This is a genomic window from Ruegeria arenilitoris (assembly GCF_013035425.1).
Classification (GTDB): Bacteria; Pseudomonadota; Alphaproteobacteria; order Rhodobacterales; family Rhodobacteraceae; genus Ruegeria; species Ruegeria arenilitoris_A.
The window spans coordinates 1-49026 of sequence record NZ_WQHX01000013.1 but is presented as its reverse complement, the minus strand read 5'-3'; the positions used below and the strand labels follow the sequence as shown (position 1 = coordinate 49026).

Genomic DNA, 49026 nt, shown 5'->3' with positions numbered 1-49026 from the left:
TCTTCTCCTTGTGGCGGATCCGGCCGAGGTAGACCGGGTTCGTGAGGATCTTGTGAATCTGGCCAGTGGACAGAGGACCACCGCCCTGTTCCCGACCCGAACGGAACTGATGACGCTTGGAGCGCAACCCCATACGAGCGGCCACGCGTTCGACATCCGTGATCTTGCCGTGGTGGTCGTAGAGTTCGAACAGTGCTCGGATCGTCTTGGCCTCCATAGCATTGACGACAAGCGCCCGGACCTGTTTGTCGGGATGCGGATCATAGCCCAGCGGCGGCACACCTCCCATCCACATACCCAGCTTCTTCGACGCTGCGATCTTGTCCCGGATTCGCTCAGCGGTGACCTCGCGCTCGAACTGGGCAAAGGACAGCAGCACGTTGAGCGTGAGCCGTCCCATGGAAGATGCGGTGTTGAAGGCCTGGGTCACGGAAACAAACGAACAGCCTGAGGCCTCAAACCGCTCGACCAGACGGGCGAAGTCGGCCAGTGACCGCGTCAGGCGGTCGATCTTGTAGACCACCACCATGCCGATGCGGCCCGCATCGATCTCAGACAGCAGTTGGGTCAGGGCAGGGCGATCGAGGGTTCCGCCCGACACACCGCCATCGTCAAAGCGGGCCCGGGCCAGCACCCAACCTTCGTGCTTCTGGCTGGCGACAAAAGCCGAACATGCTTCGTACTGCGCATCGAGCGAATTGAAGTCCTGGTCCAGGCCGTCTTCTGAAGATTTGCGGGTATAGATTGCGCAGCGGATTTTCGAAGGGGCCATCAGCGCCCGTCCTTCAAGCCGAAGAACCGGGGTCCTGACCACCGTGCCCCAGTGATAGCACGCGCCGCAGCAGAGAGGGATCGATACACCTCGCCATTCCAACGATACCCGTGATCCAGAACGTCAACAGCGTGGGTCACGCCGTTCCACTCGCGCAGCAGGCGCCCGCCGGGCTTGAGTGTCGGTGACGACGGCGTTGGAGCTGCCGCGACGCGGCGGTTGAGATCAGTGTCAAATCCCTTGGGCAAACCGCCATACCGGCGCGCCTGGACTTCGAAGGCGAGGAAGCGGCGCAGAAAGGACTGGCTGAGCCCCTTGGGGACAGGGGGTCCAAAGAGCGTGGTCCAGGCGGCGATCAGCGCCGCACGGTCCATCGCTTCGATCTCGCTGATTGTGGGATCGGTCATGTCGCGGTCGGCTCCGCAGTGATCTTGTAGGTTGCGGTTCCACCGTTGGTATCGGGCGGCAGGCGGTCGATCTTGTAACCGGCCTTGCGCAGGGTGCTGAGCGCGGCGCGCACCGAATGGGGTTGCCAGCCGGTGGCTTTCTGCAAGGCAATCAGATCGGCGCCAGCCTTGCGGGCCAGCATGCGGCGTACGAGCGCCGACTTGGTCTCAGGCTTCGATTTGGGTGTGAGATTTGGCATCCTGGTTTCCTCGGTTTTACGGGCCGGCACCCTGCCGGTCCTACCGAAGTACGCCCGGACCCCGGGCGTGAGACCAATGACGCTCTGTTCGAAACAGAAGTCCAGTCGAAAGAGCGCGCGGGCTTATTCCCCTTCTAAGCGTTTGTCAACCAACGATAATTATCCTTGACGCAGGGGGTTCTTTGGCGCAATGTGATGCCAACCCGTCGCAGAAGGATGCTTGCGACCACCGACCCGTAACCCAAGAGGTGCGCAGAGTGTCGGCTGGTGTAACAGCTCCCAGCGATGTATCCCCAGCCTATCTCTCGTGCCTCGGCCCAAGCCAAGGAGGCGCGGCTGTGAAAGATCAGGAAAACTCCAAGCCCGACGCAGCAGATGTCGGCAATCAAGCGACTGCAGGTCCGTCAGGCGACCCGCAGGTTGTGCTCCAGAACGACCCTTTTCGTGAATTCCTTTTTGTTTGGATCGCGGTCAACCTCATCGACGCGGCGCCTCGACGTGTGCGTCGCGGGCTAAAGGATCAGGAAGATGCAGTTCTGCGAGCGATCGAGAGGTTTGGGTTCAAAATCCCGATCCTGGTGCGAAGCAAACCGGGAGGTCAGCGCTACGAGGTGATTGATGGGCATGTCCGCCTTGCGGCGGCCCGCCGCCTTGAGGCAGGCAAAGTACCTTGCATCCTTGTCGACGATCTACCCGATGTCGAGATCCGTCGTCTCACCCTGTCGCTCAACAAACTGCAAGAGACCGGCGTGTGGGATGCCGAGGGTCTGCGTCTTGAGATCAATGAGATCATCGAGATAAGCGATGAGATCGAGATCCCCGGGTTTGCCATTCCGGAAATCGAAGCCATTCAGTTTGGCACGGGTGAGACCGACCAACCAGACCCCGACGATGATATCTCCGGGTTCGCGGGGGCACAGACAAAACCCGTCAGCCAACCAGGGGATCAGTGGCGCCTCGGAGATCACGTCATTTTTTGCGGATCGGCGCGGGATGGGGACAGGCTGGCGGCCGTGCTCGATGGCGCTCTGGCCGATGTTGTGTTCACAGATCCACCATACAACGTGAAGATAAACGGCCATGTGCGCGGGGCAGAGCAGGGTTTTGAAGAGTTCGCCGAAGCCTCCGGTGAGATGAGCCGAGAGGTGTTCACGGACTTTCTTTTTGAAACCGTCGGCAACGCTTCGACCATTCTGCGACCAGGCGGTGTCTTGTTCGCGTGTATCGACTGGCGCCATGTCGGTGAGATGGAGGCAGCGTTGCGCACGCTCGGTCTCGAACCGGTTAACTTCTGTGTCTGGGTCAAATCGAACCCTGGCATGGGCAGCCTCTACCGCTCCCAGCATGAGCTGGTCTTCGTGGTTAGAAAGCCGGGGCAGGGGCATCTCAACAACGTTCAACTCGGCACAAATGGGCGGAACCGCTCGAACGTCTGGCACTACGCTGGGGCGACCGGCGGTGCCAAAGATACCGATGATGACTTTGGGGTACATCCAACGGTCAAGCCAATCCGATTGGTCATGGATGCGTTGCTGGATGTGACCGCACCCGGGGATCTGGTCGTCGATCCGTTCCTTGGATCGGGCACGACGCTTCTGGCGGCTGAGCGCACGCGTCGACGTTGCATCGGTGTCGAGATCGACCCTGGATATGTCGATCTGGCCATTCGCCGATGGCAGCAGATGACCGGTGGCACTGCTGTGCACGATGGAACCGGGGTTCCGTTCGATGCCATGCAGGAACGTACCCGCAGCGATTCCGTCCTGGACTTCAGTCCAGAAGAGGAGGCGTTCTGATGTCGACTGAAAACGATCCAGACGAGCCATACGACGTTGGGTACAAGAAGCCACCCAAACACACGCAATGGTCAAAAGGGCAATCCGGGAACCCCACGGGCAAGAAAAAGAAAGAGCAATCGCTGCTTGATCAGCTCAAAGAGCTGTCGGCCAAAGAAATTGTGGTCCACCAAAACGGAGTGGCGGTTACGATGACGCAAGGGGAAGCCATGCTTGTTGCAGTGTTTAACAAGGCTATGAACGGAGACCTCGGCAGTATCAAGTTCATCTCTCAGATACTCGGCATCTCCGACGCGGACCTGTCGGTGCCAAAGGCGCCGGAGCTTTCGGAAAACCTGCTCGGTGTTCTCAAAACGCACGCAGACTGGGTCGGTGTAGTCGAGACGGCGCACTCGGAACTGGCAGAGAACAGTGACCACCCGGAAAATGAGGAGAATGACGATGCCGCCTATTGATATCGTTCGTGCCCTGTGTGCCAGCAACCTTATGGCCTTTGTTCAGGCTGCGTTTGGCGTTCTTCAGCCAGACGCCAAATTCCATGCTGCCCGGTATATCCGGGCCCTGTGTTATCAGTTGGAACGACTGGAGCGTGGTGATATCCGGCGGCTGCTGATCATTTTGCCGCCACGCCATCTGAAGTCATTTTGTGCAAGTGTTGTGTTTCCGGTCTGGGTCCAGGGCAGAAACCCTTCCACAAAAGTCATCACCGCCAGCTATGGCGCTAGTCTTGCGGAAGACTTCAGCTGGCAATCGCGCCGACTTATGGACCACGACCTGACACGTGCCATTTTCCCTGACCTGGAGATTGATAAGAAAAAGGCCACTGTCTCCGACTTGCGCACGACACTGGGTGGCCAGAGGATCGCCACCTCTGTAGGCGGACCAATGACGGGCAAGGGCGGTAAGCTCTTCATCGTCGACGACCCGAGTAAGGCTGAGGATGTATTTTCTGAAGCCCACCGGGAAAAGGTTTGGGAGTGGTTTAGTGGCAGTGCCTTGATGCGGCTGGATCAACGCAAAGATGCGCGTGTGGCCGTCGTGGCTCAGCGACTCCATCAGGATGATCTGCCTGGGCGGCTGATCCAAACCGGTTTGTGGGAAGTCTTTGAGCTTCCGGTGATCGAAGTTCGTGAGAGGGAGATCGCCATGCCGGAAGGGTTAATCTGGACGCGACGAAAAGGTGACATCCTGTTGCCCCAACACATTGATCTTGAGGAACTCGACGCGCTTCGCCTTGAGATTGGTGACGCAAAGTTCGAGGCGCAGTACCAGCAGTCACCCGTGCCGACGGGCGGGAATATCGTGAAGCCAGAATGGTTCGGAGTCATCCCAGATGACCTGCGACCGAACGACTATGAAGCAATTGTTCAGAGTTGGGACACGGCGTCGGTTCCTGGGGAATCCAATGACTACTCTGTCTGCACAACGTGGGGGCTGATTGGCAACTACATCGATTTGTTGGACGTTCATCGTCAGCAATACCTGCAACCGGACCTTTTGAGTGCAGCGACAAAGCTTCGCAAGAAATGGAGGCCAAATCTGCTCATTGTCGAAACGGTTGGTGCAGGTCGCGGTGTGTACGACCATCTGCGCCGTCAGGCCAGGGAAGGTGTAAGGTCACATAATCCAAAACTCGCTAAAGATGAGCGGATGTCCATTCAGTCTCCAAAGATCGAACGGGGGCAGGTCAGGTTGCCAGCATCTGCACCATGTAAAGAAGCCTTTCTGGCCGAAGTCGCTGCCTTCCCTAATGGCAAACACGATGATCAGGTCGATAGCATGTCGCAGGCATTGCTCTCTCTTGATTATACCTTACACGAGTTGCGTCATTGTTCCCGCTACAAAAGGAAATTGGGCAGAGTTCTGTAACACCGGCAAACCTCATTGTGTGACTTGAAAAGCGACCAAGCTATGACTGCTATCCACCCCTAAGCAGTCATCTGACAGAAAGACTCAGATGACGGCTACGAGCCCAAAACAGTCTACAAGTTTTCGGATTCTTTTGTGCAGAAATCATATAGATTTTTGAAGAATCTTCTCGAGATTCATCGCAATACGTTTTCCTGACAACTGTTTCACCGATAGATTTCCACAATTCGTTTCGTTAGCTTCAGCATCGAGTAGGAGCGGAAATGGCGCGACGACTAACAGCAATACTTATAGCAGATGTGGTCGGATATTCCCGTTTGATGAGCGTGAATGAAGCCGGTACTCTGGCAGCTTTGCAGCTTCATTGGACTGAAACTTTTGATCCAATCGTTGCTGCTCGGCGAGGACGGATCGTAAAGAAGATGGGCGACGGTGCACTCGTAGAGTTTTCCAGCGTGGTCGATGCCGTCGATGCAGCGGTTAGGATACAACAACGGAACCGAGAGACGAACGGTAAGATCAGGCTTCGGATCGGAGTCAATCTTGGTGATATAATTGTTGATGGCGATGACATTTTTGGCGACGGCGTGAACGTAGCGGCCCGGCTCGAAGCCTTGGCCGAGCCTGACGGAGTGTGTGTTTCCTCGCTAGTTCATGAAAGTGTGGGAAATAGGGTCGAAGCAAATTTCGTTGATGCCGGTGAGCACAACATCAAAGGATTAGAGCACCCGATTAGGGTGTTTCGCTGGCCCGCAAAAGGAGTGGTTGCAACAAAACAAGAAAAGCCATCCATCGCGGTTCTGCCCTTTGAAAACATGTCAAACGACCCCGAGGATGAGTATTTTTCCGAAGGTGTCGCGGACGACATCGCAACCGACTTATCCAAGATTTCAGGTCTTGTTGTTATTGCTCGCAATGCAACCCGAGAATACAAACATCGCTCACAATCCGTTGGGGAGGCAGCGCGCGAGCTAGGTGTTCGCTATGTTCTTGAGGGCACTGTACGCAGGGGAAGCGGCCGTGTACGTGTCAACGCCAGTTTGATAGACACAGTTAATTCAACCCAGCTTTGGGCTGACCGTTTTGACGGAGATTTGGCAGAAGTTTTTGACTTCCAAGACCGTATTGCCGAAAGCATTGTTGCCACACTGACGGTTACTCTTACTCGAGCGGAACAAGAGCGTGCTTTTCGAAAGGAAGTCAAAAGCTTGAAGGCTTACGACTACGTCTTACAAGGCAATGCTTTTCACGCTCGCACCACTAAGATCGACAACGTCAAGGCAATTGAACTTTATTCCCGTGCCATCGAACAGGATCCAGAATACGCGCCAGCACACGCAGGGCTCGCTTGGGCCTTAGTGCATGACGCCAATCAACGTTGGAGTTCTGATCCCAAAGCTTCACTTGATTTGGCTTTGAAGCATGCAAAGCAAGCCGTACGGTTAGATGCTGGCCTAGGCAAGGCCCATATGGTTCTTGGCGACGTGTATTGTTGGACAAAAAGGCACTCGCTCGCCGTCGCAGAAGGGCGAAAAGCGGTAGAGTTGGAACCAAGTAGCGCCGACGCGCATTTCGCATTGGGCTACTATCTCATTACGTCCGGCGCCAGCGAAGACGCGGTTAAAGAGGCGCAGCTCGCCTTGCGGTACAATCCAGTATTCGCCATGGGTTTCTACTACGAAGTGTTGGGGACGGCACTGTATCTCACTAAGAGCTACGATGCCGCTATCGCGGCACTTGAAGAAGGGCTGGGACGATATCCGGACCATGACGGTTTGCACCAGATTTTGGCGGCCGCTTATGCGAAACTGGATGATCTGGAAGCTGCTCAAATGCATTCCGGAGAGTATCTGAAACTACGACCAGAAGAGTCACTGACGAAAATCTATGAAAGGCTTCCCTATAAAAATAAGAGTGATCTGGAGCACCTTATTGACGGTTTACGTCTAGCCGGCATTCCAGAAAGAACTACTGACTCATCCAGTTAGTGTACGACTGGTTTGTCCGCATTGCAGTCGTTCAAGCTGAGTGCAGCGAATGACCGAGTTGAGCCCAAAGCAGACAGATTAGCCGCGCCGAACGGATTGACGAAAGCACTATCCCTCTCGACACTGAAAGCATTACATCTCAGACCCAGATTGGATTTCCATGCCGAGCACAGTTAAGTTTTTTCGCCTCTATGCTGATGATGACGGAGAAAGCCACTTCGAAGAACTTGAGGCCACTATGTCGTCCGTGCAGTATGCACCTCCTGCGCCTCCATTAGAAGTTTCGTTAGAGCCAATGGAAGCGCAAAGTATCCGCTGGGTGCGATTTCCGGAACATTGGAATGATGGTGCTCACCCGTCGCCACGACGACAGTTGTTCATCTTGCTCGAAGGAGAGGTCGAGGGCTGGACAAGCGGCGGCGAAACCCAGCTATTCAAAGCAGGTGATCGCGTTCTAATGGAGGATACAACCGGAAAAGGACACGGCGCCAGACCGATTAATGGCGAAGCATTAGCAGTTATGATTGCACTAGAATAAATGCTGCTTTTGGAAATCCGTCACGTCCGATAATGGCGGCGCGTCGGACATCTGACCGAAACGCTCAGGTGTCCCAGTTGAGCCCATTGTGACTTGCGCCGCAATTGCGAACTGGAGCTGAGGGTTCTCGAATACTGTAGTTCATAAGTGATTCCAACCATTAAAGTTGGTTTTCAAGACGGGTGCAATAATCTTGCCCGAAGCCCGCCCACGGAACTAAGGTCGTGGATTGGCCGCACACTGCATTTTAGTCACACAGTGCGATTGACTTCAAAGGGATAAACGCTATGAAGATGCGCTGGCTCATTTTATTTGTTTTGTTCTTTGCCCGAACAACGATGGCTTTCCAATTTCAGTCGGTCGCCGCATTATCCCCGACAATTATCGACAGCCTAGCCTTCACTCTTGTCGACATCGGATTGCTGATAGGCCTTTATCTCGGGCCGGGTGTAATCATTGCGACCCTTGGCGGTGTGGTCGCTACATGGCTTGGAGACAGACGAATTGTTTTGTTCAGCCTCGTTCTGATGGTGGCTGGCGGTTTGATTGTTGCATATTCGACTTCGTTGACCTGGGCCATGATAGGGCGTGTGATCTCTGGTGCCGGTGGAGTTGTGATCAACGTTTTGATGACCAAGATGGTTATTGATTGGTTCGCACGGCACAACATCGCCACTGCGATGGCTATTTTCATTAGTTCGTGGCCATTAGGAATTGCTTTGGCACTGTTGATATTGCCGTCACTGGCCGAGGTCGGTGGACTAAAGTTGGCATGGGCCGGTGTATCCGCTGCGACGATCACAGCACTAGTGTTGTTCAGCTTGGCCTATCGGTCACCCGCAGGCGCCAGCAGCGGCGGTAGGAAAATAAGCCTGACCAGCCTGCCTTGGGTTCCATTGTCGTATGTGGCGGCCCTTTGGGCTTTGTACAATGCTGCTTTTGGGATGATTATCGGGTTCGGTACCCTCATACTCATTGAACGCGGTTTTTCTGCAGCCGGGGCAAGTTCAGCGATAAGTTTCAATATTTTGGCTGGTACAATTGCCATTCCCCTAGGCGGATGGATGGCCGACCGAACAGGGCGGTGGGACACCGTGATTTTGGCCAGCCTGATTACTGGCGTTGTGTTGTATCCGGCGCTACTTTACGTGCCAATTTCCTACATCCCGGTCGTTCTTGTTGTCGGAGGACTGGTGGTCGGATTTGGTCCGGGACCGATTGTCTCAATGCCGAGTTTGATCCTGCCTCAGCATGCACGCGCCTTTGGGACAGGAGTATTTTATTCGATATACTATGCCATGATGATGATTGCCCCACCGATGGCCGGAGCAATTTCTGATCACTTTGGGAATGTAAATGTGGCTTTTACGATGGCCTCTGTGATGATGGCTGCCGCTATTGTTGCCTTCATAGGTTTTTGCAGAACGGCGACCCTGCCTGTCGACGAGAGATAATTTCACAGCTCTATTGTAGTAATGGCTCCGGCGCCCCCAATCCAAAACAGATGGCGGCTCAGTCCGCAAGCCGGTCGTAGCCAAGATTTGGGAGAGCGCCCGCTTTTGGTGAAAGCGGTCGTTCCTGTTCGAAACTCCGAGTTTTCGGGGGTGAACGTCCGCTCAAAGCCGCTAACCGGCCATCTGAGTAAATCCGTCAGGTGACCGCACCGAGCCCAAAGTGCTTTCCATACTTGGAATGGCCAATGTCCGCTTTACTGAGAGGGCGCTTCGCCAGATTCAGTGAGGTTGTCTTCAGGATCGGAGCGAACGCTAGCAACAAGGTTCGCGACAATCCCCTTAAGTTGTAGGAGGTCGACACCTGCTACGATCCGATACCCACGGGCGAACAGGGCGTCGACCTCTGATTTGGTTGACGCAAAGGGGCCTCCAAGCGGCATCTCGGCGCGCTGTGCAGCTTTTTCGATTGTATCAACGGCTTCTAGAACCTTAGGATGTTCAAATTGACCAGAAACCCCAAGCGTCGTGGACAAATCAAAGAGTGCAACAACTGCCATATCAACCCCATCGGTAGCGAAAATTGCGTCGATGTTTTCGACCGCCTCCGGCGTCTCTATCAACAGACAACACACAGTTTTTTCGCCACATTCCGGTAGGTACTCGGGCACTGATGTGCCCCACCTCGAATGCGCGACGAATGCACCCCAACCACGAACACCTTTGGGCGGATAACGCATTGTAGCCACGCAATGAGCAGCCTCTTCTGGCGTTCGGACCAGTGGAAACACAATACCCTCTGCTCCGAGATCAAGAGCAAGTTTTACGTTTGCTGTATTGTGATCAATGACCCGGACCAACGGTGCACAATCGGTGCCCTGAGTGGCAGCAATCATCGCATGTAACGTTTCCGGGTTTGTTGCGGCGTGCTCCTGATCAATTATCAAGCAGTCGATGCCGGTGGAGGCGAGAGCTTGCGTAACGGTGGCGGACGGGATGACACAAAGTTCCGAACATATTTTGTAAATTGGGTTTGCGAGCTTTTCCTTAAGTTTCATTTCCAGTCGCCCTTTCGTATTGACGAAACCTGTGTACGAGGATCGGATGTCTCCACCTAGCGAAAATGCATAAACACAAGTTTGCCAGGTGAGCCCTTGGGTCCAAGAAACTGTTTTGCCGGCGTGCGCGATGAACGGTGTAGCTCGAGAAGTTAGACTGCGACGCCCCGAAATCACAATACGCTCGGAAGCAGCCATTGGCGCAAGTGCAGAGAAGGTCGGCTTCGTCCGCAGAGCAGACATTGATGCACGGCGCAGCGAACGGCTGCTCCGAGCCCAAAATGAACTTGGTTAGTGGCGAAGCGTTCAGCACTTGTGATGAAAAAAGAATCCGCAAAGCTGATGAAAGCGCTCGCCTAGGTAGTGTTTGTCTGAAAGGCTGCGGAAAACGAAAGCTAGCAAAGCACGCAAAGCGAGGCTTTGTTTGCGCGCTGCAGATCATAGGGTTAGAGAATAACTCAAGACTTTATCTTCTCCATCTTTGGATCAAACAAGGGCTTCAACGAGGCCGTTGCGGGTATGCGTTCCCCCGCCACTTCGACCTCCCACGTTCCCTCACTAATGATGGCCGTTGTGAGGGGCGCGTCCAGCTCAGCGAAGCCAATACCGACAGCCCCGCCAAGCGAGTGGCCATATCCACCAATTTGCAGATGGCCGACCTCGGTTCCGTTCAGATAGAGGCACTCGTTTCCGTAAAGCAGCGGTTCGGGATCTTTCAGCAAGAATTGCAGCATCCTTACCTTTGGCACGCCTTCGGCTTTGATCGCGGCAAGAGCATCGCGACCGATGAAGCCGCCGGGTTTGTCGAGTTTCACGGCAAAGCCAAGGCCTGCGGAGATCGGGTTGTCAGTGTTGTCCACATCGAGGCCAAAATCGCGGTAAGCTTTCTCAAGACGCAGCGAGTTCAGGGTTTGCATGCCCGCATCGCGCAGGCCGAACTCTTTGCCTGCTTCCTTTAGCAGATTATAGACCTGAACGGCGGCGTATGAGGGTACTTGCAGTTCCCAGCCAAGCTCGCCCACGAACGTCACGCGGAAGGCTTTCACCACCCAATAGCCGACGTCAATGTCCTGACAGGTCATGAAGGGAAAGCAACCACTTGGGAAGGCGGCTTTCGTGTTCCTGCTTTGGTGCGGTGGCCCGGTAATTTTCCAGAAGGCAAAGTCGTAAACGGAATTGTACACCACATGGATTGGATGCCGACCCTTTTGGCAGCCGCGGGCGTTCCAGACGTTAAAGAGCAGCTTCTGGACGGCTATCAAGCTGGAGACAAAAATTTCAAAGTACATCTGGATGGTTACGACATGCTTGAGTACCTGAAATCTGGTGGCGAAGGAGCCGGTCCAAGAAACGAGATCTATTATTTTACCGATACAGGCGACATATCGGCTGTACGTGTAGGCGATCTTAAAGTCATGTTCTCTAAGCAAGAAGGTCATGGCTTTGGTGTTTGGAAGCAGCCATTGACGCCTCTGGCTTGGCCCGATGTGACCAACCTACGCGCTGATCCATTTGAGACCGCTGTGAATGTTGGCGGTATGTATACAAAATGGTCCGCCTCTCGCATGTATACAATTCAGCTTGCTCAGGCACAGATGGCCGAGCTGGTGGCGACTTTCAAAGAATTTCCGCAACGGCAGAAGCCCGGGAGTTTTTCTGTTTCGAACTTGCCGCTTGGTCCAGGCGAACAAGACTAGGCAGAGTAATCTAACGCTCAAAGAGCTTGTGACGGCTCTTTGGGCCCGATAATTCCGGTAGTGATATCAGACGTCGTGTTGAGCGCTGCCAAGTTCAGCCGCTTAAGCGGATTGCGCTTCTTCGCCGTCGTCGCTGAATGCCATCGCGAGAGAAGAGATGCCGTCGGAAATCAGTTCAACTCCCAACAAGATGCCAAGAGCGGAAACTGCGGAAACTGGCCAGTTCATAAAAATGATTACCGCCAATGCGATAGACGCGATACCGGAAATCAGAACGGCCCAGAAAAACCTCCTGTCTTCTAGTGCGAAGGATAGAACGATTTTCGCCATGCCTCCAAAAAGGAACAAAATTGCGAGCATCGTCGTCAAAGCCATCATGCCCTTCAGCGGATGTCCAAGAATTGTGACGCCGAGGAATACGGCGAGTGCTCCAAGCAGGATGGTCCAAACCTTTGCACCAGCGCTTTCCGCTCGAAATCCAGTAACGACTTGAACGACGCCCAACGCTATGAATACCCAGCCAACCAGAATAGTTGCGAAACCACTGGCCAGCACTGGGTTCGCCAACGCATAGATGCCGCCCAGAATCGATATTGCCGCCATGAGAATCCATAAGATTTTGTTTTTCATTTCTAAGCCCTCGTTCGCTACGTACCCGAAGTTGAATTCCACAATGCGGGCTGCACAAGAAAATCCCAACCAGGACCGTAGCGTTTTCCGTGTGCTGTTGACGCAATACATCACTGTTCGGGCCTCAAAGTTCTCAGAAAAGTGGTCTTTTTGGGAGCATTTGGCTTGTGGCGGGAACGGTTGGTTACGCACGCGCTCATCAAGCGGACTTATGTATTTAATATTCGGGAATGGATTGGCACGACAACAGTAAATCAGCTTACTTAACGTGCCATTACTGGTTCGAATGCACCTTACAGCAGCCACGCGCGGGTTCAGGTGTCGCGGTTCTCAAGCTCAGCGCGCAATTCCCTTACCTCTGCTTCGAATTCGGCTTGTTTTCGTTGGCGCAAGCCGCCGCCTGTCGGTGCACGTTTTGCGGAACCGGGTCCCGGCCGGACGGAGTCTTCAGTATCCAAAAGCCCGTCGGTCGACATAAGTACAGCGATCCAGCGAACCGCTGGGATTTCGGCGCAGACGACCATCGCGACGACCATCATAGGAATTGCAAGAAATGCACCGATCCCGCCCCAAACCGTTGCCCAGAAAGTGAGGGACACCATCACCACAAAAGTACTTAAGTTCAGTGAACGTCCCTGCATCGACGGCTGAATGACGTTAGCGATGAACTGGTCTGCAAAGCCGTAGCCAACGAGCACGATCAGGAAAGGGGTAAAGGTGTCGAACTGGATGAATGCCACGAGAGACGGCAAGGCAATTCCGATAAAGGCGCCGATATTCGGGATGAACCCCGCGAAAAATACAGTCAGTGCTAAGAGCGGCGCGAAGTCGAGGCCAATCCACCAGAAAATCACGAAAGCAACCGTCCCGCTCATCGCGCTGGTCACCGCATTGACCCACATGTACTGCTTCACGCCCGTCGAAATACGCGCCAGCACCTTTTCCGCTTGTTTAGTTCCTTCCTCTGACCGAGCGAGGCGCGGCAGTTTTTCAACCCAGGCAAGCCGTTCCGACAGCAGGAAGGCTAGGTACAGCGCCACAAGCGCGACTGTGGAAATCGCACCGACAAGCTGGCTTGCTGCCGCGCCAAGCCATGCGGCTGGGTCGACTTCCGCCAACGCGCCGCTGACCGCAGTAACCACCTTGGGCCCGACGAAAGCCTCGACCTGATCTGCCAACCCTTTTAAGCGCTCTTGGTAGAGAGGCAGTGCATCCTGCACTTCATCAGTTGATGAAGAGATGACAAGGCCGAACAAAAAGATTGCGCCGAATACCGTTGCGACGCTTAGCAGTTGGGCCAGCCATTGCGGCGGCGACCAGCCAAGAACCACAAGGCGCTTGAACCTGTCAACCAAGGCTGAGGACATAATGTAGAGAAGCCCCGTCACCGCAAGCGGGATCAGGAAATCTCGACCGAACCACAACAAACCGACGACGATCGGTATCGATATCGTTAGCATAAACCACATAGGCGTGGCTGTAGATGTCTCATTGGGATCGGCGGCCATGGCGTTAATCTGGCGACTTAGCTGCTATTTGCGTTGATCTCGACATCAATACCTCAACCTTCGAAGCTGCAAAAAAGCAATTACTTCCGCGAAGACTTCAAATTGGCGCACCGCACTAGGCAGATACTAGGTGGATCGCAATTCGTAAAGAGCGTAGGCAGCGAATCCAGCAAATGCTCTATCTGGGTAGGCAGTGCATCATGTGCGTCAAACCAAGACAGTTGACCGTATCGACGTCGCGCAATACGAAAGCAAGGCAAGCGGCTAACGGGCGGATGTTAGGCGCGAGTCGATTTACAGTTTCTTGACACTCCGGCGGGCATGAGCGAGATCGGAATGTTCTCAATGAGAGGCTTTCACCGATCAATTCCCTGGGACGACCTCCGGCGCCATGACTTTAGGTAAAAGGAGGTGCCTACATTGAATTACAAAAAAAACTATGCAGCGGTCCTTGTAGGCGCCTGGCGAAGCTTCAACAACGACTACGGTTGGTCGCGCGCCAGCCACGTCGCTATGTCTATGATCCTAGCTCTGTTCCCGTTCTGTATTTTCGCACTTTCGACCGCTGGTCTGCTTGGCGCCGAACTCGATCCCGAAACTCTCTCGGAGTTCGTATTCGGTTCATGGCCCAGCGAGATCGCGATCCCGATTACAAAGGAAATTGAAGCCGTCCTTGCACAAAGCAGTAGAGAAAGGCTCACGATCGGAGCGCTCATGGCGATTTTCTTCGCATCAAACGGGGTTGATGCGGCGCGTATCGCCATCACTGGGGCCTACCGCGAGCGCGATCCTCGACCCATCTGGCAGATACGACTATTATGCATCAGCTTCGTATTGTCAGGCGCCGCGATATTGAGCTTGGCCGGAGCGCTTGCCGTTGGAATACCTATCTACCTTGAGTTCATTTCGGAAACTTCACCTAAGCTTTACGCCACCTTTTTCCCGCATGATGCGGTGCGGGTTGGAATACCGTTTTGTCTCCTGGTCATTGCGCTCTGCGCGGCGCACTTGTGGCTTCCCGGGGTGCGTCGTCCGTTGTCCGGTGTTCTTCCGGGAATCGTCCTGACGCTCCTACTTTGGATCGTCGCGGGGTACCTGTTCATTTCGTATTTTCGGAACTTCGGCTCTTACAGTTTAACCTACGCCGGGCTCGCAGGCGTAATGGCAGCCTTAGTGTTTCTCTACATAATGTCGGCGATCTTTGTGCTCGGTGCCGAGTTCAACGGACAATTGGACGCCGACAAAAAGAACAACTGACTGCGGTATTTTCTAAGGGACTAACTCCGTTGCCAGGGAGTGCGTTCTGAGTAGACCGGCTTTACCTGCCCAACGTATTTAGGAATCCGATTTATATGGCAAACACTAGTGTCGGTCTTGTGTGCTTATTATAAATCCGAGCGCGTCGAAGCGAACGACAACTCTGCGGACTTAGCTACCACAAAGAAAATTTGTGTCTTTTTTGAAAGTTGGTGAGTTTGCCAGAGCAAGTCAGCTACGACCGAAGCGTGTCTACGGGTCGGCAACCGAAATGTGCGCGGTATTGTTGGCCGAAGTGGCCGAGGTGCTCAAATCCATTCTCTAGTGCAACTCTCTTGACTTGTACATCGCCGGGGCCAGCTGAGGAAAGTAGCCGATGAACGCGATTTAGCCGGATTAACCGAAGCCATTTTGCCGGCGACGTGTTCGCTATTTCCTGAAATGCATAGTGAAGCGACCTGAGGCTAACTCCGAGGGTCTCACAAATTTCCACGAGGCCGATGACTTTGTCGTGGTTTGCCGCCACTAAATCGATCGCTTTCCTTACAATCTTAGATGCGCGTTCGTTTGCTGTAACCTCTCGGCCGCCATTCACAGCTTTCAGAATTTCCCATAAACAAAGCATCACAAGTTGTTCAGACCGACGCCCAATTTCATCAAATTCGACGGACGGCGCCCTCGAAGAATAATAGAAATAAGAGAGTGCTGCGTGTTTGATCTGCAAAGCAGCATTTGGCGTTAAGCCTACCGCCTGACAAGACTGAAACGGTAGCTCGCCATTCCCAGACATAGCTGCAAAGTTAGACCTTGCTCGATCTTTTGGAAGCGCGAATACAAGCGCATCCCAATCCTCGGCTGCCATCATATCCGCCTCTTGGCTTGGGGATTGTATAACTACAGTGTTTAAACCGACTTTATTCCCGACCCAACACGAAGTTCCGGACTGATTAAATGGGATTGCGATTCCGAAAGTCTCCGCCGGCGCGGTTCCTCTGTAGTGGATTTTCGGCCCCCATTTCTCTCGGAATATTTGCGTTGACCCCACTTGTGTCATTTCGATGCTTCCAGTGAACAATCCGGACGAGATTTGACTATAGCGCTGATCCCAGCCATCTGCAGATTCTTCCAGCAGACCGAAGTCGTTTGTCTCAACTTTGAGTCTATGTACTTTTGTAGCCACAGTTCGCTCCCCCCTTATCGAATTTGACTGTCGCTGGGTCGGCGGGCATTTTTTCAACCGACTTGCAGATATGGGATAATGAAAAAGTTCGCGAAAAATCCGGATTTGCCTAATTCTGGGGTTGTTAGGCTTAGCGGCAATCTCCGCGCAAAGCTTCTCCATTTCTAAGGTATTGCAACAACATCTGACACGAAACGAGTGAAAGGAGTCAAATCTATGGAAATATTTCCCACTGCGGGTTTGGCTGTAATTTCGACCTCGATGGTCCTGGCGGTGAGCGCTTTGGCTGAGGAGATCCGTCTTACCGACATTCAGACCGAAGAAGAGTTTGCGTCGGAAATGCCTGTCACTGGAATGGTCGAAACCTTCTTCGGTGACTTCCAACTTGAACACAGTTTTCCGACAGCCCAGACGGCCGATCGTATCTATGAGTTGATCGACCATCAGCGTGCAGCGCAGCTCTATCTTTGGGCTCTGCCAATCGTCGCTCAGGAAAGGTTAGCCCAGAACTACTTCAGCAACTTTGATTTCAAATATGGAGATTTTGTTCGCATCGAGTCGTTTAATGAGAGGCGAGGGTATCTAACTGCAAATGAAACCACCAACTACGCCCTTGGCCTTTTAAATACGGACAGAGCCGCAACCGTGCTCGATGTACCACCGGGAGTGGTGATCGGCATGGTTATCGACATGTGGCAGGAATCGCCGACTGACATCGGCATCTTTGGGCCATTCGAGGGCAAGGGTGGAAGGCATGTCATCGTTGGCCCGAATACACCACAAGATATGCGACCCGATCAGCAGAAGTTGGGTGACGACTTCCAAGTTCATGAGATTGGAACAGATCGCGCTGTGGTTCTAGCACGCGTGGCCGGCGCCGATGTCGAAGTGGTTCAGAAAACTTGGGATCAGATCCAGATGTATCAATATGGCGCGGAACCCGCGACAGTGGTACACGCGGGCGGGGACAAGTTCCTTCCAACGATCCAGCCCAGGGGCATGGCCTTTTGGGAGGTTTTACACGCAGCTATCAATAACGAAGTTCTGTCAGAGCGGGACCGTTTCTTTATGTATTGGCTTCGCACGCTAGGCGTTGAGCGTGGAAAGCCATTCGAACCCAACGAACGACAGACAGCGGCATTGCTCGATGGTGCAAAGGTCGGCGAGATGATGGCCAAGTCCTTTGTTTTCAGCGAACGATTAGATGGCGTCTTACGTGAATATGATTGGCGCTACGTTCTTGGCGGGGAATGGGGCGACGGTATTAAGTACGACCAAAGCACGCAAAATTTCGACATTTTCGATCCTCGAGCGCGTTACACTTACGAAGCGCAACTGACGTCACCATCAATGACGGTGCCACGTCCAGGTAAGGCACAGGGATATGTTGCCAAGTTCGAGGACTCGGATGGCGAACGGCTTAAGGGCGAAGAACGTTATGTGATGGAGTTCCAGCGTGAACCCAAGACAGACCTGTTCTGGTCTCTGACGATCTATGACCCCGATACGCGGGTCCTGCTGGACAACCGTGGACTCGAGAGTGGTGATGACGTGACAATCGACAGTCTGGGGCACCAACCCAAGAAAAATGACGACGGCTCTTTTGTGGTGATGCTTGGACCTGACCCAGCTCCGGAAGGTTGGGAGAGCAACTATGTCCGGACACTTCCTGGGCGTGGCTGGTTCCCTTACATCCGCGCTTATGGTGCGCACGCCGAGTTCTATGACGGTACGTACCAACTGCCGAACATTCACCGCGTTGATAGCTTCGATGAATATGCGAAGTGATGCGGGGCTTTCCCGGCTAAATTCCGCGGAGCCCAGCCGTTCGAACATCAGTGGCAGGTACAAAAACAAAATGGTTGTTCGCTTTGGGAGGGTACGATGAAATTCACAACCTTTACGGCAATTTCGTTGGGAGCGCTGACCGTCAGCGTGTCAACAGCGTTTGCTCAGGATCGGGAAGAGTCCCTTGGATACGGCACTCTTGATCCCGCGGATGTCAACGTGGACACGCCTGACTACTCTCCCTTTGTTGATCAGCACATGCCGAACCGTGTTTATTGGGGCGACACCCATCTGCACACGTCCTATTCGATAGACGGTGGTTTTTTCGGAAATACGCTTGATCCCGGAGATGCGTACCGCTTTGCACGCGGTGAAGAATTGGTTTCTAGCACCGGCAGCCGGGTGAAACTGCACCGTCCACTCGACTGGCTCGTTGTTGCAGATCATGCTGAATATTTTGGACTTGCTGACATGCTGGCCAAGGGAGATCCGGTTATCATGGAAGACCCGGTAACCAAGCGTTGGTACGACATGCGCCAAAGCGGTAACCCTGAACTAGGAATGCAGGCCTTCTACGAGGTCGTAGATTCTGCCGCACGGCTAGAAAACCTAGTGGAAAACCCGTCAATACAGCACTCCGCCTGGGACAAGTCCACCGCCTATGCCGAACAGTATAACAACCCCGGCGTCTTCACTTCGATTATTGGATTTGAGTGGTCGTCGTCCTCGAACGGAAATAACCTGCACCGAGTAGTGATGTTCCGAGATGGCGCGGATCGCGCGGGCCAGATCATTCCTTTCGCCACATTCGATAGTGATGATCCCGAAGATCTTTGGGATTGGATGGCGGCCTACGAGGAAGAAACGGGTGGTCGCACCATCGCTGCTGCACACAACGGCAACTGGGGCACCGGTCTGATGTTTGCAGATGAGAGAAACAACGGAGAACCGCTTACTGAGGCCTACGCGCAGCAACGTATGCGTTTCGAACCGATCTATGAGATGACGCAGATAAAGGGCGACGGTGAAACCCATCCGGCTCTTTCACCAGATGATCGCTGGGCCGATTTCGGAACTTGGGACAAGGGTGATCTCGGTGGGCGAAACCGGATCACAGAAGAGATGCTACCGCACCAATACGCCCGGTCAGCGCTACGCCTAGGTCTCGCTCATGAAGAGAATTTAGGAACCAATCCGTTCAAGTTTGGAATGATAGGCTCTACTGATGCTCACACGTCTTTGGCGACAACCCGCGAGGACAACTTCTTCGGTAAGAACCCGCCCGCCGAGCCGGATCCGAACCGCTGGAGCCATGTCTTTATGACAGGTGAGTTGGAAGGCACCGATTACTACAACTGGGAAACACTTGCTGCCGGCTTGACCGGCGTTTGGGCGAGAGAGAACACTCGCGAGGCAATTTTCGACGCTCTAAACCGCAAGGAAGTCTACGCCACCACCGGTTCTCGCATTGTAGTACGCGTCTTCGGAGGCTGGGATTTCGCCACTGATGAGGTCGAACGGCCTGACTTTGCCGAACGTGGGTACGCAGCTGGTGTGCCGATGGGCGGCGACCTGATGAATGCACCAGAAGGCAAGTCTCCGACCTTCATGGTTCGCTCTCTGCGCGATCCTGACAATGCCAATCTCGACCGCGTACAGATGGTCAAGGGCTGGTTAAACGCGGACGGCACGACCTCAGAGAGGATCTTTGACATGGCATGCTCAGACGGGCGCGCGATTGTTGATTACACTTGTGACGGGGATGTGGGCAACACGGTGGACGTGGAAAATGCGACCTACACCAACACCATTGGCGACCCGATGCTTAACGTTGTCTGGACCGATCCTGACTTCGACCCAACGCGGCGTGCTTTCTACTATGTTCGCGTGCTAGAAATACCCAAGCCTACATGGCAAGCCTACGACGCGGCCTACTACGGCGTTGTGATGGATCCAGAGGTTCCAATGGTTCTCCAAGACCGCGCTTATACCTCACCTATCTGGTACTCGCCGTGATTTAGTAATTGCTTGAGAGGCCGATCGAATCCTGCTTGCGCGGAATAGCCCTGACCTTGATCATCATAAGTGTTACCGTAGAGGCGCATTATTTTTGCTTGAGTTGGATAGCCCATTAATAATGGAATTCGCATGCCATTAACTTTGAAACGAAGCTATTTGGTTGCAGCGTTGGGAATTCTCTGGCTGCTGTCAGACATCGGCGCTGCCTTTGCACAAAGTGATGCAGAAGCAGCCGCTCAGGCGAACAACCCCCTAGCTAACATCACGGCGTTTAATCTTCAGAACTACTACATAGACGAGTTTACAGGACCGAGCGGGAAAAGCGGAAATCAGTTCGTCTTGCGGTACGCGCAGCCAGTTTCTATAGGAGACTCGCAATGGCTAATCAGAGCCTCGCTTCCCTACAACAGCTTTCCAGTTGGCGTTAACGGATCAACCGAAAGCGGGCTGGGTGATTTTGATATATTCGCGGCGTATCAGATCAACACCGGAGATCCGGCGGTCAGTTTTGCCATAGGCCCGGAGTTGGTAGCTCCCACCGCCACAAGTGATCTACTTGGTTCGGATCAATGGCAACTGGGCCTCGCAAATGTATACTTCAACGCCAAGTCACCAAAGTTTCAATATGGATACCTGTTAACTTGGCGCGGCGGCGTTGGCGATACAGACGGAAACCCACGTGTGAGTCTCGGAGCATTTCAACCGTTTGCGTTCTATCAGCTTGGTCAAGGCTGGTATACTGGAGGAGCACCAATTTGGACTTACAACTTTCAGAATGACGCGTATTCGGTTCCTCTAGGAATTCGAATTGGCAAAGTCTTCAAGCGCAACAAAACTGTTTTCAATCTTTTTGTAGAACCACAGTGGTCTGTCGCAGATCGCGGCGCGGGACTGCCAAAAACGCAAGTGTACTTTGCTGTTAATATGCAGTTTCAACAATGAGTCGTTTCCAAACGAACAGGAAAAAGGGGAGAGCCTGATGGAAAAGTTTATTGCTGTAGTCTTTGATACTGAAGAGGCCGCATACAAAGGCGCCGATGCGATGCGTGACCTGCATCGAGATGGCGAACTTGCTGTCTATGCGGCCGGTATCATTGCTAAAGATAATGAGGGCAATGTCGAGGTCAAAAAATCAGCTGATGAAGGGCCAATTGGAACTGCTTTCGGCCTTATGCTTGGCGCAATGGTAGGTGTCTTGGCTGGGCCGGCAGCAGTGGCCTCTGGAGCCGCAGTCGCGGGTTCGGCGGCAGCTGCTCAGGCTGCGGCCGGCGGCATGGCGCTGGGCTCAATGACGGGCGGTGTTTTTGGTGCATATCGAGATCTTTGGGTTTCTGGCGTTGATGTTGCGATGCTGGACAACGTTGCCGTCGAACTCCTGCCTGGAAAATATTGCATAGTCGCGTCTGTAGACGAAGTCTGGACTGCTCCGCTCGATGTGAAAATGAAGGAAAATGGTGGAACCATATTCAGAAAGCTTCGGACCGACGCCGTGGATGAACAGATAGAAGCAGAAATGGTTGCATTGGACAAAGAGCTGACTTCTATGGAAGAAGAACTGGACGAAGCCGCTGACGAAATGGCTGCAGATATCCAGGAAGGTATCGACAAAACCAAAACAAAGGTCAAAGAAACGAACGACCGTATTAACGCTCGGCTAGACGAGATCGACGCGGAGTTCGATGCCAGATTGGATGCGATTGACCAACAAATCACCTCGGCGACAGAAAAAACACGAGATCGGTTCCAAAAAAGAAAAGCAGAGATACAAGAGGAATACTCTTACAGAAAAGCTCTTTTGAGCAAAGCAGCTAAGCTGGCAGGCGAGGCCCTCGGCTAAAGGGCCAACGAACCCGCCAAATTCTAAAGCGGGTTCGACACATCCGTTTGCTAGAGTTACAAATCGAATTTATGGAAGAAAACAGTTTTCGAGAGCCACTTTCTTCGTACGGTGATGCTCTGTCACGATGGTGGAGCTCAGTAGATCAACCCGCGGCGCTTGCAGCGATGGTGTTTTGCGCGGCGGTTTTGGTTTTTCGTCGAGCGCTAGCTAAGGGGGTAGTTTCAGCGCTTAACGCATTGCTGTCAAACTTATCTTCTGAGATTGGTGAAGCAACGAGTGAACGCCTCGTTTCGGCTACTCAGGTACTTCTTGTAACCCTATCGATTTTCCTTGTCTCTGAAGCTCTGGAACTTCCCGAATTTACAGGTGGTCTCTTTAGGAGCGTTCTAGCGACCGCCGCCATCGTTGCTGTGTTTGCAACTTGGTACGAACTAGCGGGTAACTTTGTTTCAATCTTAAAAACGGGTGAGTTTCAGGATGTAACCCTTGAAGCTGATTGGACCACTAGAGTTACTCGCTTCGCTATTTTTATCTTTGGACTTACTGCCATTTTGAAAGTCTGGAATGTCGATATCAGTGGAGCTCTTACTGGCGTCGGTGTTTTAGGCGCAGGACTTGCGATCGCTGCACAGGACTTAGTACGGAATTTGATCGCGGGAATGACCAACCAAAGCGAGGCTCGATTTGTCACCGGAGACGCCATTGAAGTTGATGGCAAGTTTCTGGGGACGGTTAAAAAGATCGATCTGCGTTCCACACTCGTGGTTGGCTTCGACCAAGTGCCCCGCCATGTTCCGAATGCTGATCTGTCAAATTCTGTTGTTAAAAATTACTCTAGAATGCAGCACAGGCGCATCATGATTTCAATTCCACTTGTTCTTTCGTCGTCCCGTGACCAAGTTGAAAAAGTTAGACGTGACTTGAGTGAGTTCTTGAAGAACAGTGGGGCCTTCTCACTCGATGATGATGCTCCCAAGTACGTTAACGTATCGGGTATCAGCAACAGTTCCATCGACATTCAGGTCTATGCCTGGACGAAGTCTGGGACTTATTTGGACTATCTGGAAACAAGTGAACGACTTTCCCTAGAAGTTTTAGAGACTGTCGCAAGTGCAGGTACCGCGTTAGCCTATCCCACCCAAACGATACATATGGCTGAGGGCGAAAAAGAAAATTGAAGCTGGGAACACTGGCCGCGAGCTAGTCTTCTTCGTCTCGCTGAACCCGTTCGTCTCTACGTTTTTTTAGTTCATCTAGTTCTTTTGCAAGCTCATCGTCCAGAACTGAACTGGTGCTAATTTCAGCCTTTTCGGCAAGATCAGAATTAGGTGTTGCCTTGACATTAGAGTTGCCGGGTTGCTCAGCCAATGTGTCCCAAAGCGTTACGAATAGCCCGGCCAGCACCGGTCCTAAGATCAGACCCGAGGCTCCGAAAAACGCAAGGCCGCCAAGAGTAGAAATCAAGATAATAATATCGTTCAGCGCAGCATCCCTACCGACAAGAATTGGCCTCAAAATGTTGTCGATTGTTCCGACTACAGCCATACCCCAAATGGCTAGGCCGATTGCCGCGGTCGTTTCGCCCTGCGCAAACAGCCATATCACTCCGCAGAAAATTATGAATAAAGGACCCAGTCCCGGGATAACCGACAGAACGGCCATAACCACTCCCCAAAACGCTGCACCCTCTATTCCTGCGACCCAGAAGCCTAGGCTACCTAGAGCGCCCTGCGCAATGCCGATGACCAGAGTTCCTTTGATCGTAGCTCGGCTGACCGAAACCATTCGGTCGCGAAGTGCAAATTGGGTTTTGTGATCCAAACCAGTGTAAGCGAGGATAAGATCGATGACCGGACGATCCATTTGTAAGAAAATGAACACAGCATAAAAGTATACAAAGAGGCTTAAGAAAAAACTTGCTGTGCCGCGCGTTATGTCGCCAAGAGCCGAAACGACAAATCCGCCTATCGCGCTGGCTACTTCGCCAAGCTTAGCCATTATTTGAGCGCTTCTTTCGCCCAAAAAGTCACGAAATGGTACCCAATCAGGCAAGGGCTCATCTGTCGACAAGTTGGTCAGCTGTGCAACCAGTTTACTAGCCTCATCTGCTATTCCCTGGGCCTGCAATACAGAGATCCAGACTATTCCCATCAATGGGGCTATGACGGCGATGGTGAGAAGAGCAAGGGTCAACCCAGACGCTAAAGCACTTCGACGACGTGTCAGGACCATCATTCTAGCAAAAATACGCGCTGACATCGCTGAAGTTATAGCTGCCAGAACAAGTGCGACCAAAAACGGTTGCACCATTCCAAAAAACAACGCTGACACTATTAGAGTGATTGAGAACAACGCAAACCATCGTAGAGCTTCAGGTGTAGGTTTTGCCATGTCCAAGCCCTCCGATGCGTACCATTTTCATTACCATATCAGGATATTTCGTTATGTTTTTCAATGAATTTGATGCATTATTCCTAATCACAGAATTACCAATGAACTTCTAGGAGGCTTTAAGATGTCTGGTGACTCAAACCTTATTGATGAGCTGAAAAAGAAAAGGGACGAACTGCGTCTGCAACTACATCTGGGTGCGCGTGAAGCAGAGGATGAGTGGGAAACTTTGATGCAAGATTGGGACAAGTTTTTGAGCCGTGCCCAGTTTGAGAAAACTGCCGATGAAGTTGGAGAAGCTGCAAAAGAACTCGGCTTGAAAATGAAGGAAGCGTACGACCGAATGAAAAAGTCATAGAACGATTTAATCTCCCAAATCACCAAAGACTGTTCTGAACCTTTGGTGCCTCATTGGATGAAGAGTTCTCGTTCACTCACGATTCAATAAGTTTAAGTGTGAGGGAAACAATGGCCACCAAAGCTGAACTTGAAGCAGAATTGGCAGACTTGCGTGAGAAACTGAACGAACGCGACGACCAAGAAGAACTATCTGTAACTTCACCCCAATCAGACAACGATGCAGAAGAGAATTCCAGTCTCTCGAAGGAACTTTCGGATTTTGGAATAAATGGAGAAAGTATAGAGGAAGTCTTTCGGCAACTTGTTCACGAACTGGACGACTTCCACAAACAGAAGCCCGTCTTGACTGTCGCTGCAGCGTTTGCCCTAGGCTTTTTGCTGGGCAGATCATCGAAGTGAGTATGACACCATGAACAGAGACATCGCAAAGGAAATCCGGAAAAGCAAAGGTCGAATCGGACGGAACTTAACCGTTGCCTTCCGTGCGGAGCGCGTGATTGCGAGACGCCGTTTGGCTGTAATAAGAGCTCAGACCGGACTAATGGCATTCGCCGGTCTAATCGCCGGGATCGGTGTCATCATGATCAGTATCGCGTTCTTCTTTTTTCTAGCCGAACGTTTTGGAAATTCAAATGCTGGGCTTCTCGTTGGCTTGATTGACTTTTTGATCGCGGGTGTCTTGGTGATGATCGCGGTACGCTTGACGGCCGAGCCCGAGCTGGAACCAGCAATTGAGGTGCGAGACCTCGCTTTGGAAGACATCGAGGCGGAAGTAGAAGGCGCTGTGGACGAAGTGAGAGATCTGGCCAAGGGCTTCAGTCAGTTTACAAAGGACCCGTGGAGTGTCGCCGGTCAGAATCTGTTGGGACCATTGTTATCAATCTTGCTGAAAACATTGAAGAAGTGAGTCGAGCTCGTTATCTGCCAGAGGCCAAATTCTTCGTTGAGTACGCTATCAAATTTAGTCGAGGTTAAAGCTAATACTTTTTTGGTCACCTAATTTGAACACGGGCCTAGTCTACAAAAGCGGTGAGAGTAGCCGCGACAGGGGGGCTCCGACGCGAATTTTCAATGGCTGTTCATTTAAAGACTTACTTAACTGAAATGATCTTGCGAAATCGGCTTCGAGCATGTCTTGAACTTCATTGGCAGCACGTCTGTCGAAGAAAACTGCCATCGCCTCGAAGTTCAACCGGAAGGAACGGTTGTCCAGGTTTGTAGTCCCCACAGCTGCCAGAGCGTCATCAACAAGAACGACTTTTTGATGCATAAAGCCTTCGTTGTAGCGCATGACCTTTACGCCAACGTCGCGGATTTCATCAAAATAGGCAAACGCGGCTAGCCAAGGGATTTTGTGATCGATCACCTCCGGCACTAAAAGGCGAACATCGACGCCCCTGAGCGCAGTCAGTTTCATTGCACTTAATACGTCTATATCCGGAACGAAGTATGGTGAAGCGATCCATATCCGTTCTCTGGCCTCGGCGAGGCAACTTATGAAAAATAGCGCGCCAGAGTCGAGCTCATCTCCCGGACCTGTTGCGACGACCAGAGCCGTCATGTCCGCTGGATCCAAGTTTGCATCCCAATTCAACTCGTCAATTAACAGCTCATCAGTGGCCCAATGCCAGTCTTCAGAGAACACAAGTTGGAGCTGAGATACCACTGGCCCAGTCAGACGAGCATGTGTATCTCGCCATTGGCCAAATCTAGGATCTAACCCTTTGTATTCGTCCCCAAAATTTAAACCTCCGGTGAAAGCTACATTTCCATCTATAACTATGGTTTTGCGGTGATTTCTAAAGTTAAGCTGAAATCGGTTTTTTGGTCCGCGCATTGATTTTGGATCGACACACTGGACGCCGGCGTTCCTCAGTTCATCAAAATATTTCTCTGGCAAATCTTTGCTTCCAATCGCGTCAACCATGAAGCGCACAATCACACCCCGTTTGGAAGCCGCAATCATTCGAGAAGCAAGCTGACGTCCGACGCCATCATTGTTTACGATGTAGGATTGCACCAAAACGTAGGTGCTGGCTTGGTCAATCGCTTCAAAAATCTGACCAAAAGCCTCATCGCCATCGATAAGAACTTTCAGCCCGTTTCCCGAAACGCCGGGAAGGTCTCCAAGTCTTTCGAAAAGAGTTGTGTCTTTTTCAGTTTTCTGGAGCGGCTTGTGCCTTTTACCATAGTCCGCGACAGCTTCGACAACACGTTCGCTATCACGGCGGCTGATTTCGTACCCACGAAATTTGTGATGCCCAAGGAAAAGGTACAACGGCACGCCGAGATATGGGGCGGTCACCAAGAATACTGCCCAACCCACAGCGCCTTGAGGTGTTCTCGCCGTCTGTATTGACCGCCAAGCAAAGTAAATCGCCACTACTTCAAGGAAAAACAGAGCAAGCCAAACCATAGTGAGAACTAGACTATCATTCGGAAGGCGCACTCTAAAAGGATATAATAGAGGTCTTGTCAGAAGAACTTTGCTTGAGCGGGGCAGGGTGTTTGCGTAGCGTTTGGGAATGAACAAACCTGCCTCTTTCAAGTATTTCAAAACCAGTCCCGAGATCATCCGCTTGGCGGTGATGCTGTACATCAGGTTTCCGCTTTCCTTGCGGAATGTCGAAGATCTGCTGCACGAGCGAGGCATCGACGTGAGCCATGAAACCGTCCGCTACTGGTGGAACAGGTTCGGCCCAATGTTTGCCTCCGAGATCAGACGAAAGCGAGTCCAGCAACTGCGCGCGTTCTCGAAAAGTAAATGGCACGTAGACGAGGTTTTTGTGAAGGTGAACGGCAAGAGACACTACCTCTGGCGGGCCGTAGATCATGAGGGCGAAGTGCTCGAAGCAGTCGTTACCAAACGCCGAAACAAAGCTGCCGCATTGAAATTCCTCAGAAAACTGATGAAGCGGCACGGTTGTGCGGAAGAGATAGTGACGGATCGCTTCGCTTCCTACAAGGCTGCACTTAGAGAAATGGGCACGCTCGAAAAACAAAGGACGGGTAGGTGGCTCAACAACCGGGTTGAGAATTCGCACCTTCCGTTCCGACGACGAGAACGCGCGATGCAGCGTTTCAGGCGGATGCGAAGTTTGCAGAAATTCGCTGCTGTTCACTCCTCCGTCTACAACCACTTCAACCAGGAAAGATCGCTCACTAGCCGAGACACCTTCAAGCTGACACGCAGCGCCGCTCTTGCCGAGTGGCGCGAACTTTGCGCGGGATAAAGGACAGCGTCACTGGCCTACCAGAGACGAGTTCGAATTCGTCTGACAGCACCCTTCAACATACAGACCACAGTACCACACAGTCAAATGTACCGCCAATTTCCGCTACTCGGCGCTTGGGTGTGCGAGTGCCGCGACTCACTTCCCGCGTGGCCAGGCGCTTGACTGGCGAACGTCAGAGATGGAACACGTCCTTATGGCAACTGCTCTAAGCTCCAAGATCAAGAGAGTTCGTTATCGGATATCCGGTATGGATTGCTCCAAAGATGCGGCTCAAATTGAGAGGGTTGTGCATTCGGCAGAGGTTGCACCGGATGCGGTGAAAGTGTCTTTGGCCACCCACATCATGACCCTGAAGGTTCCTGAAGTACTATTGCCTGACATCGAAAAGGCCGTATCTACGACAGGATACCTGTTCGAGCGTATTGAGGGAGAAGACGAAGCACAGCCTGAAGCGGCGCATCAAAACCCTGCTTATCGACGCGCCCTGTGGATCGTGGTGATCCTGAACGTCGGATATGGCTTCGTCGAGATGATCGGTGGCTTTTTCGCCGGATCGCAGGCCGTGAAGGCGGACGCTCTCGACTTCATCGGTGACGGCCTCATTACCTTTCTGGGCCTACTTGCAATCGGCTGGAGCATCGTCTGGCGCGCACGATCCGCCCTTGTTCAGGGCATTTTCCTCGGCATCCTCGGCCTTTCCGTGCTCGCGACGACAATTTGGCGAGCCGTTACACAGACCACACCTGACGCAGGTCTCATGGGGCTTTTCGGCTTTTTCGCCCTTGTGTTCAATGTGCTCGCTGTGCTGCCTCTTCTGCGGTTTCGCAAGGGCGACGCGAACATGCGCGCGGTGTGGCTGTTTTCACGGAATGATGCGATCGGCAATGCTGCGGTCATCATTGCCGCTGGTTTTGTGGCTTTGTTTGGTAGCGCATGGCCCGACCTGATCGTTGCCCTTGGCATAGCCGGATTGTTCCTGCATTCGTCCTCGTCAATCATCCGTGATGCGCAGTCCGATCTGAAGGCGGATGCATAAGCCCGGGGCCAAAGCGGCCGTTGCAAACATATTGCCGTACGACTGCTACGTCCGCAAAGTGGACATTCGTCGCGATTTAGTGAATGACCGCTCCGAGCCCGGAGCGGACCTTCGTCTCGCTGCTGGAAACGAAGGAGCAACGAAGGACCACATACCTACTTTCACAACCCGCCATCGAAGACGGCCATCATGGCGCCTCGCAGGCGATCCACGTCTTCGTCCACCGAAGCGGAATGATCGCATTTGAATGACGGCAATACCTCGACCCGGATCGTCCCGCTTTTGGGTAAATGTTTGTCGCGCGGCATAACCTTCGGGCCGTCCAGCTTCTGCTCGAACATACAAAAGTAGATAGCACGGTTAGGTATCTTGGAATCGAACTCGACGATGCATTGAGCATTGCAGAGAAGATCGATCTTTGAGGATTTGGCGGACGGCAGCAGCCGTCCGTCATCTCAACTTATACCGAGTGTTCAAACGTCTAGAAGCGTTCTGGCTCTCGCCCGAAAAAGGCAAGGTTGATCGCATGGTCGCGCAATCAGCAAAAATTGAGGGTGGGCAGGTACGTCTTCCGCGTGAAGCTAATTGGCTCGAAGGCTTCAAGTCTGAAGTGGCTGCATTCCCGAACGGCAAGTACGATGACCAGGTCGATAGCCTTTCGCAGCTGCTGCGTGCGCTCGACATGCATCATCATACAATCCGTCATTGTAGTCGCTACAAGGGGTAATGTGGAAACGCACCGTACCGTTAATTGATGCTTGTCCGCACTGTCGCCTCCTAAAAGAATAAATTATTCTATGGTAAGAGACACTTATCGAAACAAACTAGACCCCAGCCGGGTTCTCCACATCCCTTCCCAAGGCAGCGAGATCTGAGTATCGGTCACCGATCCGGTGGTGCGGGCGACCACGGGTCGATGCCCCCAGAGCCACAACAAGTTCATCCACATCCGGCGCGTCGTAGATCGAGAACTGCACTGTCAGGTAATGCGACCGCCGCCCCGTATCATGTTTGTCCATCAGCGGGATCTGAATTTGGGTGTTCGCGGGCCCCCGCGTGTTTGTGAAACCGAGGTAGCTTTTTGCACCCACTGCCTCACGATAAAAATTTCCGTATTGCAGGGTGTGAATAAGCGCGGAGGCATGCTCAATCTCACAACTTGTCCCGGCGATACAGGCTTTTCCGTAGGCTTCTATCGCATCACCTGACCCCGCCAGAGCGATCAGCCTGTTGGTGAGCATCTCTCCCAGAACTGGCGCCATGCGCTGAATCTCTGGCGAAAGATCATCAACAAAACCAAGTCCTGCCCATGGGTTTCTGACCACCGCTGCCACGCCGATCATGCGCAACACGGGTTCCGAAGGCCGGCCTCCTTCTGTGTGAATATCCTCATCAAAGGTGACGACTTTACGCAATTCGGGGATCATATTAGTTCTCCTGTCAAACGTGATAGTTATGGTGCCCGTTCGGTGTGTGTACGACGCCTTCGACTTCAGTTCCGTGGTAGAAACCAAATGTACCGTGTCTGTTTTCCTGTGCGTAACGGCGCAACATCGAATTTTCAGCCCCGTCGCGTACGCGTTCCAGCGGCAAATCGCCGAGATCAAAGTACTGCATGCCGTCAGGGGGCTGCCCGTGAACGCTTCCGTGGTAGATGATCCGCTGCGTCCCACTTTTGGATATTCGGTAAACCGCATAAGGATGCGCCAGCTCTACAATCAAATCTCGGTTTGACAGATCAGTGATCAGCCCATCTGCAGAATTGTTATTTGCAGGAGCTACCGGCACTGAAACGTGCCCGCTTTTGTCAACGGAGAGTAGGACTTGATCTTTGTTGGCCAGTACCGCTCCGACGGCCACGCCACCTGCCGTGGCGGCCTCTGTCAGGGCACTGTTGAGCCCCAAATCGAAATAGGCACCGCGAAAGTAGCCCAACGGATGCCCCTCGCGCGTTTCGAAATCCTCCACGCGGCCAATCAGGATCAGATGGTCACCTGCATCGACCAAACGGTGCTGGGCACAGCTGAACCGGGCGAGTGCGCCGTCTATCGTGGGCATGTTGCGCTCGTCAGGCTGCCAGGCTGCAATGTCGAATTTTTTGGCTGATTGAGATGCGAAAAGGCCCGAGATTTCTTTTTGGTCGTCCGCCAGGACGTTGACCGTGAAATGATCCGCCTGCTGGAAGGTTTCAAAGGACAAGGCCTGCTTACCGACACAAACCAGGAGTAGAGGTGGGTCGAGAGAAACGGAGGTAAATGAGTTCGCCGTGAACCCGCGCGGGGTCCCGTCCGGCTGCCGGGTAGTGACCACTGTCACACCGGTGGCAAAGCGCCCGAAGGCGTCGCGCAGCGCCTTCCCGACTAAGGGTTCCGTCGACTCCGGTGGGGTCAATCCTTCCAGAATGCTATTGTGCTCACCAAGCGCAGGAGGGGTCGTCAGTGCACCTTGGCGGTGCCGACCGAACCGCAATGGGTTTGCTGCCACGGTCCAAGGTTCATGTCCCGCATCCGGATGCGGGACCTTCGCCAGCATGCCGCGGCTGGCTACATGAGGGTCGGCCGTGATGTCCGAGATAGTGTTCATCGGGCCGAACGGGACCTGGCCACCCAGTGTTGCCGTCAATTGCTCCTTAGTCCGTTGTCGGGTCCAATCGCTTACGATTTTGTTGACTTCGGAAGCATGGTTGGCCCGGGCCGCCCTTGTAGAGAAGCGGTCATCTTGTCCAAGTGACGGTTGCCCCATCAGCCGTGTCAAAAGCTGCCAAAACGCATCGTCGACAATACCAAGCGCGATGTGGCCATCGGCTGCCGGGTAGAGGCCAAATGGGGAAAGGAATGGATGCCCGTTGCCTTCCGGTCCCGGCACCTTTCCGGTCACGTCGTGCAAATACACCATTCGTTCGCAAAGCGAGATCATGGCATCATACATGGCCACATCCACAAACTGCCCTTTGCCTGTCGCATCGGCCTCGCGCAGGGCAGCCATGATGCCGAAAGCCATCATCATGCCGGTGAATATGTCACCCACCCCGGGTCCGGTCTTGGTGGGTGTGTCAGCATTCGGTCCGGTGACGGACATCAGACCGCCCATGGCCTGCGCAACCACATCGTACGAAGGCCAGTTGGCATAGGGGCTTTGGCCTGAGCGCGGGTCGCCAAAGCCTCGGATCGCGGCATAGACGAGCCGGGGGTTGTCGGCAGCAAGGCTTTCATAAGACAGGCCAAGGCGATCCATCACGCCTGGGCGGAAATTCTCGACGATGACATCCGCCGTTGCCGCAAGATCTCGAAAAGCCCTACAGCCCTCGGGCGATTTCAGATCAAGCTGCACGCTTTTCTTGCCGCGGTTCAGGCTTACAAAGTAGCCGGCCCAGGCATGATCCGGATCGTCTTGACGGAACGGTCCGTTGCCGCGGCTGGTGTCGCCATGTTTGCCTTCGATCTTGATCACCTCGGCCCCGTGATCCGCCAGATGCATTGTACAATAGGGACCTGAAAGCATCCGGCTCAAATCCAACACACGCAGGCCTTTGAGGATTTGGGTGCTCATGGCTTCAGATCCAGATTGTTGAGAAAGCTGCGGAGTGGCTTGTTCACAGCGTCCGGGTCTTCGGCAAGTGCCATATGCCGCAGTCCCGGGAGGATAAGTGCACTGCCCCCCGCAATCTCGCTTGCGATGGCATAGGCCATGTCGGGCCCGTTGCCATAATCCTCATCACCGGTAATCACCAGCGCAGGGCAAGAAATCGGCGGGCTTGGCGCAACAATTTCGTCGATACCATCGGCCAGCACGCGATAGATGGTGTGGTAAATTGCTTTGTCATTGGCTATGACCCAGTCACGAACCGTCTCCATCATATGAGGGTTGGACTGGCGGAAAGCCTCGGTGAACCACCGGTCCAGCGCAGCTCCGACTGTTGCCTTTGGTCCGTCCAGCCGTGCCTGTTCCACCCGTTTCAAGATTGCCTCTTGTGCGGCGTCGGTTCGTTTGTGAGGGGAATGCAGGATCACCAGAGCTGAAACCCGTTGCTGCACATCTTGGGTAAACCGACGCGCGATCATGCCACCCAACGAGAATCCTGCGATGGTCGCGCTTTGGATGGCGCAGTCGTCCAGCAAGCTCTCTAGCTGGCGTGAAAACATTGAAAGGCTGGGGCGTTTGGGCGGCGGGGCACTTTGCCCATGACCAAATAAATCATAGGTGAGAACGCGAAAGCGATCAGACAGTGCGGGGATCGTCCATTGCCAGCAATTCTGGTTCAGGCCCAGCCCATGGATCATCACCACAACAGGCGCACTTTCTGGTCCTGTCAGTTTGAAATGGGTTCCGTCTGGGGTTACGCCCATCAGGATTGGTCCTCAAGTGGGCGATAGGCCACGACTTCGACCTCAATACGAGCATCCACCAGAAGATCGCTGACGACAGCCGACCGAGTTGGAGGCTCAACTGGAAAATAGTCGGCGTAGACGGCGTTAAATCCGGGGAAATCATCGCGCTCCCGCAGCCAGACCATGGCCTTGACGACATCGTCGCGGATGCAGCCTGCCTCGGCCAGTGTTTTGGTGATGTCGTCCAAAACTGCGCGGGTCTGCTCTTCGACGGTGCCGTCGGTCATAGGCACGCCGTCTCGCATCGGAATTTGCCCTGTCAGAAAAACGAAATCACCCGCCCGAATGGCGCGGGATAGCGACAGAACGCGTCCGCCAATTTCCAGTGGTCCTCCAATAACCTGCTTTTTGCTACCCATTTCCAAGCCTCCCTTTGGAACAGCCTGCACCCATGATCGGATGCGAGACCCGGATTTTTCGACAGGCTGCGTCGTATTTTCATAACCCTGAGACGCGAAAGCAGACATGAATAGAGAGACAGCAAACAGAGCGGAGGCACGCCATGGCTGATGTCAAAAACTACCAGATGCTGATTGATGGCGACTGGGTCGACGCTGCGGATGGCGGTACTTTTGACAGCGTCAACCCAGCCAATGGTGAGGTCTGGAGCCGTGTTCCAGAGGCGACCGAGGATGATATCAACCGCGCAGTCACCGCAGCGCACACTGCTTTTGTCGGCGGGCCGTGGGCGCGTATGACACCGACCGAGCGCGGCAAATGCCTGCGCAAGCTTGGCGATCTTCTGGCAGATCATTCCGAAGAGTTGGGGCGAACTGAATCCATCGACACCGGCAAGATGCTCAAGGAAACGCGTTGGCAAGCCAAATACATTGCCGAGTTTTTCCACTTTTTTGCTGGGTGTGCGGATAAGGTAAGCGGCGAGACACTGCCCATCGACAAACCTGACATGTTTGTCTTTACCAAGCGCGAACCTCTGGGCGTGGTTGCTGCCGTGGTGCCATGGAATTCGCAATTGTTCCTTGTAGCGGTCAAGATCGGCCCGGCATTGGCTGCCGGGAATACGGTTGTTCTGAAAGCATCCGAACATGCCAGCGCGGCCATGCTGGAGTTTGGGCGACTTGTCGAAATGGCCGGTATCCCGCCTGGTGTGGTCAACATCGTAACGGGTCATGGTGAGCCCTGTGGACGGGCTTTGACCGGGCATCCGCTGGTGGCGCGGGTCTCATTTACCGGTGGCCCAAATGCCGCGCGCCACGTGTTGGAAAACGTCAAACGCAACTTTGCCGAGGTCTCATTGGAACTGGGCGGCAAGTCGCCCTTCATTGTTTTTGATGACGCCAATATCGAAAGTGCAGTCAATGCCTCGATTGCCGGTATCTTTGGCGCGACAGGGCAAAGCTGCGTCGCCGGATCGCGGCTCTACTTGCACGAGGACATCGCGGATGAGTTTCTCGACAGGATGGTGGCGCAGGCGCAGCAGATCCTCATTGGCGATCCACTGGCCGAGGAAACTCAGATGGGGCCGCTTTGCACCGCCGGACAGTTGGACCACATCCAACGCGAGGTTGCCTTCGCTCAGGAAGAGGGCGGCACAGTTCTGGTGGGGGGCAAGCAGCCGGAAGGCAAATCAGGGCTTTATTTCGAACCAACCATCATCGACTGCCCAAGGCAGGACCTGCGGATCGTCGATACAGAGCTTTTCGGCCCTGTACTTTGCGTCCAGCGTTTTAAGACCGAATCTGAGGTGCTGGAACTGGCCAACGATACCGAACATGGGCTGGCGGCGGGCATCTTTACCACCGACGGCGCGCGATCCTTGCGCATGGCAACTGCGGTGCGTGCCGGCATCGTCTGGGTGAACACCTACCGTGTTGTGTCGCCGATAGCCGAGTTTGGTGGCGTCAAAGGATCAGGCTATGGCCGCGAAAGCGGGTTCCAGGCGATCTACGATTACACCCGGCCCAAGACGGTCTGGATGAACACATCGGATGAGCCGATGGCGAACCCGTTTGTAATGCGCTGAGGGAGGTGAGCATGAAATTCCAACTTGCCGTAAACATGGAGCGGATCGACAACAGTCTTGATATGAAAGACGTCGCGCGCCACACATTGGAGATGGTGCAAATCGCCGAAGATGGCGGTTTCGATATCGTCTGGTCTGCCGAACATCACGCGCTGGAAATGACCATTGCCCCGAACCCGTTTCAATTGTTGACTTGGTGGTCGTCCGAGACCAGCCGCATCCGGCTTGGTACGGCAGTGGCCACTGCGGCCTACTGGCATCCTATCAATCTGGCGGGCGAAGCTGCCTTCACCGACCTGATCAGTGGAGGGCGGCTGGAGTTTGGCATTGGATCGGGGGCTTATCAGCGAGAGTTTGACCGCATGAAGCCGGGCCTCAAGCAATCCGACGCCTGGCGATACATGCAAGAAATGCTACCGGCCGTGCGTGCCCTTTGGCGCGGGGACTATGCGCATGACGGAGAGTTCTGGCAGTTTCCAACCTCAACATCCGTGCCAAAACCGGTTCAGGCCGAAGTTCCGGTCTGGGTCGCTGCGCGATCACCCATCACCTACGACTATGCCATGCGCGAGCGCTGTCATGTGAATTGCTGGCCGTTGACCCGACCCTTTGCCGAGGCGGAACTATACAAGCGCCAGCTGGACGAGGCCATCGCCAAGGCAGACAATGGATGGCACCCCCGCTTCGCTTTGATGCGGCACGCCTGTGTCTACGACAACGATTCCGATCGCGAACAAGCCCTCGCGGCCATTCGCCGACTGCTTTCTCAATTCGAGAACCTGTTCCGAAACGCCGGTGATGTCGTGAACGGTTTCCCCGCCCCCCTGTCGCTTGACGAGATCGAAGGGCGCGAGCAATACGATCCGCTGATGCTAGAGGAAAACCTCATGTTCGGAAATCCGGACACCATCATCGCCAAGCTCAAGCGCTATGAGGCTTTGGGTGTGAACGAATTCATCTACTATGCCTCGATGGGGCTGGATCACGCGGCGCAGCAGCGATCTTTGCGCATGTTCTGCGACGAGGTCATGCCGGAATTCAAGGAGGGCTGAAGCCATGTCAGATGGAGTCAAAGTAAGCCGCGACGGCCACGTTCTGGAAGTTACGCTCGAGCGGGGCAAGGTAAACGCTATAGACGTGCCCACCAGTCAGGCCTTGGCCACCGCGTTTCAGGAACTGCACGAGGACAGGGACTTGCGTTGCGCGATCCTGACCGGGGGCGGAGATCGTATTTTCTCGGCCGGTTGGGATTTGAAGGCCCTGAACGAGGGCGAAATGCAGCTCGACAACTGGTGGGAGAGTGATGACTACGGGTTCGGCGGGTTCACGGGTCTGACCGAGAATTGGGCGCTCAACAAGCCGGTTATCGCGGCCATTAACGGTCTGGCCATCGGCGGTGGGTTCGAAATGGCCATGGCCTGTGATCTGCTGATTGCGGCGGACCATGTGGAGTTTGGCCTGCCTGAAATGCCTTTGGGCATCGTTCCAGATGCCGGGGCACTGCAACGCCTGCCTCGGAGAATACCGCACAATATCGCGATGGAGATGTTTCTGTTAGGCCGTCGGATGACCGCGACCGAGGCGGCGCACTACGGGTTGGTCAACAAGGTGGTTCCAAAGGATCAATTGATGACGGCGGCCCGGGAATGGGCGGCCTCGATTGCCTGGTCAGCGCCTCTTGCAATGCAATCTGTCAAGGAAGTGCAGCGCGAGATCGAGTGCGTGCCGCTGGAACAGGCCTTTCACAAGATGCGAACCGATCCGATGCCGATCTACCGCAAGATGCTGAAATCTGACGACGCGGCAGAAGGTGTCGCGGCTTTTGTCGAAAAGCGTGAACCCAAATTCAAGGGTGAGTGATGTATCCTGACCACTCATCGATCACCCGCATCACCAGCATTGGAGCCGGCCCCATCGGCGGCGGCTGGGCAGCGCATTTTCTTGCGCGTGGCTATGATGTGACCGCCTATTTGCATGACGCGAGCGAATCCGATGCCTTTCACGCAATCTTACGCACTGCTTGGAAGAGCTTGACGGATTTGGGGCTTGCCGCCGGTGCGTCACTTGACCGCTTGCGCATCGTTACAGATTTGGAGGCTGCGCTGGACGGCGCCGAATTTGTGCAGGAAAGCGCACCCGAGCGTCTTGAGATCAAGCAGGCACTTTATCAACGACTCGGGCTCATTTTGCCAACAGACGTCGTGATTGGCTCTTCCACGTCCGGCTTGATGATGACCGACATCCAAGCGATTTGCGCGACACCGGAACGCTGTGTGATCGGCCATCCATTCAATCCACCCTATTTGCTACCACTGGTCGAAATCGTGGGCGGCGAACAGACATCACCAGAGGCGGTGGCTTGGGCCGGGAAATTCTACGAAATCGCGGGCAAGGCCCCGTTGATGATGAAAAAAGAGATCCCCGGCTTTGTCGCGACCCGACTGCAAGAGGCGCTTTGGCGAGAGGCCCTGCATATGGTCGCCAATGGAGAGGCAACGCCGGAAGACATCGACATCGCACTCATGAACGGCCCGGCGCCTCGTATGGTCTCGCAGGGTCAGTGTATGGCTTTTCACGTGGCCTGTGGTGCCGGAGGCATGGCCACCAACCTGGATCAGTTCGGCCCGGCGCTTAAACTGCCCTGGACCCGGTTGGAGGCACCTGAACTGACGAAGGAATTGCGCGATCGCATGGTCGATGGCTGCAACGCTGTCGCCGGCGACCGAGATTTCGAGGACATGGCAGCCCAACGGGATCGCGAAATAGTTGCAGTGCTGAATGCTCTGCGTCAGTCCCGTGGGGGATAACCTTGCGATGGCACATTGTTCAGAATGGACAAGAAATCCGAGAGAGAGCCGGGCCACCTGGGTGCCGGCTCGCTTTTCGGCCATGCCTCACGGTATTCGGATGGGCGCCGGCCGAAGAATTTACCGAATGAATAGGCAAAATGTGACAGTGTATTGAATCCTGATGCGGTGGCAATCTCGCGTACACTGAGGTCGGTCGAAATCAACAGCAGGCGAGCATTCTGCAATCGGCGCAACAAGGCGAATTGCACCACAGTACAGCCCACGTGTTTTTGGAATTGGCGTTCCAGTTGACGCTGAGAAACACCCAGAACATCAGCGATTTGGGGCACTTTGAGCGGCTCCTCTATGTTTTCTTCGATCAGGGTCATCGCTTCTCGAATCAACGGCAGCATGGTTTCCGTGCTCCGGCCCATGGTGCTGCGCTGGGGTGAGGCGGCGTCGCGAATGGGGTGATGCAGCATCTGGTCTGCAATCTCCCCCGAAAAGCCGCTGTCGCTGATGGATTCAATCAGCCTTAGCATCAGATCGACCCCAGCCAACCCGCCCGCGCACGTCATTACCTTACCGTCAATAGTGAACAGACACTCATGGACATTGACCCGATCAAAGGATTCCCGGAACCCGCTCAACCACGACCAGTGAATAGTCGCAGGTTTGCCGTCCAACAGGCCTGCACGTGCGACGATGTAGCTGCCCAATTCAACGCCGCAAACAGTTTCGCCTGCGCGTGCGCGTTTTCGCAACCAGGTGAGTAAAGCGGTGTTTTCGTAGTGTTCAGTACCCCAACTGCCCAACACAAACACAAAATCTGCCGGAGTGAGGCTCCCGTAGTCGGTGTCAACTGCGGTCGTCATGCCATTGCTGGCAACAACCTCAGGGCCGTCGAACGAGACGATGTCCCAGGAAAACATCGGTTCTGGCGTCAGGTAATTTGCGATCCGCATGGTTTCGATCATGGTGATCAGCGTGGTCAGGTTGAAACGCGGGACAACGACAAATACGGCATGCCGTTTAGCCCGAGCCATATGCGTTGTGATGTCGACATGCATTGGTTTTACCAAGAAGCTTCAGTTCAGATTTTTCGCCATTCTAACCTAATCTGTGGCGGATAATCGACATCTTTGTCCGTCAATCGCGCGTCAATCTAGGTAAAAAGGGGGGCTCGGATATGACCTACGAAGTTGTGCTGACCTGCGCAGTTACCGGTGCAGGAGATACGACCGGCAAGAGCCCTCACGTGCCGGTGACCCCGAAAGAAATTGCTGATGCGGCAATCGAAGCCGCCAGGGCAGGGGCCTCTGCCGCGCATGTGCATGCGCGTGATCCTGAAACGGGGCAGGGCTCGCGCGATCCGGCGCTCTTCAAGGAAATCGTGGATCGAATACGCGAAAGCGATACGGATGTGGTCATCAATGTTACGGCCGGTATGGGGGGCGATTGGATTTCAGACACGTCCGATCCCGCCATGCCCGGTCCGGGCACCGACATGATCGGACCAGAAGAACGGCTGGCCCATATCAAGGAATGCCTGCCTGATATCTGCTCTCTCGATTGTGGCACGCTGAATTTTTCCGACACGGACATGATCTATATTTCCACGCCACCAACACTGCGTCGGATGGCGGCACTGGTTCAGGAATGGGGTGTGAAGCCCGAGCTTGAGGTCTTTGATCTCGGCCATATCCGATTTGCCAAGGCGATGGTGGAGGAGGGGCTGATTGATGCGCCGCCGATGTTCCAGTTGTGCCTTGGAATTCCATGGGGGGCCGATCAAACGGTGGAAACCATGGCGGCCATGAAGGCACAACTGCCCCTTGGTGCCAGCTGGGCCAGTTTTGGGATCGGGCGGGGGCAGATGCCGATGGCAGCCGCAGCTGTCGCGCTTGGCGGGAATGTGCGCGTCGGTCTTGAGGACAACATCTACCTTGATCGCGGGGTTCTGGCGACAAACGGCCAGCTTGTCACCCGCGCCCGAGAGATTATCGAACGGATGGGTGGGCGGATCCTGACACCGCAAGAGGCGCGCAATAAACTGAACCTGAGGGGGGCGGATGGCTGATCCAACCCAAACCGGTAGCTTGCAAATTCGCAATGTCTCCAAGTTTTTTGGTCAGTTCCGTGCTGTCAACGACATCTGCCTGGATATCCGAAACGGAGAGTTCCTGACGCTGTTAGGCCCATCGGGATCGGGCAAAACCACCTTGTTGATGATGATCGCGGGGTTTCTTGATATATCGAAAGGTGAGATTGCGCTGGACGGTGCGTCCATCTCGGATGTGCCCGCCGAAAAGCGTAATTTTGGCATGGTGTTTCAAGGATATGCTCTGTTCCCCCATATGACTGTTCGCGACAACGTGGGTTATGCGCTAAGCGTACGCAAACGCCCCGCCGACGAAATTCGGAACCGTGTCGACGAGATGCTGGAGCTGGTTCAGCTTCAGGAGTTTGCAGATCGCAAACCGGGGCAGCTGTCTGGTGGTCAGCAACAACGTGTGGCCCTTGCACGTGCCTTGTGTTTTGCGCCGCCTGTTCTGTTGCTGGACGAACCGCTGGGAGCGCTGGACAAAAAGCTGCGAGTCGAAGTGCAGGAGCAGCTCAAGGACATTCATCGCCGTGTTGGCACCACCTTCATCTACGTCACTCACGATCAGGAAGAAGCACTGTCGATGTCTGACCGCATCGTGATCATGCGCGACGGCGCGATCGAGCAGGTCGGAACGCCAAAAGAGCTGTACGAGCGTCCGATCAATCAGTTCACTGCCAGTTTCCTGGGGAAATCGAACTTTATTCATCAACAGGGGAAGGTCTTTGCCCTGCGCCCGGAAAAAATTGATCTGATGCCTGGCAACGAAAACAACGAGGCCCGGATGAGGGGCGCCATTCGCAGCATCACTTATTTCGGCTCGATGCAGAGGATCATCGTGGATACCGACGAAGGGGCCGAGATTGAGGTTGATATCGACGTCTGGCGCAACGCCTCTGATCTGACAGAGGGGGTGCGGGTGGATTTGCTTTGGAAGGATTCAGCAGCAGTGGAGCTACAAACGGGCTAGGCACCCCAACACAGAACGCCCAGAGGCGTCATGACCGAAAGCCGGGTCAAATCTCGGATCAAATGGGAGGAAGAAAATGCACGATAAACAATTCAAAAAGGAAATGCTTGCCGAAAGTGCCCAGGCGTTTAGGGCTGGCCGTATGGATCGGCGCACGTTTCTGGCGCTTTGCGGTGCCTCGGGTGTTGCAATGAATGCGGTACTGGCGGGCGACGCCGAAGCGGCGGCAGACCATGTCGTGATGTGGAACTGGGGCGGCCAATCCGAAGAATGCCATGGCTCGGCCATCGGTGAGGCCTTTACCGCCAAAACCGGCAAAGGTTTGAAGTTTGATACCTCTGGTCCGCTGGAAGGCAAGATCAAGGAAATGGTCGACAGTGGCAATGTGACTGCCGATGTGGCGGATGCGGACTTGTTCAACGCCGTGTCACTTGGACCAACCGGGCATCTGGAGCCAATTGACTATTCCGTAGTGTCCAAGGAGAAAACACTGCCCGGATATGCGCTGGAATATGGGGTGTCGATCATCCTCTACGGGTATGCGTTTGTGTATGACACCGAAGCCTATGGCGATAATCCACCGCAAAACTGGGCCGATTTCTTTGATACCGAGAAATTCCCCGGGACCCGTGCGCTTTACAAATGGGCAAATGGGTCGCTCGAGGCAGCATTGATGGCCGATGGCGTCGCCGGTAGCGATCTTTATCCGCTTGATATGGACCGGGCTCTTAACAAGATCCAGTCAATCAAAGAGGACAGCCTCTATTGGGGATCGGGATCGGAAGTTCACTCGATGGTGGTCAACAACGAAGTCTCGATGGCGATCATCTGGCAGAACCGGGGTCGCAACATCGAAAACGACACCGATGGCCAGTACAAGCTGGTGAACAATCAGGCGATGGCGATGCCGGGGGCATACATCGTGCCCAAGGGTAACCCGGCTGGTGCCGCAGTTATGGATTTTATTGCCACGGCGCAGGACATACCAGCGCAGCTGGCGCTGTTGGATTGCCTTGGCATGACTCCGTCGAATCCCGAAGCCTTTGGCCAGATCCCCGAGGACCAACAGCCTTATGCGATAACCTCGGCCATGAACATCGACAAGATCGTCTACAACGATCCTGAATGGTGGGGCAAAAACGGCGGCGACGCGGTGAATGCCTTCCTCGAAGCGATCAGCTGATCGCTTAACCTTATGGTCACCCGATCCTAAGGGTCGGGCGGCCAATCCCATGTCGAGAGCTTTGGATGCAAGCCTTAAACCGTCATATCCACCCAGGATGGCTGATTATCGCGCCTTTGCTGCTGATGGTGGTCGCGCTCTATCTGGGGCCGATCCTGAATATCCTTTGGCTAAGCGTGACAGACCCCAAGCCCGGGTTCGGCAACTATGCCAAACTGACGGAAGGTGACGCCCTGATCCGCATTGTCTGGACCACGGTGCGCATCTGCATCATCACGACGGTCTTCAGCGTCATTTTCGGCTATTCCATCGCCTATGCGATGGTACACTGCCATCAACGCCAGAAGACTTACATGCTGACCCTGCTATTGGTGTCGTTCTGGATTTCTATTCTGGTACGCACCTTCGCCTGGCTGATGCTGCTGGGACGCAAGGGGTTGGTCAATGTCACATTGGAGGACATCGGCCTGGTTGCTGAACCCATCGCCTTCATGCGCAACGAGTTGGGCGTTCTGATTGGAATGGTGCATTACATGATCCCCTATGCGGTTTTGCCATTGCTGGTCTCGATGCAATCCATTGATCAGAGGGTGATGGACGCCTCGCGCAACCTAGGGGCCAGCGGAAGCCAGACCTTCTGGCGGGTCTACCTGCCGATGACCATGCCGGGGCTTGTGGCTTCGACCCTGTTGGTCTTCATCCTCAGCCTCGGGTTTTATGTCACCCCGGCCGTATTGGGCGGCGGCAAGGTGCTGATGGTGGCGGAATACATCTCGGTTCAGTTACTGGTGACCTTGAAGTGGGGCACGGCGGCGATGCTGGCGGCCATCATGCTGTTTGGCGTTCTGGCGATGCTTTGGATCATGTCGCGGTTCATGAAGCTGAGCACGGTGTTCGGGGGTGCAGCGCGATGAAGCCTGGCCTGTTCTCATTTTTCAACCGCGTGGGGGCCTGGGTGCTGCTGTTGTTTCTGGTGACCCCGGCCCTGATTGCCATCCCTGTCTCACTAACGCCGAAACGCTTTTTATCCATGCCGCAGGGCGAGTATTCTCTGCGTCATTTCGAGAAGCTGTTCACCAGTGAGGAATGGCTTTCGAGTTTTTTCCAAAGTGGCGTGATTGCCCTGTCCTGCTCCGCGCTGGCTACGCTTTTGGGCACGCTTTGTGCGATCGGTCTATGGAGGGTGTCGTCGCGGTACAGCGAATTGGTTCGCGCCTTTCTGCTGCTGCCATTGATCATTCCGCAGATTATATCCGCCATGGCGTTCTATCGGTTGTGGATCCCTCTGGGTCTATTGGACAGCTACGCCGGTTTGATCCTTGCGCATACAATCCTGGCAGCCCCTATGGTGCTGATCACGGTCAGCGCGTCTTTGGCAACGTTTGATCCTAAGCTTGAACAAGCCTCCAAGAATCTCGGGGCCTCCAACTGGACCACCATGCGCCGGGTGATCCTGCCTTCGATCAGGCCGGGGGTTTTTGCCGGGGCGCTCTTTGCCTTTATCCTCAGCTGGGATGAAATCGTGGTGACCTTGTTCATCTCGAAATACAGCGTCTACACGCTGCCGCGCCGCATGTGGAACGGCATCCGTGAAAACACCGATCCGACAGTGGCTGCCGCTGCCGTGATCCTGATTGCCATCACCCTGATTGCCTTTGCCGTTTCTGCGGTTCTGTCGCGGCGAAACGCACGGGCTCAGGCAGAATGAATGAGGCTGCCATGAATCTGGAAACCAGTCACGAAACAGAGCTTCTGGTTAGCACTGTTCGCCGATTTGTCGAAACGGAGATGTATCCGCACGAAGAAGAGGTGGACCGCTTAGGCTATGTGCCCGAGGAGATCGGCCGCCAGATAGAGGCGAGGTCGCATGAATTGGGCCTCTTCGCCTGCAACCTGCCCGAAGAGGTCGGCGGCGGAGGGTTGGGATATGGGCCCATGTCCCTGATCGAGCGGGAATACGGCCGTACAAGCCATGCGCTGCAAAGCTGGGCGGCGCGCCCGACGGAATTGCTGATGGCCTGCGAAGGAGACCAGCGCGAGCGATATTTGCTTCCTGCAGTGCGCGGTGAAAAGCGTGAGCTCTTTGCCTTGACAGAGCCTGACGCAGGTTCGGATGTCATGGGGATGAAGACCAATGCGATACGCGACGGGGATGACTGGATCCTGAATGGATCCAAGCACTTTATCTCCGGTCCCTGCATGCCGGATTTCGCGATTGTCTTTGCGGCAACTGGTACAGATGAAACACCACGCGGCCCACGCAAACGGGTGACAGCTTTTCTGGTCGATGTGGGCCTTCCGGGGTTCGACTGCCGCGAAGGGACGCATTGCGTCAGCTATCGCGGTTACAAGACTTTTGAGTTGAGTTTCGACAATGTGCGTCTTGGTCCGGACCAGATCCTGGGCGAAGAGGGTCGCGGGCTTGAGCTGTCGGGAAAGTGGCTCGGCATGGGGCGTATCTGGGTTGGCGCGACCTGCTGCGGTAAGGCCGAACGCATCCTTGACCTGGCGACCGAGTGGGCCGCAACGCGCAAGCAATTCGGTAAACCGATCGGTACGTTTCAGGCCACCGGCTTCCGTTTGGCGGACGGTGCGATAACGTTGCGCGCGGCCGATTTGATGGTGCAAGACGCCGTTGCACGTGCCGAAGCGGGTGTCATGGGTGATGCAGATGCGGCAATGGTCAAGGTTTATTGCTCAGAGATGCTCAACAAGATCGCCGATGATGCCGTTCAGATTTTTGGTGGCATGGGATTGATGGAGGAAATGCCGATCCAACGGTTCTGGCGCGATTGCCGATTGGAGCGGATTTGGGACGGCACCAGCGAAATCCAACGCCACATCATCACCAGGTCCATCCTGAGGCCACTTGGCGCATGACGCCGGCGCGGCGCGAAAATCTTGAGCGTCTCTTAAAGCCGCGCCACATCGCGTTTATTGGTGGACGTGATGCGACCATTGCCGTGCGCGAAGCCCGTCGGCGGGGATTTCAAGGGCAAATGTGGGCCGTTAATCCCAAACGCGCCGATCTGGATGGCGTGGGCTGTGTTCCCAGCATCTCGGACCTGCCGGAGCCACCTGATGCCGTCTATCTCGCTATCCCTGCGGCCGGGGTGACTGATGCCCTGAGAGAATTGGAGCAGATGGGTGCAGGTGGCGTCGTTTGTTTTTCCGCAGGCTTTAAGGAAACTGGCGACACACAATCAGAACGAGATCTGATCGAAGCCGCCGGTGACATGGCTCTGATCGGTCCAAACTGCTATGGCATGATCAACTATATCGACGATGCCGCTCTTTGGTCATTTGAACATGGCGGCTGGTCGCCGGGATACGGTGCAGCGATCGTTACCCAGTCCGGTATGTTCTCATCCGACATCACAATGAGCGCGCGTTCCTTGCCAATGGCCTATATGGTTTCTGCAGGCAATCAGGCGGTCTTGGGGATTGAGGAATTTCTGGATGCCTTTGCTGAAGACCCGGCTGTGCGCGCCATTGGATTGCACATCGAAGGGTTGCGTGACATTGTTGCTTTTGAACGCGCCGCGCTGAAAGCCCTGGATCGGGGGGTTCCGGTTGTCGCACTGAAGACTGGCAATTCCGCCATAGGGGCGACTCTGACGGTCAGTCACACCGGCTCTCTGTCCGGTTCGAGCGAGCTTTATCAGGCACTGTTTGATCGCACCGGGGTGATCGACGTCACCAGCCCGTCGCAGTTTCTGGAAACGCTGAAGTACCTCTGCGTAGCAGGCGCGCCGCAAGGCAGGCGTGTCGCTGGCTTTACCTGTTCTGGGGGCGGGGCGACGATGCTCGCAGATCACTCGGAAAGGATTGGTGTGTGCTTTCCCAAAGTGGGCTCTGCAGGGCAGGAAAGCCTGACCAGTTTGCTGCCTGAGATCGCGACGGTTTCCAACCCGCTGGATTATACGACCCCGATCTGGGGACAGGGCGATAAGACTTACCCGGTTTTTGCCACGGCGCTATCGGCCCTCAACGCGGATCTGGCTGTTCTGGTGCAGGACTACCCGGCAGAAGGGTTGGACGCGTCCAAGATCTACTACCAGAACGATGCTGCAGCTTTTGCGCAGGCCGCTCAGGAACACTCCGTCCCGGCAGCGATCTGCGCGACCTTACCTGAAAATCTTGATCGTGGGACCCGCAGACATCTCATTGAACTGGGGGTTGCGCCAATGCAGGGTATTCACGAGACGCTGAATGCCATGCGCGACGCAATCTGGTGGTCCGAAGCAAGGGCGCGGACAAGAAGGGTTGACCGGCCTGCTGCCTTGCGACCCGGTGCAACTATACGGAACCCAGTGGTATTGACCGAAGACAAAGGTAAATCCTGGCTCGGGCAAATGGCTGTTGCTGTGCCAAACGGAAATGTCTGCAACGCGGCCGAGGCAGCTGGCGTTGCGCAGGATATCGGCTATCCGGTCGCACTGAAAATGATGTCACCAAGCTTGCCTCACAAGACCGAAGCGGGCGCGGTCGCTTTGGGGATCAAGGATGCGGAGGGGCTGTCTTCGGCGATCCAGGTAATGACGGCATCGGTTGCAGCGTATGACCGCGCGGCGGTGACGGATCGCTTCCTGATCGAAGCCATGTCGCCCAAGCCGCTTGCAGAGCTGATCGTCACGCTGCGTTCTGATCCGCAATTTGGTCCCAGCTTGGTGATCGGTAGCGGCGGTGTTTTGACCGAATTGGTCAGAGATGCGCGCACTGTGTTGTTGCCTGCCTCAAAAGACGAGATCGAGCGGGCATTGTGTTCGCTCCGTGTAGCTCGATTGTTGGAAGGGTACCGGGGTAGTCAAAAGGCAGACATTCCGCGAATTTCGGATGCGCTGCACCGGGTTTGTGCGGCGTTCCTAGAGGCGCGCAGCCAGGTCGCGGAGGTCGAGATCAACCCGATGTTTGTCTACCTGGATCACATCGTCGCCGTTGATGCTTTGATCCAGGTACCCCGGTCATGAGCAGGCCTAAGATCATACCCAATCCCGATCTGGCTGTTGGAGACGACAATAAGCAGCGGTGGAACCAACCGGAATTTCGCCGGCATGGGTTCCACAACGCATATCGGCTGTTCCGCCGATGTCTCATGGTGCGTTCCAGAGAGGTTTTGCAGCTGGAAGCCGCCGAGCAGAATCTGTGCGCCCGTGTGCCTGAGCTGGCACAAATGCTTTCCCATCCGGCGTTCTCTGCGTTCTGCTGTTTAAAGAACGACCAGATCATTCTGGAAAAAGCCGCAGATGATTTTTCGACCTCAGCGCCGCATTCCATCCAGTCGGTGACAAAGCTACACGTCCACTTAATCATAGGTCGTCTGCTTGCACAGGGGCTGGTGTCATTGGACGCGCAGGTCCGCGACTATCTGCCGGGTATCGGCAGCGGGTATGCCGAGGCCAGCATTCAATCTTTGCTCGACATGAACGTCGATAACGACTTCACCGAGGATTATGCTGACCCCGATGCCGACTGCTATACTGAAGAGGTCGCCCTGGGTTGGCGCTTGCCCCGCGTGGGTGAAAAGGAAATCACGCTTGCGGAATTTGCGGCCTCGATCACTGGTTTCAGGGCAAACTCGGGGGTGCGACAAGCCGACTATAAATCCGCGAACACGGATGTCCTGACCCTGATAGCGGCCAAGGTTTCGCCCATTCCACTGGCTGAACAAATCGAAGAGATTGTTGATGCCGCAGGATACGAGGGCGCCTTTCACATCAGCCTCAGCAAGGACGGGTACCCTGCGTTTTCTGGTGGCGGTTGCCTAAGCGTGCGCGACCTCGCGCGGTTCGGGTTGCTACTAGCGCGGGAAGGCCGCGACCTGCACGGTCGAACTATGGCCAACACCGGTTTCCTGCAAGAAACTCTGATCCGCCGCGCGCCAGCGATGACACCCCCCAAGAATTGGCTCAAGTACTCAAACCAAACCATGACCGACGGTCGATTAATCGGTCATGCTGGCTATGGAGGGCAGTTCCTCATGGTGGATATGGTCACCGGCACCAGCTGCGCATTCTTAAGTGTGCTGGAGAATGACTCGGGTTACGATGACACCTATATGGGAGAACTGGCCACAACGCTTCGAGACGTCTGCCTTTCTGTCATTTGACGGGTTTGCAGTTACCGAGCTAAGGGTCTTGTCAGAAGAACTTTGCTTGAGCGGGGCACGGGGTTTGCGTAGCCTTTGGGAATGAACAAACCTGCCTCTTTCAAGTATTTCAAGACCAGTCCCGAAATCATCCGACTTGCGGTGATGCTGTACATCAGATTTCCACTTTCATTGCGGAATGTCGAAGACCTGCTGCACGAGCGAGGCATCGATGTGAGCCATGAAACCGTCCGCTACTGGTGGAACCGATTTGGTCCGATGTTCGCTTCAGAGATCCGCAGAAAGCGTGTTCAGCAGCTGCGCGCGTTCTCGAAATGGAAGTGGCACGTGGACGAGGTATTTGTGAAGGTGAATGGCAAGAGACTTTATCTCTGGCGGGCTGTTGATCACGAAGGAGAGGTGCTGGAAGCCGTCGTTACGAAGCGCCGAAACAAAGCTG

The 49026-nt window shown here is 54.4% G+C and carries 48 protein-coding genes and 1 pseudogene; 33 read left to right on the top strand and 16 right to left on the bottom strand.

Features of this window, described 5'->3' with window-relative positions; genetic code table 11:
* From GOV45_RS22230 to GOV45_RS22220, 3 genes are all read right to left on the bottom strand, one after another.
* On the bottom strand, positions 1–772 hold a 772-nt coding region (locus GOV45_RS22230), incomplete at its 3' end, for a recombinase family protein (protein ID WP_170482398.1).
* Entirely contained in the window at positions 772–1179 is a 408-nt protein-coding gene (locus GOV45_RS22225) for a DUF2924 domain-containing protein (RefSeq protein WP_170482395.1), read from the bottom strand. The genes GOV45_RS22225 and GOV45_RS22230, both read right to left, overlap by 1 nt.
* Entirely contained in the window at positions 1176–1418 is a 243-nt protein-coding gene (locus tag GOV45_RS22220; RefSeq protein ID WP_170482392.1) for a DUF3489 domain-containing protein, read from the bottom strand. The genes GOV45_RS22225 and GOV45_RS22220 overlap by 4 nt, the downstream gene beginning before the upstream one ends.
* A gap of 338 nt (positions 1419–1756) precedes the next feature.
* Here GOV45_RS22220 and GOV45_RS22215 point away from each other — a divergent pair, with 338 nt between their 5' ends.
* From GOV45_RS22215 to GOV45_RS22190, 6 genes are all read left to right on the top strand, one after another.
* A complete protein-coding gene (locus GOV45_RS22215) occupies positions 1757–3214 on the top strand; it encodes a DNA methyltransferase (RefSeq protein ID WP_170482389.1) in 1458 nt (485 codons plus the stop codon).
* Positions 3214–3669, top strand: coding sequence for a DUF5681 domain-containing protein (locus GOV45_RS22210; RefSeq protein WP_170482386.1), 456 nt, complete (start codon positions 3214–3216; stop codon positions 3667–3669). Before GOV45_RS22215 ends, GOV45_RS22210 begins: the two co-directional genes overlap by 1 nt.
* The gene (gene terL, locus GOV45_RS22205; RefSeq protein WP_170482383.1) at positions 3656–5083 is read left to right on the top strand and encodes a phage terminase large subunit; all 1428 of its coding nucleotides are present in this window, start codon (positions 3656–3658) and stop codon (positions 5081–5083) included. Before GOV45_RS22210 ends, terL (GOV45_RS22205) begins: the two co-directional genes overlap by 14 nt.
* Before the next feature lie 263 nt (positions 5084–5346).
* On the top strand, positions 5347–7071 hold the full coding sequence (locus GOV45_RS22200; protein ID WP_170482380.1) for an adenylate/guanylate cyclase domain-containing protein: 1725 nt from the start codon (positions 5347–5349) through the stop codon (positions 7069–7071).
* A 160-nt stretch (positions 7072–7231) separates the two neighbouring features.
* Positions 7232–7609: a hypothetical protein gene (locus GOV45_RS22195; protein ID WP_170482377.1), complete on the top strand. Its 378-nt coding sequence runs from the start codon at positions 7232–7234 to the stop codon at positions 7607–7609.
* A 287-nt stretch (positions 7610–7896) separates the two neighbouring features.
* Positions 7897–9063 (top strand): MFS transporter, encoded by a 1167-nt coding sequence (locus GOV45_RS22190; RefSeq protein WP_367648719.1) that lies wholly within the window; start codon positions 7897–7899, stop codon positions 9061–9063.
* A gap of 254 nt (positions 9064–9317) precedes the next feature.
* Here the strand turns inward: GOV45_RS22190 and GOV45_RS22185 are convergent, their stop codons facing one another.
* A complete protein-coding gene (locus GOV45_RS22185) occupies positions 9318–10118 on the bottom strand; it encodes an HpcH/HpaI aldolase family protein (protein ID WP_170482373.1) in 801 nt (266 codons plus the stop codon).
* A 458-nt stretch (positions 10119–10576) separates the two neighbouring features.
* Entirely contained in the window at positions 10577–11302 is a 726-nt protein-coding gene (locus GOV45_RS22180; RefSeq protein ID WP_367648718.1) for a glycine cleavage T C-terminal barrel domain-containing protein, read from the bottom strand.
* Here GOV45_RS22180 and GOV45_RS22175 point away from each other — a divergent pair.
* The gene (locus GOV45_RS22175) at positions 11249–11815 is read left to right on the top strand and encodes a hypothetical protein (protein ID WP_367648717.1); all 567 of its coding nucleotides are present in this window, start codon (positions 11249–11251) and stop codon (positions 11813–11815) included. The genes GOV45_RS22180 and GOV45_RS22175 overlap by 54 nt on opposite strands.
* A 102-nt stretch (positions 11816–11917) precedes the next feature.
* Here GOV45_RS22175 and GOV45_RS22170 read toward each other — a convergent pair whose 3' ends face one another.
* On the bottom strand, positions 11918–12445 hold the full coding sequence (locus tag GOV45_RS22170) for an HdeD family acid-resistance protein (RefSeq protein ID WP_170482368.1): 528 nt from the start codon (positions 12443–12445) through the stop codon (positions 11918–11920).
* Positions 12446–12759: 314 nt separating this feature from the next.
* Positions 12760–13953, bottom strand: coding sequence for an AI-2E family transporter (locus GOV45_RS22165; protein ID WP_170482367.1), 1194 nt, complete (start codon positions 13951–13953; stop codon positions 12760–12762).
* A 420-nt stretch (positions 13954–14373) separates the two neighbouring features.
* Here GOV45_RS22165 and GOV45_RS22160 point away from each other — a divergent pair, with 420 nt between their 5' ends.
* A complete protein-coding gene (locus tag GOV45_RS22160) occupies positions 14374–15210 on the top strand; it encodes a YihY/virulence factor BrkB family protein (RefSeq protein ID WP_170482365.1) in 837 nt (278 codons plus the stop codon).
* 235 nt (positions 15211–15445) lie between these two features.
* On the opposite strand, the gene GOV45_RS23690 is transcribed toward GOV45_RS22160, so the two are convergent.
* Positions 15446–16390, bottom strand: coding sequence for an AraC family transcriptional regulator (locus GOV45_RS23690; RefSeq protein ID WP_170482362.1), 945 nt, complete (start codon positions 16388–16390; stop codon positions 15446–15448).
* A gap of 216 nt (positions 16391–16606) precedes the next feature.
* On the opposite strand from GOV45_RS23690, the gene GOV45_RS22150 reads away from it, so the two are divergent.
* From GOV45_RS22150 to GOV45_RS22130, 5 genes are all read left to right on the top strand, one after another.
* A complete protein-coding gene (locus GOV45_RS22150) occupies positions 16607–18178 on the top strand; it encodes a DUF1214 domain-containing protein (RefSeq protein ID WP_170482359.1) in 1572 nt (523 codons plus the stop codon).
* Between the two features lie 96 nt (positions 18179–18274).
* A complete protein-coding gene (locus GOV45_RS22145; protein WP_170482356.1) occupies positions 18275–20194 on the top strand; it encodes a DUF3604 domain-containing protein in 1920 nt (639 codons plus the stop codon).
* Between the two features lie 132 nt (positions 20195–20326).
* Positions 20327–21139, top strand: a complete 813-nt coding sequence (locus GOV45_RS22140) for a hypothetical protein (RefSeq protein WP_217362474.1) — start codon at positions 20327–20329, stop codon at positions 21137–21139.
* Positions 21140–21176: 37 nt separating this feature from the next.
* The gene (locus GOV45_RS22135; RefSeq protein WP_170482354.1) at positions 21177–22034 is read left to right on the top strand and encodes a DUF1269 domain-containing protein; all 858 of its coding nucleotides are present in this window, start codon (positions 21177–21179) and stop codon (positions 22032–22034) included.
* A gap of 71 nt (positions 22035–22105) precedes the next feature.
* A complete protein-coding gene (locus GOV45_RS22130; RefSeq protein ID WP_170482351.1) occupies positions 22106–23215 on the top strand; it encodes a mechanosensitive ion channel family protein in 1110 nt (369 codons plus the stop codon).
* Between the two features lie 22 nt (positions 23216–23237).
* Here GOV45_RS22130 and GOV45_RS22125 read toward each other — a convergent pair whose 3' ends face one another.
* Positions 23238–24428, bottom strand: coding sequence for an AI-2E family transporter (locus tag GOV45_RS22125; RefSeq protein WP_170482348.1), 1191 nt, complete (start codon positions 24426–24428; stop codon positions 23238–23240).
* A 124-nt stretch (positions 24429–24552) separates the two neighbouring features.
* Here GOV45_RS22125 and GOV45_RS22120 point away from each other — a divergent pair, with 124 nt between their 5' ends.
* From GOV45_RS22120 to GOV45_RS22110, 3 genes are all read left to right on the top strand, one after another.
* On the top strand, positions 24553–24786 hold the full coding sequence (locus GOV45_RS22120; protein ID WP_170482345.1) for a hypothetical protein: 234 nt from the start codon (positions 24553–24555) through the stop codon (positions 24784–24786).
* Between the two features lie 110 nt (positions 24787–24896).
* Complete coding sequence (locus GOV45_RS22115; RefSeq protein ID WP_170482343.1) at positions 24897–25187, top strand: hypothetical protein; 291 nt, start codon at positions 24897–24899, stop codon at positions 25185–25187.
* 10 nt (positions 25188–25197) lie between these two features.
* Positions 25198–25695 (top strand): phage holin family protein, encoded by a 498-nt coding sequence (locus GOV45_RS22110; protein WP_170482340.1) that lies wholly within the window; start codon positions 25198–25200, stop codon positions 25693–25695.
* Positions 25696–25806: 111 nt separating this feature from the next.
* Here GOV45_RS22110 and cls read toward each other — a convergent pair whose 3' ends face one another.
* On the bottom strand, positions 25807–27204 hold the full coding sequence (cls, locus tag GOV45_RS22105) for a cardiolipin synthase (RefSeq protein WP_170482337.1): 1398 nt from the start codon (positions 27202–27204) through the stop codon (positions 25807–25809).
* Positions 27205–27313: 109 nt separating this feature from the next.
* Here cls and GOV45_RS22100 point away from each other — a divergent pair, with 109 nt between their 5' ends.
* Together GOV45_RS22100 and GOV45_RS22095 are read left to right on the top strand one after the other, a co-directional pair.
* Complete coding sequence (locus tag GOV45_RS22100) at positions 27314–28021, top strand: IS6 family transposase (protein ID WP_170482334.1); 708 nt, start codon at positions 27314–27316, stop codon at positions 28019–28021.
* Between the two features lie 181 nt (positions 28022–28202).
* Positions 28203–29060, top strand: coding sequence for a cation transporter (locus tag GOV45_RS22095; protein ID WP_254448094.1), 858 nt, complete (start codon positions 28203–28205; stop codon positions 29058–29060).
* A gap of 161 nt (positions 29061–29221) precedes the next feature.
* Here GOV45_RS22095 and GOV45_RS22090 read toward each other — a convergent pair whose 3' ends face one another.
* On the bottom strand, positions 29222–29401 hold the full coding sequence (locus GOV45_RS22090) for a hypothetical protein (RefSeq protein ID WP_170482331.1): 180 nt from the start codon (positions 29399–29401) through the stop codon (positions 29222–29224).
* Between GOV45_RS22090 and GOV45_RS23410 the strand changes: the two are divergent.
* Together GOV45_RS23410 and terL (GOV45_RS22085) are read left to right on the top strand one after the other, a co-directional pair.
* Positions 29369–29482 (top strand): annotated as a pseudogene (locus tag GOV45_RS23410) (integrase); the annotation flags it as partial. The gene GOV45_RS22090 and the pseudogene GOV45_RS23410 overlap by 33 nt on opposite strands.
* Before the next feature lie 47 nt (positions 29483–29529).
* The gene (terL, locus tag GOV45_RS22085) at positions 29530–29787 is read left to right on the top strand and encodes a phage terminase large subunit (protein WP_217362473.1); all 258 of its coding nucleotides are present in this window, start codon (positions 29530–29532) and stop codon (positions 29785–29787) included.
* Positions 29788–29884: 97 nt separating this feature from the next.
* On the opposite strand, the gene GOV45_RS22080 is transcribed toward terL (GOV45_RS22085), so the two are convergent.
* The 4 genes from GOV45_RS22080 to GOV45_RS22065 are packed head-to-tail and all read right to left on the bottom strand — an operon-like array spanning position 29885 to position 33915.
* Positions 29885–30487 (bottom strand): amino acid synthesis family protein, encoded by a 603-nt coding sequence (locus tag GOV45_RS22080; RefSeq protein WP_170482328.1) that lies wholly within the window; start codon positions 30485–30487, stop codon positions 29885–29887.
* A gap of 13 nt (positions 30488–30500) precedes the next feature.
* Positions 30501–32609, bottom strand: a complete 2109-nt coding sequence (locus GOV45_RS22075; RefSeq protein WP_170482325.1) for a CoA transferase — start codon at positions 32607–32609, stop codon at positions 30501–30503.
* Entirely contained in the window at positions 32606–33406 is an 801-nt protein-coding gene (locus GOV45_RS22070; RefSeq protein ID WP_170482322.1) for an alpha/beta fold hydrolase, read from the bottom strand. Before GOV45_RS22070 ends, GOV45_RS22075 begins: the two co-directional genes overlap by 4 nt.
* Positions 33406–33915, bottom strand: coding sequence for a RidA family protein (locus GOV45_RS22065; RefSeq protein WP_254448093.1), 510 nt, complete (start codon positions 33913–33915; stop codon positions 33406–33408). The genes GOV45_RS22070 and GOV45_RS22065 overlap by 1 nt, the downstream gene beginning before the upstream one ends.
* A gap of 35 nt (positions 33916–33950) precedes the next feature.
* On the opposite strand from GOV45_RS22065, the gene GOV45_RS22060 reads away from it, so the two are divergent.
* From GOV45_RS22060 to GOV45_RS22045, 4 genes are read left to right on the top strand one after another with little or no spacing between them, the layout of a single operon-like run.
* Positions 33951–35432: an aldehyde dehydrogenase gene (locus GOV45_RS22060; protein WP_170482319.1), complete on the top strand. Its 1482-nt coding sequence runs from the start codon at positions 33951–33953 to the stop codon at positions 35430–35432.
* 11 nt (positions 35433–35443) lie between these two features.
* Positions 35444–36484 carry an LLM class flavin-dependent oxidoreductase gene (locus tag GOV45_RS22055; protein WP_170482317.1) on the top strand — a complete coding sequence of 347 codons (1041 nt, stop codon included), beginning with the start codon at positions 35444–35446 and terminating at the stop codon, positions 36482–36484.
* Positions 36485–36488: 4 nt separating this feature from the next.
* Positions 36489–37292 (top strand): carnitinyl-CoA dehydratase, encoded by an 804-nt coding sequence (locus tag GOV45_RS22050; protein ID WP_170482314.1) that lies wholly within the window; start codon positions 36489–36491, stop codon positions 37290–37292.
* Positions 37292–38239 carry a 3-hydroxyacyl-CoA dehydrogenase NAD-binding domain-containing protein gene (locus tag GOV45_RS22045; protein ID WP_170482400.1) on the top strand — a complete coding sequence of 316 codons (948 nt, stop codon included), beginning with the start codon at positions 37292–37294 and terminating at the stop codon, positions 38237–38239. The genes GOV45_RS22050 and GOV45_RS22045 overlap by 1 nt, the downstream gene beginning before the upstream one ends.
* Here GOV45_RS22045 and GOV45_RS22040 read toward each other — a convergent pair.
* Positions 38221–39291 carry a GlxA family transcriptional regulator gene (locus tag GOV45_RS22040; RefSeq protein ID WP_170482311.1) on the bottom strand — a complete coding sequence of 357 codons (1071 nt, stop codon included), beginning with the start codon at positions 39289–39291 and terminating at the stop codon, positions 38221–38223. The genes GOV45_RS22045 and GOV45_RS22040 overlap by 19 nt on opposite strands.
* Positions 39292–39410: 119 nt before the next feature.
* Between GOV45_RS22040 and GOV45_RS22035 the strand changes: the two genes are divergently transcribed.
* The 9 genes from GOV45_RS22035 to GOV45_RS21995 form a co-directional block, all read left to right on the top strand.
* Positions 39411–40301 carry a 3-keto-5-aminohexanoate cleavage protein gene (locus GOV45_RS22035; RefSeq protein ID WP_170482308.1) on the top strand — a complete coding sequence of 297 codons (891 nt, stop codon included), beginning with the start codon at positions 39411–39413 and terminating at the stop codon, positions 40299–40301.
* Positions 40294–41295 carry an ABC transporter ATP-binding protein gene (locus GOV45_RS22030; RefSeq protein WP_170482305.1) on the top strand — a complete coding sequence of 334 codons (1002 nt, stop codon included), beginning with the start codon at positions 40294–40296 and terminating at the stop codon, positions 41293–41295. The genes GOV45_RS22035 and GOV45_RS22030 overlap by 8 nt, the downstream gene beginning before the upstream one ends.
* Before the next feature lie 76 nt (positions 41296–41371).
* Positions 41372–42478, top strand: a complete 1107-nt coding sequence (locus GOV45_RS22025; RefSeq protein WP_170482302.1) for an extracellular solute-binding protein — start codon at positions 41372–41374, stop codon at positions 42476–42478.
* Positions 42479–42543: 65 nt separating this feature from the next.
* The gene (locus GOV45_RS22020; protein ID WP_170482299.1) at positions 42544–43392 is read left to right on the top strand and encodes an ABC transporter permease; all 849 of its coding nucleotides are present in this window, start codon (positions 42544–42546) and stop codon (positions 43390–43392) included.
* On the top strand, positions 43389–44186 hold the full coding sequence (locus GOV45_RS22015; RefSeq protein WP_170418324.1) for an ABC transporter permease: 798 nt from the start codon (positions 43389–43391) through the stop codon (positions 44184–44186). The genes GOV45_RS22020 and GOV45_RS22015 overlap by 4 nt, the downstream gene beginning before the upstream one ends.
* An 11-nt stretch (positions 44187–44197) precedes the next feature.
* Positions 44198–45358, top strand: a complete 1161-nt coding sequence (locus GOV45_RS22010; RefSeq protein ID WP_170482296.1) for an acyl-CoA dehydrogenase family protein — start codon at positions 44198–44200, stop codon at positions 45356–45358.
* The gene (locus GOV45_RS22005; RefSeq protein WP_170482293.1) at positions 45355–47448 is read left to right on the top strand and encodes an acetate--CoA ligase family protein; all 2094 of its coding nucleotides are present in this window, start codon (positions 45355–45357) and stop codon (positions 47446–47448) included. The genes GOV45_RS22010 and GOV45_RS22005 overlap by 4 nt, the downstream gene beginning before the upstream one ends.
* Positions 47445–48587: a serine hydrolase domain-containing protein gene (locus tag GOV45_RS22000; protein WP_170482291.1), complete on the top strand. Its 1143-nt coding sequence runs from the start codon at positions 47445–47447 to the stop codon at positions 48585–48587. The genes GOV45_RS22005 and GOV45_RS22000 overlap by 4 nt, the downstream gene beginning before the upstream one ends.
* Positions 48588–48668: 81 nt before the next feature.
* Positions 48669–49026: IS6 family transposase (locus tag GOV45_RS21995; RefSeq protein WP_170482288.1), on the top strand; the 358-nt coding region annotated here is incomplete at its 3' end.

What these genes read in the sequence shown, in the direction of transcription:
- GOV45_RS22225 (WP_170482395.1), bottom strand. Translation starts at nt 1,179, where the DNA reads ATGACCGATCCCACAATCAGCGAGATCGAAGCGATGGACCGTGCGGCG.
- GOV45_RS22080 (WP_170482328.1), bottom strand. Translation starts at nt 30,487, where the DNA reads ATGATCCCCGAATTGCGTAAAGTCGTCACCTTTGATGAGGATATTCAC.
- GOV45_RS22135 (WP_170482354.1), top strand. Translation starts at nt 21,177, where the DNA reads ATGGAAAAGTTTATTGCTGTAGTCTTTGATACTGAAGAGGCCGCATAC.
- GOV45_RS22020 (WP_170482299.1), top strand. Translation starts at nt 42,544, where the DNA reads ATGCAAGCCTTAAACCGTCATATCCACCCAGGATGGCTGATTATCGCG.
- GOV45_RS22210 (WP_170482386.1), top strand. Translation starts at nt 3,214, where the DNA reads ATGTCGACTGAAAACGATCCAGACGAGCCATACGACGTTGGGTACAAG.
- GOV45_RS22075 (WP_170482325.1), bottom strand. Translation starts at nt 32,609, where the DNA reads ATGAGCACCCAAATCCTCAAAGGCCTGCGTGTGTTGGATTTGAGCCGG.
- GOV45_RS22125 (WP_170482348.1), bottom strand. Translation starts at nt 24,428, where the DNA reads ATGGCAAAACCTACACCTGAAGCTCTACGATGGTTTGCGTTGTTCTCA.
- GOV45_RS22040 (WP_170482311.1), bottom strand. Translation starts at nt 39,291, where the DNA reads ATGCATGTCGACATCACAACGCATATGGCTCGGGCTAAACGGCATGCC.
- GOV45_RS22145 (WP_170482356.1), top strand. Translation starts at nt 18,275, where the DNA reads ATGAAATTCACAACCTTTACGGCAATTTCGTTGGGAGCGCTGACCGTC.
- GOV45_RS22015 (WP_170418324.1), top strand. Translation starts at nt 43,389, where the DNA reads ATGAAGCCTGGCCTGTTCTCATTTTTCAACCGCGTGGGGGCCTGGGTG.
- GOV45_RS22030 (WP_170482305.1), top strand. Translation starts at nt 40,294, where the DNA reads ATGGCTGATCCAACCCAAACCGGTAGCTTGCAAATTCGCAATGTCTCC.
- GOV45_RS22060 (WP_170482319.1), top strand. Translation starts at nt 33,951, where the DNA reads ATGGCTGATGTCAAAAACTACCAGATGCTGATTGATGGCGACTGGGTC.
- GOV45_RS22070 (WP_170482322.1), bottom strand. Translation starts at nt 33,406, where the DNA reads ATGGGCGTAACCCCAGACGGAACCCATTTCAAACTGACAGGACCAGAA.
- GOV45_RS22005 (WP_170482293.1), top strand. Translation starts at nt 45,355, where the DNA reads ATGACGCCGGCGCGGCGCGAAAATCTTGAGCGTCTCTTAAAGCCGCGC.
- GOV45_RS22190 (WP_367648719.1), top strand. Translation starts at nt 7,897, where the DNA reads ATGAAGATGCGCTGGCTCATTTTATTTGTTTTGTTCTTTGCCCGAACA.
- GOV45_RS22150 (WP_170482359.1), top strand. Translation starts at nt 16,607, where the DNA reads ATGGAAATATTTCCCACTGCGGGTTTGGCTGTAATTTCGACCTCGATG.
- GOV45_RS22140 (WP_217362474.1), top strand. Translation starts at nt 20,327, where the DNA reads ATGCCATTAACTTTGAAACGAAGCTATTTGGTTGCAGCGTTGGGAATT.
- GOV45_RS22065 (WP_254448093.1), bottom strand. Translation starts at nt 33,915, where the DNA reads ATGTCTGCTTTCGCGTCTCAGGGTTATGAAAATACGACGCAGCCTGTC.
- GOV45_RS22045 (WP_170482400.1), top strand. Translation starts at nt 37,292, where the DNA reads ATGTATCCTGACCACTCATCGATCACCCGCATCACCAGCATTGGAGCC.
- GOV45_RS22055 (WP_170482317.1), top strand. Translation starts at nt 35,444, where the DNA reads ATGAAATTCCAACTTGCCGTAAACATGGAGCGGATCGACAACAGTCTT.
- GOV45_RS22010 (WP_170482296.1), top strand. Translation starts at nt 44,198, where the DNA reads ATGAATCTGGAAACCAGTCACGAAACAGAGCTTCTGGTTAGCACTGTT.
- GOV45_RS22035 (WP_170482308.1), top strand. Translation starts at nt 39,411, where the DNA reads ATGACCTACGAAGTTGTGCTGACCTGCGCAGTTACCGGTGCAGGAGAT.
- cls (WP_170482337.1), bottom strand. Translation starts at nt 27,204, where the DNA reads ATGGTTTGGCTTGCTCTGTTTTTCCTTGAAGTAGTGGCGATTTACTTT.
- GOV45_RS22165 (WP_170482367.1), bottom strand. Translation starts at nt 13,953, where the DNA reads ATGGCCGCCGATCCCAATGAGACATCTACAGCCACGCCTATGTGGTTT.
- GOV45_RS22170 (WP_170482368.1), bottom strand. Translation starts at nt 12,445, where the DNA reads ATGAAAAACAAAATCTTATGGATTCTCATGGCGGCAATATCGATTCTG.
- GOV45_RS22200 (WP_170482380.1), top strand. Translation starts at nt 5,347, where the DNA reads ATGGCGCGACGACTAACAGCAATACTTATAGCAGATGTGGTCGGATAT.
- GOV45_RS22115 (WP_170482343.1), top strand. Translation starts at nt 24,897, where the DNA reads ATGGCCACCAAAGCTGAACTTGAAGCAGAATTGGCAGACTTGCGTGAG.
- GOV45_RS22050 (WP_170482314.1), top strand. Translation starts at nt 36,489, where the DNA reads ATGTCAGATGGAGTCAAAGTAAGCCGCGACGGCCACGTTCTGGAAGTT.
- GOV45_RS22130 (WP_170482351.1), top strand. Translation starts at nt 22,106, where the DNA reads ATGGAAGAAAACAGTTTTCGAGAGCCACTTTCTTCGTACGGTGATGCT.
- GOV45_RS22195 (WP_170482377.1), top strand. Translation starts at nt 7,232, where the DNA reads ATGCCGAGCACAGTTAAGTTTTTTCGCCTCTATGCTGATGATGACGGA.
- GOV45_RS22100 (WP_170482334.1), top strand. Translation starts at nt 27,314, where the DNA reads ATGAACAAACCTGCCTCTTTCAAGTATTTCAAAACCAGTCCCGAGATC.
- terL (WP_170482383.1), top strand. Translation starts at nt 3,656, where the DNA reads ATGCCGCCTATTGATATCGTTCGTGCCCTGTGTGCCAGCAACCTTATG.
- GOV45_RS22220 (WP_170482392.1), bottom strand. Translation starts at nt 1,418, where the DNA reads ATGCCAAATCTCACACCCAAATCGAAGCCTGAGACCAAGTCGGCGCTC.
- GOV45_RS22000 (WP_170482291.1), top strand. Translation starts at nt 47,445, where the DNA reads ATGAGCAGGCCTAAGATCATACCCAATCCCGATCTGGCTGTTGGAGAC.
- GOV45_RS22090 (WP_170482331.1), bottom strand. Translation starts at nt 29,401, where the DNA reads ATGTTCGAGCAGAAGCTGGACGGCCCGAAGGTTATGCCGCGCGACAAA.
- GOV45_RS22025 (WP_170482302.1), top strand. Translation starts at nt 41,372, where the DNA reads ATGCACGATAAACAATTCAAAAAGGAAATGCTTGCCGAAAGTGCCCAG.
- GOV45_RS22095 (WP_254448094.1), top strand. Translation starts at nt 28,203, where the DNA reads ATGGAACACGTCCTTATGGCAACTGCTCTAAGCTCCAAGATCAAGAGA.
- GOV45_RS22120 (WP_170482345.1), top strand. Translation starts at nt 24,553, where the DNA reads ATGTCTGGTGACTCAAACCTTATTGATGAGCTGAAAAAGAAAAGGGAC.
- GOV45_RS22110 (WP_170482340.1), top strand. Translation starts at nt 25,198, where the DNA reads ATGAACAGAGACATCGCAAAGGAAATCCGGAAAAGCAAAGGTCGAATC.
- GOV45_RS22185 (WP_170482373.1), bottom strand. Translation starts at nt 10,118, where the DNA reads ATGAAACTTAAGGAAAAGCTCGCAAACCCAATTTACAAAATATGTTCG.